We start from the raw sequence: 57671 nt of genomic DNA, 5'->3' as shown, positions 1-57671 counted from the left end.
GCCGGGGCCGTCACCGTCCCGGTGCTGTGCGTCGCCGGTACGGTGCTGGGTCTCGCCGAAGTCCTCGCCCTGACCTCGGCCTCGGCCCTGATCCCGGCCCTGACCCCGCCCGAGGGCAGGGAACGGGCCAACACCTGGATCACGGGCGCCGAAACGGTGTGCAACGAGTTCGCCGGGCCCTTCGTCGGCGGCCTCCTGCTCGCGGCCGGGACCGGACTCGCCCTCGGCGCGACCTGGCTGGCGTACCTGGCCTCCTCCTTCGTCGTCCTCCTGCTCGTCGGCCGCTTCCGCGCGATCCGGCAGGACACGGGGGAGGGCGCGGCGCGGGCCGTCCCGGAGACCGTCCGGGCGCAGATCGCCGACGGCCTGCGCCTCCTGTGGCGTCACCCGGTGCTGCGCGCGACGGCGCTCGTCCTGACCGTCCTGTGCGCGTGCTGGGGCGCCTGGCTCGCGCTGATGCCGCTGTTCGCGACCTCCGTGATGCACCTGGACTCACGGGAGTACGGCCTCCTGCTGAGCGCCCTGGGCGTCGGCGGACTGGCCGGTGCGCTGGTGGTGACCTGGCTCAACCGCTTCTTCGGCCGCCGCCGGGTCATGTTCGCCGACCTCGTCGGCACCTTCGCGATGATGGCCGTACCCGCGCTGACGGCCGACCTGCGGGCGGTGGCCGTCGCCGCCTTCCTGGGCGGCATGGGCGGCACCCTGTGGACGGTGAACTCCCGGACCCTGGCGCAACGCCTCGTACCGGACGGACTGCTCGGCCGGTTCGGGGCCGTCAGCCGCCTGTTCAGCTGGGGGGCCATGCCGCTGGGCGCGGGCCTCATGGGGGTGCTCGCCGAAGGGCTCGGGCTGCGGGCCGCCTTCGCCGTCTTCGCGGGGTCGGTCGCCCTGACCGTTCCCCTCTTCCTGAAGGCCCTGACCCGGCCCGCGCTGGCGGAGGCGTTCGGCGACCGGCGCGACCCGTGAGCCGGGGCGGGGCCGCCGTCGACGTCCACGGTCACCGAACCGCCGGCGGCCGGAGGTCTCGTCCCGGCCGGTCCCCGGACCCGGCACCGTACTCCGGCCCGCGCCGACCGGATCGCGGTCAGCGCCTTCGGTCCGGCTGCGGCAAGGGCGTCCCCAGGATGCGGGAGAGCCCGTAGTCGAAGCGCTCGTCGAAGGAGGTGTCCTCGAAGTAGGGGGCGGCCCGGGAGAGGGAGGGGTACTCGCCCGAGTCCAGCCGTCGTACGAACGCCGGGCCCCGCACGTCAGGAAGCGCCTGTTCCTCCTGGGTCAGCCCCAGGGTGAAGTAGACAAGGCTCCAGCCGGTCCAGACCGCCTCGCGCTCCGTCAGCCCGCCGGCCAGCAGCGCCTCGGTCATCAGGTCGGCGAAGCGGAGTGTGGCGGGTTCGGCGGCGTACGTACCGGCCACGATCCTGGCCCCGTCCCGGTGGGCCAGCAGGGCGCGGCGGTAGCGGTGGAACAGTTCGCGGACCCGTGGCTCCCAGGGCTCGGGCAGTCCGTCCACCGGCGCCCCGGCCACGATCGCGTCCGCCACCAGCTCCAGTAGCCGCGCCTTGGTCTTGGCGTGCCAGAGCACCGTGTTCATCCGGACCCCGAGCCGGTCCGCGATGCCTCGGATCGAGAGCCCGTCCGCGCCTTTCTCGGCCAGCAGCTCCAGGGCCGCCCGCACCACCGTTCCGGGGTCGAGCCGGGTCCGGGCGAGAGCCTCCGCTTGCTTCTTGGTCACTGACCCAGTCTACTGGACGCGGCGCTTCTTGGTCACCGACCAAGACTTTCTGGAGGAGCTGTCATGGAACACGAGCACGTCGTCATCTCGGGAGGCGGCCCCACCGGGCTGTGGCTGGCCGCCGAACTGCGGCTGGGCGGCACGCCCGTCACCGTCCTGGAAACCCGCCGTGAGCGGGACCCCCACTCCAAGGCCCTCACCCTCCACCCGCGCACCCTGGAGGTCCTGGCCACCCGGGGCGTGCAGGAGCCCTTCCTCGCGGAGGGGCGGCGCATCCCCAGCGGCCACTTCGGCGGGCTCGACGACCGGATGGACTTCGGGGCCCTCGACACCCCCTACCCCTTCACACTCGCCCTGCCGCAGGCCCGCACCGAGGAGCTGCTGGAGGAGCACGCGAAGGCGACCGGAGCCGCCATCCGGCGCGGGCACCGGATGACCGGACTCGCCCAGGACGAGGACGGGGTGAGCGTCGAGGCGGCCGGCCCCGACGGCCCGTACACACTGCGCGCCACCTACGTCGTCGGCTGTGACGGCACCCGAAGCGCCGTGCGCGAGGCGGCGGGCATCGACTTTCCCGGCGACGACGCCACCACCTGGGGCTTCCTGGGTGACGTCGTCCTGGACGACCCGCCCCAGGGAGCGGTGTCCGCCGTGTCGGGCCCGACAGGCAGCGTCATGGTGGTCCCGATGCCGGGCGGCATCCACCGGATCGTCGGCGGCGACCCGGACAGCACCGGCGCCGGCCACCCCGGCGAACTCACCCTCGACGCGCTGCGCGCCAAGGTGACCCGGATCGCCGGCACCGACTTCGGTATGCGCGACCCGAGCTGGCTCTCCCGGTTCGGCAACGCCACCCGCCAGGCCGCCGAGTACCGCAGGGGCCGCGTCCTCCTCGCGGGCGACGCGGCGCACATGCACTACCCGGCCGGAGGCGTGGGCCTCAACGTCGGCGTCCAGGACGCCATGAACCTCGGCTGGAAACTGGCCGCCACCGTCGCGGGCACCGCCCCCGCCGGACTCCTGGACAGCTACCACACCGAACGCCACCCGGTCGGCGCCGACCTGCTGCTCAGCACCCGCGCCCAGACGGCACTGATGAACGCCTACTCGGCGGAGGGCCAGGACCTGCGCGCACTGCTGAGCCAACTCATCGCCACCGTCCCCGAGTTCTCCCGAAGCCTGGCCGAACGGCTCTCCGCGCTGGCCGTCACCTACCCGGCCCCCGCACACCACCACCCCCTGACCGGCCACCGCGCACCCAACCTCGAACTCTCGGACAGCACGGACCTCTTCGCGCTGCTCCGGACCGGCCGCCACGTCCTGCTGCACTTCACCGGCACCCCGGCACCGCCCTCCACCCCCCACGTCGTCACGCACACCACACACCGGCCCGACCCGCGCCCCGCCTGGTCCACCGTGCGTGCCGCGCTCATCCGTCCCGACGGCCATGTCGCCTGGGCGAGCGAACAGCCCGACGCCGACGTCCTGCGGGCCGAGGCGTACGCGGCGGCATCCGCCACTCACCGCTGACCGGGACGCCGTGCTGCCGTCGGCCACCCGGCCGTCGGCAGCCGCCCCGCCCGCACCGGCCGCGCTCCTCGTCCTCAGGCCGGGCTCTCCCCTCGTGAACCGCCGTACGCGAAAGAAGCTGGTCCAACGCCTCGTCCCGGCCGCCGTGTTCGGGGAGCCCGCCGAGGTGCGCCGACTGCTCGCGGCCGGGGCGCCCGCCGAGTCCGCGAACCGGGAGGGGACGACCCCGCTGTGCGCCGCCCGCGCCTGGGGCCACGAGGACACGGTGCGCGTCCTGCTCGGCCACGGCGCCGACCCGGACCGGCGCGCGGACCACGGCAGCGGCAACTGCCCCCTGTACCGGGCCTCGCGCGGACCGTACCCGGGCACCGCGGACCTCCTGCGCGCCGCCGGGGCCGTGGACGGCGAAGGGGCGGCGGCCACCCGGAGGTGACCGCCGCCCTCGTCCGCCGGGTGCCTTACGGGACGATGTTCAGCAGGCGGTTGGGGGAACCCGAACCGGGGCTCGTGACGACTCCGGTCGAGGCGCCCGCGACCAGGGCCGAGGAGACCTGCGCCGGGGTGGCCGAGGTGTGGCCGGCCAGGTAGACCGCCGCCGCGCCCGCGACGTGCGGGGTCGCCATCGACGTACCGGAGATCGTGTTGGTCGCCGTGTCGCCGGTGCCCCACGCCGAGGTGATCGACGAGCCCGGGGCGAACAGGTCGAGCACCGCACCGTAGTTGGAGTAGCTGGCCTTGGCGTCGGTGCTCGTCGTCGCGCCGACCGTGATGGCCTCCGAGACCCGCGCCGGGGACTTCGTGCTCGCGTTGGCCGACTCGTTCCCGGCCGCGACCGCGAAGGTGACGCCCGCCGCGATCGCGTTCCTGACCGCCGTGTCGATCGAGGTGTTGGCGCCGCCACCGAGGCTCATGTTCGCCACGGCCGGCTTCACCGCGTTGCGCGCCACCCAGTCGATCCCGGCCACGACCTGCGCCGTCGTCCCCGAACCCGAGTTGTTCAGGACGCGCACGCCGACGATCCGCGCCTTCTTCGCCACGCCGTACGCGTTGCCCGCCACGGTCGCCGCCACGTGCGTGCCGTGGCCGTTGCCGTCCTGCGCCGTGTTGTCGTTGTCGACCGCGTCGTACCCGTACGAGGCCCGGCCGCCGAAGTCCTGGTGGCTGATGCGGACCCCCGTGTCGATGATGTACGCGGTGACGCCCTGGCCCGCCGAATCCGGGTACGTGTAGCTCCTGTTGAGCGGAAGCGTCTTCTGGTCGATCCGGTCCAGGCCCCAGGACGGCGGGTTGGTCTGGGTCGCGTCCGCGGTGAACGTGCGGTCCTGGGAGACCGAGGCGACCGCCGGATCGGCCGCGAGTCTCTTCGCCTGCGCCTCCCCGAGGTTCACCGCCCAGCCGTTGAGCGCCGTCGAGTACGTCCGGTCGATCTTCGCGCCGTAACTCTTCGCGAGCGCCTTGCCCGCCGCCGAACCGGCCTTCGGCGCACCGGATTTGAGGGTGACGATATAGCTGCCGGAGATCGCGTCGGACGCGCCGGCGTACTCGATGTGGCCCACCGGCGCGGCCGGGGCGGCCGTCGCGGGAAGGGCGGCCAGGGTGCCGAGGGTGAGAGCGGTGACCGCGGAAACGCTGATGCCGGCGAGGGTGCGCCGGGCCGATCGCTGAGCTGCCATCTGAAGGGTTCTCCTTGTGGACGGTGCGCCAGTGGGATGGAGCGGCCGTGCGGGGCGACGCTCTCGCGGTCCGTACCGGGGACACGAAAGATGCCATGCGCATGTCAACTTGACCCGCTCATGGTGTCGCCGAGACGGAATCCTGGCCAAGTGGCCCGGCTCGCACAAGAGCGCCTCGGGGGAGTTGGCCGGATGACATGGGACAGCCATCGCGGTGTCACACAGGGAAACAGGCGGTCGGGCGCGGACCGCGCGGGCACGGCGGTTCGTCACACGCCGCACACGGGCCCCGGGGCCGCGCACACCGGTCCCGGGGCCGGTGTGCGCGGCCTCCACCGGGCGCCGGGCCCCCGGCCGCGCGCCCGCCGGGGGGTCCGGGCGCGCCCGTGTCCGATACGTTCAAGACCCCGGGCCCGTGCGCGCCGCATGCTGAGCCCATGAGCGATCACCACCACGACCACCGCCCCGATCCGGCCACCGCCGGGTCCGCGGGCACCGGAAGCCTCACCGGGCCCAGCGGGTCCGCCGTGCTCGACCGGGCCGCCGCCTTCCTCGTCCGCGACGGGCGACTGCTCGAACAACGCCTGTACGAGGTGGTGTTCGACGGCGAGACGGCCGGTTCCGCGCTCGCCGCGCTCAGCGGGTACCGCAACGCGGACGGCGGTTACGGGCACGGCCTCGAACCCGACAAACGCTGCCCGGCCAGCCTGCCGGTTGACGCCGAGGTCGCGCTCCAGACGCTGACACTGCTCGCCGCGAGCGACCCCGCCGTCGCCGGTACGGCGCGCGCCGAGGCCCTGCGGATCTGCGGGTGGCTGGACACCGTCGCCGCGCCCGAGGGCCCCGTCTCCCTCGCCCTGCCCGTCATCGAGTCGTACCCGCGCGCCGTCCACTGGGCCGGCTGGACCCTCGTGCCCGGCCTCAACCCGACCGCCGGGCTCGCCGGGCTCCTGCACGGGCTCGGCGTGCGCCACGACTGGCTCCACCGCGCGACCGGCTGGTGCCTGGACACGGTGGAGGAGGACGGACTCCCCTCCGACGCGCACGCGGTCGGCGAGGTCATGGTGCTGCTCGCCCACCTCCCCGAGCGCTACCGGGAGCGCGGCGAGGCGCTGGCCGCCGCCGTCCCCGACGCCCTCGCCGGGGCCGAGCACTACCGCGCCGACGGCGAGGACCCCGCGTACGGCGTGACCCCGCTGCACCTCGCCCCCACCCCCGGCAGCCCGTGGCGCCCGCTGTTCTCGGCGGAGCGGATCGACGGCCACCTCGACCGGCTCCTGCGCGACCAGCGGGAGGACGGCGGCTGGGCCCTCACCTGGGAGCCGCCCAGCCCCTCGGCGACGTACGACTACCGGGCCGCCGAGACGCTGCGCGCGCTGCGCGTCCTGGCCGCCTACGGGAGGCTCGGACGCTGAGCGGGACCGGCCGCGGCGCGAAGCCCCCCGGGGGGCTCGGCGGGGAGGGGCCGCGCGGGCTATCGTGCCCGCCATGCCCGCGATCCGCGTCATCGACCCGGCCGAACGCCGCTCCCGGCTCGCCCTGCGCCACCGGCTCACCCCGGGGGGCCGCGCCGCACACCCCGAGGAGGCCGTCCGCTCGCTGCTCGCCGTGCACAGCACCGACCCCTCCTCCGTGTACGTCGGGCTGTGGGCCCGTCTGCGCGACGGCCGGGTGGCCGACGTGGAGCGGGCCCTGTACGAGGACCGGACGCTGCTGCGGCTGCTCGCCATGCGCCGTACGGTGTTCGTCACCGGCCGCGAGGACGCGCCGCTGCTCCTCGCGGGCTGCGCGCTCGACGTCGCCGCCAAGGAGCGCCGCAAGCTCCTCGGTTTCCTCGCCGCCTCGGGCGTCGCGGACAGCCCCGCCGGGGTCGAGCGCTGGCTCGCCGGGGCCGAGAGCGCCGCTCTCGACGCGCTCGCCGCGCGCGGCGAGGCGACCGCGGCCGAACTCGCGGGGGACGACGAACGGCTCGCCACCGAGATCGTCCTGTCCGCGGGAAAGAGCTACGAGGGGCGGCAGAAGGCGGCGAGCCGCGTACTGCTCCTGCTCGCCGCCGAGGGCCGGGTGGTGCGCGGGCGGCCGCGCGGTTCCTGGACCTCCCACCAGTACCGGTGGGCGCCCGTCGGCGACTGGCTGCCCGAGGGGCTGCCCCGCCTCGACCCCCGGGCCGCCGAAGTGGCGCTCGCCCGCCGCTGGCTGTCCGTCTTCGGCCCCGGCACCGCCGAGGACCTGCGGTGGTGGACGGGGTGGACGAAGACGCGGACCACCCGCGCCCTCGCCGGGGTCGCGCCCGCCGAGGTCCGCGTCGAGGGCGGCGCCGCGCTCCTGCTCCCCGAGGACCTCGACCCCGTCGAACGGCCCGCCCCCTGGGCCGCGTTGCTGCCCGCGCTCGACTCCACCCCGATGGGCTGGAGCGGCCGGGACTGGTTCCTCGGCCCCCACGGCCCCCGGCTCTTCGACCGTGCCGGGAACGTCGGGCCCACCGTGTGGTGGGACGGCCGGATCGTCGGCGGCTGGGCCCAGGACCGTACCGGCGAGTTGGTGTACCGCTTCCTGGAGGACGTCGGACGCGAGGCGGAACAGGCCGTCCAGGCGGAGGCCGAACGGCTCGCGGCCCGTCTCGGAGAGGTCCGCCTCACCCCGCGCACCCGTGGACGCACGTGGCTGGAGGAGGAGCTGGCGGACCGGTAGCGCCGGGGCGGGCCCCGCCGGCTCAGGCCCGGCGCGCGGCCCACACGGTGCGTTCGGTGCGTACCGCGAGGTCGTCGCGGTGAAGGAGGCCGTCCGGGCTGCCGTGGTCCAGCAGGCGGTCCAGCGCGGCGAGGTCCCCGGGCGACAGCACGCCGGCGACCGTCGTACGCAGGCGCTCCAGGCTGCTGAGGGCGTAGCGGCCGATCGCGGGGGAGCGGGAGCCCTCGACGTGCACCTCGATCGTGCGCTCGCCCTCCACGGCGAACCCGGCGGCGGTCAGCCTCGGGCCCCAGTCGGCGCCCCGGTGGGGGACGTGCTCGGCGTGGTAGCGCTCGCTCGCCGCGTGGCAGCGGTCCTCAAGGCCCGGCCGGTCCGCCGGCGCGTCCTCGGGCAGGAAACGCGGGAAACCGGCCAGCTCGATCACGGCGAGGAGCCCGCCCGGGGCGAGGGAGTCGTGGACGCGGCGCAGGGTGGCGTCCGGGTCGGCCATGTGGTGCAGCGAGGCCGAGGCCCACACCAGACCGGGCGTTCCCAGCTCCGGCCACGTCGTGTCGAGATCCGCCTGAACGGTGCGCACGCGGTCTTCGAGGCCCTGGGCGCACGCCTTCTCCCGCAGCCGCTGGAGGTGGGCGGCCGAGGCGTCCACGGCGGTGACCCGCGCCTCGGGGAAACGCGCGAGCAGGGCGAAGGTGCCCGCGCCCGTCCCGCTGCCCAGGTCCACGACGTGGCGCGGGCCGCCCGCCAGCGGCAGCCAGGCGACGACGGACGCGAGGTGGCCGGCCAGGACCTCGGCGTCCAGGTCCAGGATCTCGGCCTGGGTGCCGGAGTCGTGACCGGGGTGGTCGTGGGCGTGCCCGGCGCCGTGCGCGCGCTCCTTCCCGGGTCCGGGCCGGTGGGAGCCGTGCGGGGCGTCGTGGTGCCGTTCGGGGCGGGGTGCGGTGGGAGACATGCGGCCACCGTAAGCGCGCCTTGCGCCGCGCGCGTGCTCGCTTGCGGACAAGGCAAGACGAGGGTCCCGCCCGCTGCCGGACGCGCATGAGCGCGCCCGCCGCCCGGCCCCCTCCCGCCTCCCGCGACCGTCAGTCCTCCGGCGCGGCGGGCCCGGCGTTCTGGTGGCCGCGCCGGGCGTCGCGGTCGAAGATGCCGAGCAGCTCGCACGGACCGCCCTCGGCGCCGATCGCGTGCGGGAGCATGGTCGGGAACTCGGCCGCCTGGTTGGTCTCCACGCGGAACCGGCGGTTGCCCAGCAGCAGGACGGCGGTCCCGGAGAGCACGACCAGCCACTCGTGCCCCGGGTGGGCGCGCAGCCGCGAGGGGCTGTCCGGCGGCGGGCCGGTCAGCCGCTGACGGATGACGGTCATGCCCGGGTCCGCCCTCACGGGCCAGCGCAGCACCCCGTGGTTCCCGTCGATCACCGGGCTGGAGATCACGTCGTCGCTCGCGGTCTCGACGAGCTGGTCCAGTGACGTGTCCAGGGCGCGGGCCAGGACGACGAGCTGGTCCAGGGCCAGACGCCGCTGACCGTTCTCGATCCGGCTCAGGGAGGACTGACTCATCCGGGCCCGGGTCGCCAGCTCGTCCAGCGACCAGCCCTGCGCCACCCGCAGGGCACGGATGCGTTTGCGTACCAGGCTGTCCAGCTCGCCATCGTCTTGCGTCATAGGCAATATCGTATGCCTTCACGGCAAGTGGTGCCTACGGTCGAGGTGCGCCCCCGGACCGGGGGCCGCCCACCCGAGGAAAGGCCCCGCCATGACCGCGACACCCGCCACGCCTGCCGTCTCCCACGCACCCGTGCACGCCGCCGAACCCGTCGGGGACGCCTCCGACGCGCTGCCCGGCGGGACCGTCGACGCCGTCGTGATCGGCGGCGGCGCCGCCGGGCTGAACGGCGCGCTGATGCTCGCCCGCTCCCGCCGCTCGGTCGTGGTGATCGACGCCCGTACACCCCGCAACGCGCCCGCCGAGGGCGTGCGCGGACTGCTCGGCCTGGACGGGGTCCCGCCCGCCGAACTGCTGGCCCGGGGCCGGGCGGAGGTGCGCCACTACGGCGGGCGCGTGGTGACCGGCGAGGTGACCGCCGCCGCCCCCGCCGCGCCGTCCGCCGAGGGGGACCCCCGCTTCACCGTCACGCTGACCGGCGGCGGCACCCTGCGCGCCCGCCGCCTCCTGGTCGCGACCGGTCTGCGCGACGTCCTGCCGGACGTCCCCGGGCTCGCCGAGCACTGGGGGCACGGCGTCGTGCACTGCCCCTACTGCCACGGCTGGGAAGTGCGCGGGGAACCCCTCGGCGTCCTGGCGACCGGCCCCGCCTCCCTCCACCACGCGCTGCTGTTCCGCCAACTGACCGACGACCTCGTCTACTTCACGCACACCACCGAACTGGACCAGGAGGCCCGCGCGCGCTTCGCGGCCCGCGGCATCCGCGTCGTCGACACTCCGGTCGCGGCCGTCGAGTCGGACGGCGGGGGGATCACCGGCGTACGGCTGTCCGACGGCCAGGCCGTCCCGCGCCGCGTCCTCGCCGTCGCGAGCGCCCTGTGGGCCCGTACCGAAGGGCTGGACGGCCTGCGGCTGCCGACGGAGGACCTGCCGGGCGGGATGACGGGCCGCCGCCTCACCTCCGGCACGGCCGGGGTCACCGAGGTGCCGGGCGTATGGGTGGCCGGCAACGCCACCGACCCGAACGCCCAGGTCGGCGCCTCGGCCGCCGCCGGGGCCCTGGCCGGTGCCCACATGAACGCCGACCTGGCCCGCGCGGACACGGAGGCGGCCCTCGCCGCCGCGCGGTGACGTACGGGGGCGGCGTCAGGGGGCGGCGGTCCGGGCGGCGCCGGGACCGCCGCCGCGCCGTTCCCCGTGCCGTGCGCGGACAGTCCGCCCACGAAGCTGTGAGCCGGGGTTCCCGGGAAAGCGCCGGGCGCGGGCCGCGTAGGGTGCCTCCATGGAAGAAGTCCGGCCCGTAGCCGCAGAGTCCAGCACGCCCGCCGTCCGGGACTCGGTCGACGACCACGTGGACCGGTGGCTGCCGCTCATGCCGGGACTGGACCGCGACACGGAGGGCGCCGTCACGCGGATGGCGAAGATCCTCTCCCACCTCAACCGGGTCAAGGAACGCTCACTCGCGGACTCGGGGCTCGCCCGGCACGAGTTCGACACCCTCTTCACCCTGGCCGGACGGCAGGGGCTGGCCACCCCCAAGGAACTCGCGGGCGACCTCAACCTGGCCCCCGCCTCCGTCACGGGGCGGCTCGACGCCCTCGAACAGCGCGGCTACGTACGCCGCGTCCCCTCCGCCGACGACCGGCGCCGGGTCGCCGTCCACCTCACCGAGCAGGGCAGGGCCGCGTGGCGCGGCGCCCTGGACGTACAGGGCCACGAGGAGGACCGTGTCTTCGGCGTCCTCGCCGCACCCGAACGCCGGGTCCTCAGCGACCTGTTGCGGCACGTGCTGAGCGCCGCCGAGCGGACCCCCGCGCGCTGAGACGCCCACGCCGCGAGCGGGGCGCCCCGCCTCAGACGCTCAGCCCCCGGGCGTAGTTGACCTGGCCCATGACGATGTGGAAGGTCTCCGGGCTGTTCGCCGGCACCATCGTCACGTGGTGACGGCCGCCGCTGCTCACCGTGACCTGCACGAAGCCCGTGGTCTTCTTCTCCTTCATGAGGAGGAACAGCAGGCCGAGCCCGCACAGCAGCACCCCGAGGATGATGCCGAGCACGATCCCGGTCTGCGCCATCTTCTCCTCGGTGCGCGACAAGTCCGTCACCGTCCACACCGCGCCCTGGAGCGGGAGCGTCCCGACCGGCGTCAGGATGCCGTTCTGCGTCACGACGACGTCCCCGATCGTGACGAGCGGCGTCGCCCCCGCCACCGGGACCGGGTACGCCCCCGGCGCGCCGAAACCGGGCGGCGGGGCGTCCTGGGGATAGCCGTAGGCGGGCTGCGGCGGCTGCGGGTAGCCGTAACCCGGCGCGCCCGGACCCCACGTGTAGCCCTTGCCCTCACCTGGGCCGTTCTCCCCCTCGTACCCCGAGGCGTACGGGTTCTGCTCGCTCATCCTGTCCCCCCGCTGTGTCGCGACCTGCTGCGTGGACGATGGTGACACACGCGAAAGCGCCGCGGCCCCCCACCCGCACGCCCGTCGACGGGCTGTTACGGAGCGGGGGGCCGCGGCGCTCGCGAGGCGGTCAGTAGCGGCGCGTGATGAGCGCCCGCTTGACCTCCTGGATCGCCTTCGTCACCTCGATACCGCGCGGGCAGGCCTCCGTGCAGTTGAACGTCGTACGGCAACGCCACACGCCGTCCTTGTCGTTGAGGATCTCCAGCCGCTGCTGGCCGCCCTCGTCGCGCGAGTCGAAGATGAAGCGGTGCGCGCCCACGATCGCCGCCGGGCCGAAGTACTGCCCGTCGTTCCAGAACACCGGGCACGAGGACGTGCACGCGGCGCACAGGATGCACTTGGTGGTGTCGTCGAACCGGGCGCGGTCCTCAGCGGACTGCAACCGCTCGCGGGTCGGCTCGTTGCCGGTCGTGACGAGGAAGGGCATCACGTCCCTGTACGCCTGGAAGAACGGCTCCATGTCCACCACGAGGTCCTTGAGGACCGCGAGACCCTTGATGGGCTCGACCGTGATGGGCTTCTCGGGGTTGATGTCCTTCAGCAGCGTCTTGCACGCCAGCCGGTTCTTGCCGTTGATGCGCATCGCGTCGGAACCGCAGATGCCGTGGGCGCAGGAACGGCGGAAGGTCAGCGAACCGTCCAGCTCCCACTTGATCTTGTGCAGGGCGTCCAGGACCCGTTCCTTCGGGTCCATCTCCAGCTGGAAGTCCTGCCACGTGACGTCGGCCGAGACCTCCGGGTTGAACCGGCGGACGCGGACGGTGACCGTGATGAGGTGGTCGGAGGCGCCGCCCGCCGTCTCGACCTTGTCCATGATCGCGGTAGTCATCAGTACTTACGCTCCATCGGCTGGTAGCGGGTCTGCACGACCGGCTTGTAGTCGAGCCGGATCGACTCGCTGCCGTCGGCGCCGACCTCGCGGTACGCCATCGTGTGGCGCATGAAGTTGACGTCGTCGCGGCTCGGGAAGTCCTCGCGGTAGTGACCGCCGCGCGACTCCTTGCGGGCCAGCGCCGAGGTGGCCATGACCTCCGCCAGGTCGAGCAGGTTGCCCAGCTCGATGGCCTCCAGCAGGTCCGTGTTGAACCGCTTGCCCTTGTCCTGGATCGACACGTTGAGGTAGCGGGCGCGCAGCTCGGCGATCTTGTCGACGGCCGTCTTGATGGTCTGCTCGGTGCGGAACACCATGACGTTGGCGTCCATGCACTCCTGCAACTCGTTGCGCAGCACCGCGACGCGCTCCTCGCCCGTGCCGTTGCGCAGCCGCTCGACCTGCGCGAGGACCTGCGCCTCCGGGTCCGGGGGCAGCGGCACGAAGTCGGTGCTCTGCGCGTAGTCGGCGGCGGCGATGCCCGAACGCTTGCCGAACACGTTGATGTCCAGCAGCGAGTTGGTGCCCAGCCGGTTCGCCCCGTGCACGGACACGCAGGCGACCTCGCCGGCCGCGTACAGGCCCGGGACCACCGTCGTGTTGTCCGCGAGGACCTCGCCCTGCACGTTGGTCGGGATACCGCCCATCGCGTAGTGCGCGGTCGGCTGGATCGGGATCGGGTCCGTGTACGGCTCGATGCCGAGGTAGGTGCGCGCGAACTCGGTGATGTCCGGGAGCTTCGCGTCGAGCTGCTCCGGCGGCAGGTGCGTGAGGTCGAGGTAGACGTGGTCGCCCTCGGGACCGCAGCCGCGGCCCTCGCGGATCTCCGTGTAGATGGAGCGCGAGACGACGTCACGCGAGGCCAGGTCCTTCATGACGGGCGCGTACTTCTCCATGAAGCGCTCACCGTCCTTGTTGCGCAGGATGCCGCCCTCGCCGCGCGCGCCCTCGGTGAGCAGGATGCCCATGCGCCAGATGCCCGTCGGGTGGAACTGGAAGAACTCCATGTCCTCCAGCGGCAGGCCCCGGCGCCAGCAGGCCGCCTGGCCGTCACCGGTCAGGGTGTGCGCGTTCGAGGTCACCTTGAAGAACTTGCCGGTGCCGCCCGAGGCGTAGATCACGGACTTCGCGTGGAAGACGTGGATCTCGCCGGTCGCCAGCTCGTAGGCCACCACGCCGGCGGAGTGCTTGACCCCGTCGACCTCGGTGATGAGCTGGTCGAGGACGTAGAACTCGTTGAAGAACTCCACGCCCTCCTTGACGCAGTTCTGGTACAGCGTCTGGAGGATCATGTGGCCCGTGCGGTCCGCCGCGTAGCACGAGCGGCGCACCGGGGCCTCGCCGTGGTTGCGGCTGTGCCCGCCGAAGCGGCGCTGGTCGATCGTGCCGTCCGGGGTGCGGTTGAACGGCAGGCCCATCTTCTCCAGGTCGAGGACCGAGTCGATGGCCTCCTTCGCCAGGATCTCGGCGGCGTCCTGGTCGACCAGATAGTCACCGCCCTTGATCGTGTCGAAGGTGTGCCACTCCCAGTTGTCCTCCTCGACGTTGGCCAGGGCGGCGGCCATGCCGCCCTGCGCCGCGCCGGTGTGCGAACGCGTGGGGTACAGCTTGGTGAGCACGGCGGTGCGGCTGCGCTTCGTCGCCTCGATGGCGGCGCGCATCCCGGCGCCGCCGGCGCCGACGATGACGGTGTCGTACTTGTGGATCTTCAGCTTCATGAGTCTCGTAGCCCCGGCTCTAACGGATGTTCGGGTCGAAGGTGAAGATCACCAGCGTGCCCAGCAGGATGGTGAACACGGTGGCCGCCCACAGCAGGCCCTTGAGCCACATACGGGTCGCGGGGCGCTCCGCGTAGTCGTTGACGATGGTGCGCAGGCCGTTCGCGCCGTGCAGCATCGCCAGCCACAGCATCAGCAGGTCCCACCCCTGCCAGAACGGCGAGGCCCAGCGGCCCGCCACGAAGGCGAAGCCGATCTTGCTGACGCCGCCGTCCAGGAAGAGCTGGATCAGCAGGTGGCCGAGGACCAGCACGACCAGGACGATGCCGGACAGCCGCATGAACAGCCACGCGGCCAGCTCGATGTTGCGCTGCGGCGCCTTCTTCGTCTTCCTGGTGCGCTGCCGGGGCGGCTCGATGACCGGGGCCGGGTGGTCGACGTCGTAGAGCGAGGCGCCCTCGACGGGCCCGACGCCCGAGGCGGTCGCGGATGAGGTCTCGGTGGACATCGCGTCAGCTCCCGAACAGTTGACGTACGGCGTGGCCGAGGACGGAGTAGAGCGAACCGAGCATCAGCACGACCCAGATCACCGTCGCCGTCCAGAACATCTTCTTCTGGTGGCGCGGGCCCTGGGACCAGAAGTCGACGGCGATGATGCGCAGGCCGTTGAGCGCGTGGAAGAGGATCGCGGCGACGAGGCCGTACTCCAGCAGCGCGACGACCGGAGTCTTGTAAGTGGAGACCACGTCGTCGTACGCCTCGGGGGAGACGCGGACGAGCGAGGTGTCCAGCACGTGGACGAACAGGAAGAAGAAAATGAGGACGCCGGTGACTCGGTGAGCCACCCAGGACCACATTCCTTCCCGGCCGCGGTACAGCGTTCCAGCCGGCACGGAAGAACCCTCCGGGAAAAGGATTTGGAGCCTGCCGCGATCCATGTCCTGTCGACGGTCTGGCCCGGCCGGGTACGGTCCACCGGCCCCGGCCATCGTAGTCACGCGACCGGCCGCCGCTCACACGGGGGCCGCCGGTGTGATCAAACTGGCACGTACGGCCTAATGAGCGGGGCACACGTCCCCCGGCGGTCCCCCTGAACGCCTGTCACCTCGGCGTTCGTCCGCGGGCGCCGGCCGCCCCGGGCCGCCGCCCCGCGGGAGGCCGCCGGGCCCGCCCCCGCGCGGCTCGTACGCCCGTACGGTCGCCGTACGTCATCCGAACGGGGAACAGCGGATGCGGCGTGACGCCGTATCGGCTGAGGTGGCAGGAACCGGACATCCCGCGCGCGGGAGACCCGGGCCCGGACCGCCCCCCGGCCGGAGTGTGACGCCGGACGGGACGGGCAGCGGGACACAGGAGCACGACAGGCATCCGCCAGAAGGCATCCGCCAGAAGACATCCGCCAGAAGGCATCCGTCAGAAGACATCGGTCAGAAGATTCCGCCAGACATCCGCCGGACAGAGGACAGAACGTGGCGAACCACCGCCGTCAGGACCCCGCCGAGCACGGTGGCCGGCGCCGCAGACGCGCCCTCGCAGCGACCGGCGGCGCGGTCGTCGTCGCGGCCGCCCTGGTCATCGGGTTCACCGTCTGGCCGGGCGGCGGCGGCTCCGACGAGCACACGGAGCGCCGCGACAGCGCGAGCCCGGGTGAGCCCGCGACCCCCGCCTCCGCCTTCCCCGTCTCCCGGGCGCCCCGCGCCCTGCCCACCGTGCGCGAACACCAGGCCGCGCGCGGGCCGGGCTGGACCCCGGGGAAGGGCGGCCGGGTCCTCGTGTCCGACGCGGGCCTCGCCGACGAGGGCAGACTGCTGGCCTCCGAGCTGAAACTGTCCTACGGCGGCCAGAAGAAGAAGCCCCGGCGCGGCGACGTCTCCCTCGTCCTCGACACCGGGGCCAAGGGCGGCGAGGAGTCCTACACCCTGCGGGTGCGCGACGGGCAGGTCCGGATCAGCGGGCCCGCGCAGGCCGGGGTCTTCTACGGCACCCGCACCCTCAAGCAGACCGTGCACGCCGACAAGAAGGCCCCCGAGGGCGTCGTACGCGACGCGCCCGCCAAACCGCAGCGCGGCTTCGCCCTCGACATCGCGCGCAAGACCTACGGCCTGGACTGGATCAAGGACCGGGTGCGGGAGCTGGGCGACCTCAAGTACAACCAGCTCGGCCTGCACTTCTCCGACGACCAGGCCTTCCGCGTCGAGTCCTCCTCGCACCCCGAGATCGTCTCCAAGGACCACTTCACGAAGGACCAGATCCGGTCGCTCGTGACGCTCGCCGAGTCCCGGCACATCGCCGTCGTCCCCGAGATCGACTCGCCCGGACACCTCGGCGCCGTCATCAAGGCCCACCCCGACCTCCAGTTGCGCGACGTCCGGGGCCGGGCCGTGACCGGGGCCGTGGACGTCTCCGACGCCAAGGCCGGCAAGATCGTCGACGATCTGCTCAAGGAGTACGCGCCGCTGTTCCCCGGCCCCTACTGGAACCTCGGCGCCGACGAGTACCAGGCCCTCGTGCGCAGCGACCCCGAAGCCTCCTTCCCGAAGCTCGCCGCGCTCGCCCGCCAGAAGCACGGCGCGCGCGGCCGCGTCCAGGACCTCGCCACCGACTGGCTCAACGCGCGCGCCAGGACCGTCCGCGACGCCCGCAAGGGCCGCACCCTCAAGGCGTGGAACGACGGGTTCTTCAGCGGCGGGCAAACCGAGGCCGACAAGGACGTCCAGGTCCTCTACTGGACCGGCAAGGAGATCGGCGCCCGGCAGCCCACCGAGTACCTCGCCTCCGGCCGCAAGCTCGTCAACTACAACGACGAGTACCTCTACTACGTGCTCGGGCAGCCCAACACCTTCCGCTACCCGACCGGGCAGCGCATCTACGAGCAGTGGACCCCGCTCGTCGTCCGCGGCACCACCCCGGTCCCCGCCAAGTACGACGACCAGATCCTCGGCGGCACCTTCGCCGTGTGGGGCGACCTGCCCCAGGCGCAGACCGAGCAGCAGGTCGCCGACGGCATCCGGATGCCGTTGCGCGCCTTCATCGAGAAACTCTGGCCCGCGAAGAAGCCGGACCTCACCTGGACCCAGTTCACCGAACTGTCCAAGGCCGTGGGCTGACGCACCGGCCGCCGCCTCCCCCTTCCCCCGTGGTGGCGCCCGCCCGGATGCTTGTGCTGAAGTCGCCGCACGCACGGGCGCACACCACGGGGAGCACGCATGGGGTACTGGGGCTACTACGTCGTCGCGCGGAGCGAGCGCCCGCTCGGGGAACTGGCCACGCTCGGCCCCGTACGCGCGGTGCTCCAGCCGCTCGACCTGCGGCCCGACGGCTGGCAGGTGTGGGAGTACGCGACCGACCCGGCCGCCGCCGAACAGCCCGGCATGGGCTCGATGAACCGGCTCGCCCGGGAGAGCGGGCAGCCCGCCCTCTTCGGCTACGTCATGGACAGCGCCTGCGTCGTCGTCGAGGGCGCCTCACCGGTGGCGGGCGCCTGGACGGCCTGCCTGGGCCGTGAGGCGCTCGCCCGCTACCTGCGCCCGCAGGACTGCGGCGGCCTCACCGTCGACGACTACTTCCCGCCCGCCGGGGAGGCCGCCGCCCACGCGGTGCGCTGGGCCGCCGAGGCGGGCGCCCACGCCGAGACCGGCCGGCTGCTCGCCCTGCTCACCCACGCGCCCGAGACCTCGGCGGAACACTCCTTCTTCCGCTTCCTGGACCGGCTGGGGGTGCTGCCGATATGAGGGGCCGCCCCCGGGTCCGCGTACGGTGCCGGGCCACGGAAAGGCGAACGGCCGGAGTCGCCACCCCCCACAGGAGAGACCCCGGCCGCCGCACGGCACGGGCCGCTTCGCGACCCGTACTCCCTTCAGCGCCGACGCTGCGGTTTCCGTCACACCGCGCTGCGTCACCCACCGGTCGCGCTTCGTGCAACACGTGGACGGAGACCCGTTTCAGGCCGTAGCGTGCTGATTCGCGCCGGACCGGACCACCCGGAACACCCGGACACCACGGACCGGGCGCGGCAGCCGAGGGCCGTACGGCCCGACGCGTCCGGTTCCCCGTCGCCTTGCGACGGCCCGGACGTTCATCCGCGAGTGGGGGCAGGCTGAGGGGTGCTGGGGGACGACGCGGAGCTGACCGCCGCGGTACTCGCGGCGCAGGACGGCGACGAGGCCGCGTTCCGCACGGTGTACCGGTCCGTGCAGCCGAGGCTGCTCGGCTACATACGCACGCTCGTCGGCGAGGCCGACGCCGAGGACGTCGCCTCCGAGGCGTGGCTCCAGATCGCCCGCGACCTCGGCCGGTTCAGCGGCGACGCGGACCGCTTCCGGGGCTGGGCCGCGCGCATAGCCCGCAACCGCTCCCTGGACCACATCCGCATGCGCGGCCGGCGCCCCGCCGTGGGCGGCGACGAGTCCGAACTCACCGTGCGCCCCGGCGAGTCGGACACGGCGGGGGAGGCCATCGAGGCGCTCGCCACGGGCGAGACCCTCGCCCTGATCGCCCAGCTCCCGCAGGACCAGGCCGAGGCCGTCGTCCTGCGGGTCGTCGTCGGCCTCGACGCGAAGAGCGCCGCCGCGACCCTCGGCAAACGCCCCGGCGCGGTGCGCACCGCCGCCCACCGCGGACTCAAGCGCCTCGGCGAACTCCTCGGCCCCGCCGCGGAGTCCAGGCCCTCCGGCGTCCCCGCGCAGCGTCGTTCCACCGCCCCCACGAGCCCGGTCGCGCGGGTGGTCGCGGCGGGAGTGACGCCGGGCGCCCCGCCGACGCAGAAAGACGTGTGATGTCCGACGAGCACAGCGCCCCCACGGCGCCCGCACGGACCCCCGGCGAGCCGCCCCGCCCGGCCGCCGCGCGTCAGGCACGGGCCGCGCTGCTGTCCGGACTCCCGCTCGACGCCCTGCCCGGCCCCGCCCGCCGCCACGCCGAACACCTCACGGCCGCCCTGCGCGCCGTCACCGTCCCGCGCCCCGGGGACACCGACTCCGCCGAGCCGCCCGAGCCGCTCCTCGCCGCGTTCCGCGCCGCCCACCCGCGGAGGACGGCGGACGCGGCCGCGGCGGGCACGGACGCGGTGGGCGTGGACGCGCCGGGCACGACCCCGGTGGGCACGGACGCGCCGGGCACGGCCCCGGTGGGCGCGGACGCGGTGGGCGCACCGGCGCGCCGCACCGGCCCGCGCGGCTGCGCGCGCGGGCTCGGGCCCGGCTCCTGGGCCCGGTCCACCCGGCTCGCGGCGGCCGGAGTCCTGAGCATCGGCATGATCGGCGGCGTCGCCGTCGCGGCCGGTGCGGGGGCGCTGACCTCGCCGTTCCCCTCGCCGGTCGACCAGCGGGCGCCGCTGCCGCACGGCACCACCGCGCCGGCACCGACCGGGAGCGCGGACGAAAGGAGCGGACAGGCCCCCCAGACCCTGTCCTCCGGAGAGCCCACCGCGTCCCCGAGCCGGCAGTCCCCGTCCACACCGCCCTCGCCCTCCCCCCTGCCCCGCTCCCCGTCGACGTCCCCGCCCCCGCCGCCGGACAGCCCCGCCGGGTCCTCCCCGGCCGGTAGCGGCGGCACCGGGAGCGGGACGGGGCCGCACACCTCGGACGTCCTGCGGCCCTGCCAGGACCAGCGGCGCGGCCGTCCGCTCGACGTCCTCGCCCTGCGCCGGCTGGCCCGCGCGGCCCACGGCGCCGCCGCCGTACCGGAGTTCTGCCGCCAACTGCTCGGACTGCCGCCCGGCCCCTGGCGGAACGTCCTGCTGCCGCCGGGTTCGCCGATCCCGCTGACCCCGGGGGACGGCGCTCCCGCCCCCGAGCCCCCCGCGACCTCCCCGGCCGCCGCCGAGACGGCGCCCGGCTCCCCGCCCACCTACGGGTACGGGGGCGCGGCCTCCCGCACGCCCCGGGCGACGGGGACGCCGCGGGCCACCGACGCGGAGACCACGCCGGCCGCACCGACCGGCCCCGCGGGGCCGGGCGGGGAGCCTGGACCGGAGGTGACCCCCTCCGCCGCTCCCGGCGCCGAGGCGCACTCGTCCCCCGCCGGCGATCCCGCCTCCTAGACCGGTTCGTTGACGGGCCGGATCTCGACGCCGCTGTGTCCCACCGCGACCTCGGGCAGTCGCGCGGCGAGGGCGACGGCGGCGTCCAGGTCGGGGGCCTCCACGACGTAGTAGCCGCCCAGTGCCTCCTTGGCCTCGATGAAGGGGCCGTCGGTCGGTGTGGGGCGGCCGTTCGCGTTGCCGCGCAGCGTCCTCGCGGTCGTCGTCGGGAGCAGCTCGTGACCGGCCAGGACGGCGTCACCCGCGGCGGCGGTGAACGCGGCGTGCCCCGCCTCGACCTCCTTCTGTTCCCGCTCGGACATCGATTCCCAGATCCGCTCGTCCCCGTAGATGAGGAGCAGGTACTTCGCCATCTCACACGTCCCGTCGTCCTGGGGCCGGTTCCGGCCCGCCTGTACCTACGACGAACGAGCCCGGCCGCCGATCGACGCCCCGCCGCCGGGAATCCCGGGGAACCCCTCTCCCGGACGGCCCGCGGCGGCTGCCGGGGAGGACCCGGAAGACGGCGCGGAGAACTAGGCCCCGCCGGGGTGTGACACTTTCCGCGCGCCCGGCGCAGTATGAAGTGAGCCGACTGGTCATCGGCTGACGCACGAGCCGGGGTTCCCCCCGTACTTCCGGCTCGTTGCCACCCGGCGCGGGCGGGACACGTTCCCCCGGTCCCGTCCGCGCCTCCCGCACATACTGAGCGGACGCTTTTGTGCGGACCCGCCCCTTTTCCGCCGCCCCGCCGCGCCCGCGCCCCCGCCCGGCCGGCAGGTGTTCACGAGCGGCCCGGCAACTTGGGCGCGCGGCCCCTGGTCCAACTCGGTGACCACGAGCACCACGGCGCACCGACCTTCCGAAGGGGCACCTCCGTATGCGCGTCCACCAGACCCTCACCACCACCCTCGCCCTGGGCCTCGCCCTCGGCGCGAGCGCCCTCGCGGCGCCGCCCGCCCAGGCCGCGGGGACCACCACCGCCGCCACCGTCGTCAACGAGGACGGAGAGCTGCGCTACCGGGCCGCCCCGGGACAGCGCAACGAACTGACGGTCGACGAGGAGGTGGAGCGGCGCGGCGAGTTCGAGTCGTACTACGTGCTCACCTTCCGCGACCGGTACGACATCACCGTCGAGGCGGGCGCGGCGACCTGGAACGAGTGCGTCCACCCCGCGCAGGACGATCCCGCCCTCGTACGCTGCGCGGTCCTGATCCCGCAGAACTCCGACGACTCCGACGACTACGCCGTCGACCTCGGCGACCAGGGCGACACCGCGACGCTCGCACCGGGCAGCCACGCCTGGGCCCGGGTCGACGGCGGACCGGGCGAGGACGTGCTCAAGGCGTCCGCGTCCGCCATGCTCTACGGCGGCAGGGGCGCCGACCGGCTCGACGGCGGCGGCGGCCCCTTCGGCTTCGGCTCCTACGGCGGCCCGGGGGACGACGTCCTCACCCACTGCGGCCAGGACTGCTTCGGCGGGCCCGGGAACGACTCCCTGACCGGCACCGGCCAGGAGAACACCCTGCACGGCGGCGACGGCGACGACGTACTGCGCGGAAAGGGCGGCGCCGACGTCCTCCACGGCGGCGAGGGCGCCGACCGCCTCCACGGCGGGGCGGGGAACGACACGCTGTGGGGCGAGGGCGGCGACGACGTCCTGTGGGGCGGCCCCGGAACGGACCGGCTCCACGGCGGCCCGGGCCACGACGTGCCGCACCAGGACTGAGGCGGGCGCCGGCCCCCGCCGAGGCACCGCCCCCGGGGCCGCCGGGACGTCCCGTTCTCCGCGGAACGCCCCGGCGGCCTCCCGGCGGCCTCAGTACACGACGACCTTGTCCCCGGTGCGGACCGCGGCGAAGAGCGCGGCGATCTTCTTCTCGTCGCGCACGTTGACGCAGCCGTGCGAGGCGCCCGAGTAGCCGCGCGCCGCGAAGTCCGAGGAGAAGTGGACGGCCTGGCCGCCGCTGAAGAACATCGCGTACGGCATCGGCGAGTCGTACAGCGTCGAGACGTGGTGCCGCGACTTCCAGTACACGGTGAACGCGCCGTCCCTGGTGGGCGTGTAGGCCGAGCCGAACCGGACGTCCATGACGGAGCGGGTACGGCCGTCCACCATCCACGCGAGGGTCCGGCTGCGCTTGCTCACGCACAGCACCCGGCCCTCGCGGCAGCGCGCGTCGGGCGCGGTCACCGGCAGCGTCGTCTCCGGGTACAGCTCCGCGCGGCCCGGCTGCCGCGACACGGCGCGCAGCCGCCGCCAGGCCGTCGCGTCCACGCGCCCCGTCACCGGCAGGCCCCGGGCCCGCTGGAAGGCGGAGACGGCGGCGGCCGTCACCTGCCCGTAGTACCCGGTCGGCTTCTGCCGGAAGTGGCCGAGGGTCCACAGCCGCGCCTGCAACTCCCGTACCTGGCCGCCCCGCTGACCGTACGCGGGAAGGGCGGGGGCGGGCGGCGCCGCCGGGGAGGAGGGCGGCGGGGCCGGGGGCGGCACCGGCGCGGACGGCGGCCGGGACGGGCCGCGCGCGGGCCGGGAGGCCGGGGCGGCGGAGGTGTGCGAGGACAGCGGCGCGGGCGCCGGCGTGTAGCGCGGGGCGGGGGAGGAGCGGGCGCCCGGCACCGCGGCGGACATCCTTGACGGGGCCTTCTGGTCCGGCGCCGCCACCCCCTCCCCGGGCCGGCAGCCCCCGAGCGCCGTGACGGCCAGCGCCGTCACGAGGCCGGTCACCAGCGCGCCGCGCCGCACACCGGAGCGCGTACTGCTCGTCATGGGTCCCCTTCCGTGGGCCGGCCCGAGCGCCCGCGACCCGGGCGCACGCGGTCCTGAGGCGCGGCCGGTACACCCCGGCCGCCGTGCCGACGAGGAAGGCTGCCCCGCGCACGCGTCTCCTGAACGTCCCTAATGTGCCGTATCGCTGTGAGCAAGCTCCCAGCGTGGGGACCTGCACGAGAGGGCCCGCGCCCCACTACAGTCCGTGGCGAACAGTGAGCGCCGCCGCCGGGTGGCGGCGGTGGTTGAGCGGGAGGCAACGCAATGACGCGCGAGTCCGAGTCCGGTCTGCCCATCGAGCCGGTGTACGGGCCGGACGCCCTGGCCGGCTGGGACCCCGCCGAGAAGCTGGGCGAGCCCGGCGCCTACCCCTTCACCCGCGGCGTCTACCCCACGATGTACACCGGCCGGCCCTGGACCATGCGCCAGTACGCCGGTTTCGGCACCGCCACCGAGTCCAACGCCCGCTACAAGCAGCTCATCGCGAACGGCACGATGGGCCTGTCCGTCGCCTTCGACCTGCCGACCCAGATGGGCCACGACTCGGACGCGCCCATCGCGAGCGGCGAGGTCGGCAAGGTCGGCGTCGCGATCGACTCGGTGGACGACATGCGCGTCCTGTTCGGCGGCATCCCGCTGGAGCGGGTCTCGACGTCCATGACGATCAACGCGCCCGCCGCGCTCCTCCTGCTCCTGTACCAACTCGTCGCCGAGGAAAAGGGCGTGAGCGCCGACAAGCTCACCGGCACGATCCAGAACGACGTGCTGAAGGAGTACATCGCGCGCGGCACGTACATCTTCCCGCCCAAGCCCTCGCTGCGCCTGATCGCGGACATCTTCAAGTACTGCCGGGCCGAGATCCCGAAGTGGAACACCATCTCGATCTCCGGCTACCACATGGCGGAGGCCGGGGCCACGCCCGCGCAGGAGATCGCCTTCACCCTCGCCGACGGCATCGAGTACGTGCGTACGGCGGTCGCCGCCGGCATGGACGTGGACGACTTCGCGCCGCGCCTGTCCTTCTTCTTCGTGTCCCGTACGACGATCCTGGAGGAGGTCGCCAAGTTCCGTGCCGCGCGCAGGATCTGGGCCCGGGTCATGCGCGAGGAGTTCGGCGCGAAGAACCCCAAGTCGCTCATGCTGCGCTTCCACACGCAGACCGCCGGGGTGCAGCTGACCGCGCAGCAGCCGGAGGTCAACCTCGTCCGGGTCGCCGTCCAGGGCCTCGCCGCGGTGCTCGGCGGGACCCAGTCGCTGCACACCAACTCCTTCGACGAGGCCATCGCGCTGCCCACCGACAAGTCCGCGCGCCTGGCCCTGCGCACCCAGCAGGTCCTCGCCTACGAGACCGACGTGACGGCCACGGTCGACCCCTTCGCCGGTTCCTACGTGGTCGAGAAGCTGACCGACGAGGTCGAGGCGGCCGCCCTCGCCCTCATGGACAGGGTCGAGGAGCTGGGCGGAGCGGTCAACGCGATCGAGCACGGTTTCCAGAAGAACGAGATCGAGCGCAGCGCCTACCGCATCGCCCAGGAGACGGACTCCGGGGAGCGCGTCGTGGTCGGCGTCAACCGCTACCAGCTCGACGCGGAGGAGCCGTACGAACCGCTGCGGGTCGACCCGGCGATCGAGGCCCAGCAGGCCGCCCGCCTCGCCCGGCTGCGCGCCGAACGCGACCAGCCCGCCGTGGACGCGGCCCTGGACGCGCTGCGCAAGGCCGCCGAGGGCACCGACAACGTCCTCTACCCGATGAAGGAGGCGCTCGCCGCCCGCGCCACCGTCGGCGAGGTGTGCAACGCGCTGCGCGAGGTGTGGGGCACCTACGTGCCGAGTGACGTGTTCTGAGGGGCCCGGGGTTCTGGCGGTGCCCGGCCCTCCCCGGCCCTCCCCGGTCCTCCCCGGTCCTCTCCTGCCCTCCCGGACCGAACTGCGGACACCACCTGAGAACCGGGCCCGCCGCGTGCGACACTCGGCCCATGTTCGGCGTCATAGACCTCCCCACCTACCTCGCGGGTGTCGCACTCATCGTCCTGCTGCCCGGCCCCAACTCCCTGTACGTCCTCTCGGTGGGCGCCCGGCGCGGCGTACGCACCGGGTACAAGGCGGCGGCGGGGGTGTTCTGCGGGGACACGGCCCTGATGACGCTCTCGGCGGCCGGGGTCGCCTCGCTGCTCCAGGCCAACGACCTGCTGTTCTCGATCGTGAAGTACGCGGGCGCCGGCTACCTGAGCTGGCTCGCCTACGGCATGATCCGCTCGGCGCTCACGCTGTGGCGCACCCGCAAGGAGCGGGCGGCGGCGCGCGAGGGGAGCGAGACGGCCGAGGAGGAGCGCCCCTTCCGCCGGGCCCTCGTGATCAGCCTGTTCAACCCGAAGGCCATCCTGTTCTTCATCGCCTTCTTCGTGCAGTTCGTGGACCCGTCCTACGCCCACCCGGCGCTCTCCTTCGTGGTCCTCGGCTTCTTCGCGCAGCTCGCGAGCTTCCTGTACCTGAGCACCCTGATCTTCGCCGGGACCCGGCTGGCCGGGGCCTTCCGCCGCCGCAAGCGGCTCGCGGCGACGGCGACCTCGGCGGCCGGGGCGCTGTTCCTCGGCTTCGCGGTGAAGCTCTCACTCAGCAGCGTCTGAACCGGTCCGGTCCCGGTCTCCGGTCGGTCCGGTCGGCGGCGTCCGGCCCGGTCCGGTCCCGGGCCGCCGGACGGTGTCTCACGCCGCGAGCCACTCCTTGAGCCAGGCCCGCAGCCCCGTCTCCGTCTCCCCGGAGCCCGCCCAGGCGACGTACCCGTCCGGCCGGACCAGGAACAGGCCCTCCCCGTACGGCGCGCAGGACGGCACCTCGACGGCGCGCACGTACGGGGGCAGCCCGGTGGGCGCGGGCGTGGCGACCGCGAGGAGCGTCCAGTGCGGGCCGCGGAACGCGTCGAAGAGGCGGACCCCGCCCGGCCGTCCGTCCGGGGCCCGGTCCCCGGCCCGCAGCGCCGCCCCGGCCGGCAGCACGTCCCGGGACAGCGGCGACTCGCGGTAGTGCAGGCCGAGCTGTTGGGTCTCCCTGCCGCGCCTGGCCTCACCCCGGTGGACGCGGGTGGACAGGCCGAGCATCGCCGCCGCGTTGGGCAGCCGCTCCCGCTCGTAGGTGTCGAGCAGTGCGCCGGGCGCCCCCCGCCTGAGGACCGCGCCGAGCTTCCAGCCCAGGTTGTACGCGTCCTGCACACTCGTGTTGAGGCCCTGTCCGCCCGCGGGGGAGTGGACGTGGGCGGCGTCCCCGGCGAGGAACACGCGGCCCGCGCGGAAGCGGTCGGCGAGCGCGGCGCGCACCGTGAAGTCCGAGGCCCACCGCACCTCCTCCACTTCCTCCGCGCCGACATGGGTGCGCTCGGCCACCAGCGCGCGCACCGCCGCCGGGCCCGGGTCCACGCGCGTCCCCGCCGGCAGTCGCGCGACGAACTGGAAGACGTCGGTGGCCGGGAGCGGGCAGGCCGTCGCGAAACCGGTCTCCTCCTCGCCGGGGAAGATGTGCCAGTGCTCGCGGTCCAGGGCGCCGTCAGCGATCCGCAGATCGGCGACGAGCATCGGCCCGGGGTCGACCGTCTCGCCGGTCATACCGATGCCGAGCAGCCGGCGCACCGTGCTGCGCCCGCCGTCCGTGCCCACGACGTAGGCCGCGCGCACCGGCTCCGGCCGCCCCGCGAAGCGCAGCGTCACCCCGTCCGCGTCCTGGTCGAGGCCGGTCAGCTCCCGCCCGTACGCGACGCTCCCGCCCAGGGCGGTGAGCCGGTCCCGCAGCAGCCGCACCGTGCGCCACTGCGGGACCAGCCAGGCGCCGCCGTACGGCTCGGTCTCCGTGACCACCGGTTCGTCGAACATGCGGTGCTCGCCGCGCGGCCGCCCGTCCGCCCACAGCAGCCCGACGGGCGGGGGCCCGCCGCCCGCGAGCATCCCCCCGGCCACCCCGAGATCGTCCAGGACCTCCAGGGTGCGCGGCTGCACGCCCTTGCCGCGCGAGCCCGGGAACAGGCCCGTACCGCGCTCGGCGAGCAGCGTCCGCACCCCGCGCCGCGCCAGGTCGCAGGCGAGGACGAGACCGGCCGGCCCCGCCCCGATCACCGCGACCTCCCAGCTCTCCGCTTCCGGGTTCCCCATCGCCCGCCCCTTCCTTAACACCGTTAAACCCTGTCCTCCGCAGCGTGCGCTTAACGCTGTTAAATTGTCAAGGGAGGGAGAGCCGGGCCGGCGGATAGATTGGGGGCGTGCCCACGAAGAGAGAAGCCCCCCGCCTCGACCGCGCGCAGGTCGTCGACACCGCGCTGCGACTGCTCAACGAGGTCGGTCTCGACGGGCTCAGCCTGCGGCTCATCGCCCGGGAACTGGACGTCAAGGCGCCCGCCCTCTACTGGCACTTCAGGAACAAGCGGGAACTGCTCGACGAGATGGCCACCGAGATGTACCGGCGGATGACCGGCGGGCGCGAGGAACCGGCGGGCGCGGCCGGGATGAGCTGGCGCGAGCGGACGACGGCCGTGGCGCGCGGACTGCGCTCCTCGCTGCTCGCCTACCGGGACGGCGCGCGGGTCTTCACCGGAACCCGCCTCACCGGCACCGAGCACGGCGCGGGCATGGAGGCGAACCTGCGCGCGCTCACCGACAGCGGCTTCACGCTGGAACAGGCGATCCGCGCGACCACGACCGTCTTCACCTTCGTCCTCGGCTTCGTCGCCGAGGAGCAGGGCATGCGCACCTACCCCGACGACAGCCGCCCCGCCTTCGACGTCACGGAACGCGCCCGCCGCCTCTCGGGCACCCCTCTCGCGGCCGAGGCCGGGCACTACGTCTTCGAGGGCTACGACGAGGCGTTCGAGGAGGGCCTCGCCCTGCTCGTGGAGGGGGCGGCGGCGCGGTACGGGGTGGCGTGATCCGCCAGGCGGCCCACCCGGAACCGGACCCGGGCGGCGGCCCCGCGCCCCGTCTCAGCGCCCGGTGCGCAGCTCGCGCACGGCTCCCACGAGCGCCTTGCGCAGTACGGGGGTCAGGGGCCGTTCCACGAAACGGTGCAGGAGCCAGGCGAGCAGCAGCATGCCCGCGATCGTGGCCGGGAGGGTCACGGCGGCCGGCAGGCCCAGGCGCACGTGCAGCGCGTGCACCACGACCCAGCCGAGGTGCTCGTGCACGAGGTAGAAGGGGTAGGTGAGCGCGCCCGCGAGGGTCAGCCAGCGCCACCGCGCCCAGTCGAACCAGCCCACCGCGATGGCCGCGACCGCCGCGAAGCCGAAGGTCACGACGGCGATGATCACGAGCGTCGAACGGTAGGAGAACGCCTCGACGGTGTGCGGGTGCCACAGGTCGGCCACCGCGTAGTGCTGGCCCAGCACCAGACCGGTCGCCGCGATACCCCAGCCGAGGGTGTCCCGCCGGTCGCGGTGCACGAGGTACAGGCCGATCCCGCCGACGAAGAAGGGCGCGTACGAGGGCATGAGGACCTGCTCCAGCAGCGCCGAGTCCGCCGCGTCGGTGAGCGCCGCGCCCAGCGTCCACAGCGCGCAGAACAGCACGACCCGCTGCCGCGTCGCCCCCGGCAGCACGACGCACACCGCGAACAGCGCGTAGAAGCGCAGCTCGGCCCAGAGCGTCCAGCACACGCCCAGGACGCGGTGGGCGCCCAGGGGCATCTGGAGCAGCGACAGGTTGAGCAGCGTGTCGCTCGGCGACAGCGCGTCCCACGCGACGAACGGCAGCGCGAACACCGCCGTCACCAGCAGCACCGCGCACCAGTAGCCGGGCATCAGCCGGGAGACCCGGGACGCGAAGAACGCCGAGAGCGACCGCCCCCAGCCGCTCATGCAGATCACGAACCCGCTGATGACGAAGAAGATCTGCACCCCGAGCGGACCGTAGGCGAACCACTCGCTGAGCCTCGGGAACTGGTGGGCCGGGGAGGAACCCCAGGCCCGCGTGATGTCCCCGCCGCGCCCGCCGTAGTGGTAACAGGCCACCATGAGCGCGGCCAGCAGTCGCAGCCCGTCCAGGGCCCGCAGCCGGGGGCGGCGCGCGGGTGCGGGGCCCGCGGCGGGAGCCTCGACCGGGACGGCGGCCCCCGTTCCCCGCCCACCGGCCGACCCGTCTCCGGGCAGCGACACCGGGCCGCTCACGCCGTTCCCGGGCGCTGACACCGCACCGCCCACCCCCTCGTGCGGCGGCGACACCGGTGTCCCGGGCGCCGGGTTCCGGCGTGCGGCCGGTCCCCCGGACGACGGCCCGTGCGGGGGACCGGTCAGTGTGCGGTCGGCGGGAGCGGACATGGAGACCCTTCCGGGTGCGGGACCGGGCCGGGGCGGGCCCGGACGGGGGCGGGGCTGGACGGGGCGGGGCGGGGCTGGACTGTGCGAGGGCGGTGGGTGAGGCGAGGGTGGTGGCGGTGGTTGAGGCGGTGGCGGTGGTTGAGGCGGGGGCGGCCCGGTGGGGCCGGAGCCGTCAGCGTAGGCCCGTGGCCAGGCCCCCGACCGGCCTCGCGAACGCCGTTCGCCGTCTCTTCCACGGCTGTTCACCGGGGCGTCGAGCGGCCCGTACGCGGCGCCGGTGGGACGACGAGGGCGCGTCCCGGCGGACGACGGGGGCGCCTCAGCGGGCGACGGGGGCGTCCCGGCGGGCGACGGGGGCGTCCCGGCGGGCGACGGGGGCGTCCCGGCGGGCGACGGGGGCGTCCCGGCGGGCGAAGGGGCCCGTTCTCCCCCTCGCGGCCCCCGCCCGTCACTCCAACCGCACTACACTCGTGTCGAGTTGATCACCTGATGGGCGCTACGCAACGGAGTTGGCGATGGCCGGAACGCGGGACACGGGCAACACCTCTGAGATCGACACCACCCGGCCGCATCCGGCCCGGATGTACGACTGGATGCTGGGCGGCAAGGACAACTACCCGGTGGACGAGGCGCTCGGCCGGCAGATGGTCGCCCTGGAGCCGCAACTGCCCGTCATGGCACGGACGAACCGGGCCTTCATGCGCCGCAGCGCCCTGTGGCTCGCGCGGAGCGGCGTCCGGCAGTTCCTCGACGTGGGCTCCGGCATACCCACCGAACCCAACCTGCACCAGATCGCGCAGGGTGTGGCTCCGGAGGCCCGCGTCGTCTACTGCGACCGCGACCCGATCGTGATGGCACACGCCGAGGCGCTCCTGCGCGGAACGCCCGAAGGAGCCCTCGACTTCGCCCTCGTCGACGCCCACGACACCGACGCGGTGCTCGAACTCGCCACCAAAAACCTCGACTTCGAGCAGCCCGTGGCCGTCCTCCTGGTCGCGCTGCTGCACTTCGTCGCCGACGAGGACGGCGCGTACGAGCTGGTGGAACGCCTCAAGGACAAGCTGGCACCCGGCAGTTACCTCGTCATGTCGCACTTCACCGCCGACTTCCACTCGCCGGAGGAGGTGGCGAAGGCCGACAGCATGTACAAGGCGAAGGGTCTCACCGCCGCCCTGCGCACCAAGGAACAGTTCGGCCGCTTCTTCGAGGGCTTCACCCCCGTGGAGCCCGGCATCGTCCTGGCCGAGCACTGGCACCCCGAGCTGGGCGAACCGGCCCCCGGACTGGAGAACGGCGGCACCAGCTCGACGTACGCGGCGGTGGGACGGAAGGACTGAGGGCGGGCGCCGGGCGGCGGGCGCCGGGTGACCCGTGGCGGATGGAGGCTCACCGCCGCCACGCGCCGCCGGGGGCGGCTCCCGCCCGGCCCGAGACGCCGTTCCCCCGCTCTTCCCCGGTCGTTCACCGGCGCGTCGCGCGTGTTTCCCGGGGGGCCGCCAGGCTGCAAGCCGCCCGCCGGACACTCCGCCACCGGCGGCCCCGGCCGCCACGCGACCCGTCGGGGCGCCGGCCGTCCCGAGCGCTTGGAGCACCATGTCGAGAACCCGCGGCCCCCGCGACAGCACGGAGGAGGCGCGCGGGCCGGGTCCCAAGCCGGCGCCCGACCTGGAGAGCTGCCTGCGCGCCTGCGCCACGCACAGCGGGAAACTGGTCGCGGGCCTGGACCGGAGCCGTAACGAACTCGCCGAGTCACTGCGCCAGTTGCTCGCGCTGTACGCCTCCAGGCCGCTGCCCGCCCCCGTCCTGCCCGCCCCGACGAGTGGTGGCGGGCTGCTGCGCCGCCCGGCGGCCGGCACCACCCGGCCCGCGCCCGCCCCGCCCCGGCTGGACAACGCGCTGCTCGACGCGCTGCTCACCGTCGCGCACAAGGCCCTGGACTGCGGCTACGAGGACGAGGCACGGCTCGCCGCGGGCGTGTCCGAAACGCTCGTCAGCCTGCGCGCGGGCTCACGCGCCGCCTGGCGCCTGCACGCCCGGGTGCTGGAGACGGCCGGCGCCGAGTCCGCCGCCCTCGCCGCCTACGAGCGGTACCTCGGCCTCACCGAACAGGACGGCTTCGGCATCCGCCCCAAGACCAACGGGATGCGGATCGCCGCCGAACGCCGGCACGCGCTGCTGGTCCGGCTCGCCGCCGACTGCCCCCGGGCCGCCGCGCACCGCGGCGCCCCCGTCACCGAGACCTGGACCGAAGGGCTCGACCTCGCCGCGCGCGGCGACTGGGAGGGCGCCCGCGCCCTGCTGACCGGCGCCCTGCTGACCCTCGGCGACGGGGAGTCCGCCGACGAGTTCCAGGACGCGCTCGGCCAGTACCTCGACCTCGCCTCCCGCACCCTGACCCACGAGGCCGCCCACGTACCCGGAGCCGGTCCCGGAGGGCTCACCGGGCTCAACGCGCTGCTCGCCGACTACGCCGAACTGCGCCGCAACCGGATGCGCGGACCGGTGGACGACCCGACCGTCGGCGGGGTCAACTGGCTCTCGCTCGGCGAGTTCCGCCATCACATCGAGGGCCGCACCGTCTGCCTGGTCGCCAACTCCGGGCGGGTCGGGGCGAGCACCATGGGCCCCCGGATCGACGCGTACGACCTCGTGGTCCGCTTCAACTCCTACCGCGTCGACCCGGCCGCGACCGGCAGCCGCACCGACCTCCACGTCACCATCCACAAACACGGCTTCAACTGGGAGAAGCCCGTCACCACGCGGCTCGTGTTCGGCGGTGACCTGGGGGACTGGCGGTACTCGCTGCGCAACCGGCTCGTCCCGGGCGCGCAGCGCAACCTGGGCGACGAGTCACTGCGCTGGCCGCTGCGCGAGATCGGCGGGGTGTCGGCGCGGGCGTGGCCCGGTATCCCCACCAGCGGCTTCAACATGCTGTACCTGCTGGACTTCCTCGACGTCAGCCCCGTCATCGACCTGATCGGCTTCGACTTCTACGAGAGCGGCGCCTACCGCACGGACGAGGCCATGAAGCTGCCCGTCACCTCCGTGCACGAGTACTCCGACGAGAAGACCTGGGTCATGGAACGCGCCCAGCACGTCGACGACATGAGGATCGCCCTGAGATGACCGTGCCCACCGCCCCCGGACCGCCGGTCCTGCCCACCGCCCCCGGACCGCCGGTCCGTCCGGCCACCGCCCCCGGCCGGCCGCTGCCGGACGGGCCCGACACCTCCGCGCACCGCCTCACCGGCAGACGGCGCGTCGCCTTCGCGAGCTTCGTCGACGAGAACTACCTGCCCGGCTTCCTCGCCCTGCTGCGCAGCCTCGCCCTGTCCAACCCGGGGGTGTGCGAGGACTTCCTCGTCCTGCACGACGGACTGCACCCCGATGCGATCGCCCGCATGCGCGCCCTCCACCCACGCCTCAGGCTGCGCCGGGTCGACGCCGGACGCTACGACGCGTACGTCAAGGGCGACCAGGCCAACTACCTCGTCCGCAAGGCGTACTTCATCCTCGACGTGTTCCGGGTCCGGGACTACGACACCGTCATCACCCTGGACACCGACATGATCGTCCTCGGTGACCTGGGGGAGCTGCTGCGGCTGCGCGAAGGGCTCGCCGCCGTACCGCAGTTCTACTTCGGCACGTACAAGCTCAACAGCGGACTCCTCGTCATCCAGAAGGAGTTCCTCTCCGACGCCTTCTGCGCCCGGATGGACGAGACCGGCCGCTCGGGCGCCTACGAACTCGACAAGCACGACCAAGGCGTACTCAACGCCCTGGTCGAAGGGGCCTTCACCCGGCTCGACCCGCGCTACAACTTCGTGAAGCGGCGCCTGCGCGGGGACCTCCCGGTGCCCGAGGACACCGCCGTCCTGCACTTCACCGGCCGCCACAAACCCTGGCAGGGCGGTGAGAGCGGATACGCCGGGGCCGAGGCACGCTGGCACGCACACGACCTGAGCGACGCGGAGTTCCAGGACGCCTTCATGGCGCTGCCCGGAGGCAGACACCCCGACCTGCTCATCCACCTCGGCACGCCCCACGTGCACCGCACCGGAGACGTCACCGCCGCCCGCCACATCGCCACCGCCCACATCGGCCGGGGCGAGTACGAGAGCGCCGTCGACATCCTCGGCCGGGTCAGCATCCCCGTGCACGAGGCGTGGCCGCACGAGGTCCTCGGCCACGCCCTGCTCAGCGTCTCCCGCTACGAGGAGGCCCGCACCCAGCTGCTGCTCGCCGCGAACGCCCCCAACCGGGCGGCGACCGCGTACTCCCGGCTCGCGCAGATCGCCTGGATACACGGAGCCGACCGCGAAGCCCACGAGCACGCCCGGCAGGGCCTGTCGGTGGACGTCACCCACCGCGCCAGCCGCATCTGGCACCGGCGCACCGAGGCGGCCGCCGCCGGGGTACCGCCCCGCCGGCCAGAGGGCGCCCCGGCAGACCAACTCGCCCACGTCGCCTTCTACATGGAGCAGCAGGGCAACGCGGGCGACAAGGTCCTCCCGGAGAGCGTGCGCCTCGCGTTCGGCGAGGACACCGGAGACCGCTCCTGGCACTCCGTCCACGCCCACCGCCTCTTCGACCGCGCCGCCCTCGACCGGGTCAACGCCCGGCGGGGCCTCGTCATCGGCGGCGGCGGACTGTTCATCCCGGACACCGCGCCCAACGGAAACAGCGGCTGGCAGTGGAACGTCCCCGACGAACTGCTCGCCGCGATCGAGGTCCCGATCGTCGTGCACGCCGTCGGCTTCAACGCCTTCGACGGGCAGTCCTACCGCCACCGCCGCTTCCGCGACAGCCTCCAACTCCTCGTCGAACGGTCCTCGTTCTTCGGGCTGCGCAACCACGGATCGATCGACAAGGTCCGCTCGATGCTCCCGGCCCACCTGCACGACCGGGTCCGCTTCCAGCCCTGCCCGACCACCGTGACCCGGCAGCTCGTGCGCGGCTGGCAGGACCCCGCGAGCCGCGAGGACACCATCCTGCTCAACGCCGCCTACGACCGGGCCGGACTGCGCTTCGGCCACGACTACGGCCACTTCCTCGCCGAGACCGCCAAGGCCGTGCGCCGCCTCGGGGAACTCGCCGAGGTGAAGATCGCGGCCCACGCCCTGGACGACGAGCGCATCGCCTTCGACCTGCGCCGCGAACACGGCATCTCGCTGCCCGTACTGCCCCTGTACGACTACGGCAACGACGAGATCCGCGACACCTACGCCCGTACCCGGCTGGTCATCGGGATGCGCGGGCACGCCGGGATGATCCCCTTCGGCTGCGGCACCCCCGTCATCAGCCTCGTGTCCCACCCGAAGATGGCGTACTTCCTCGCCGACATCGAACGGCCCGACTGGGGCGTGTCCGTCCACGAACTCCACCTCGCCGACCGGCTCGTGGAACGCGCGAGCGCCCTGCTCGCCGACCACGCCGCGAGCGTCGCCGACGTCCACGACCGCCAGCGCGCCCTGTGGGCGACGACGGAGGCCAACGCGGCCGACATCCGCGTCGTCCTGGGCGGCTGAACCGAGTCGTCCTGGGCGGCGGCTGAGCCGAGAAGAGCGCGGGGTCCGTAGGGGAGGGGAGGGGAGGGGCACACCCGCCGGGTGCGCCCCTCCCTGTATCCCTCGTATCCCTGTATCCCTCGTATCCCTCCGCACCACCGCTACTTGGGGCCGGCCGTCCTCCGTTTGAGCGCGCGGGCCCGCCGCGCCACCTTCCGTACGGCCGCGGTGCGCGGCAGGAAGGCCAGTTGCTGCGGGACCCCGCCCGGCAGCCCGAGCGCGGTCAGGCGGCGCCGCTTGAAGTAGCGGCGGGTACGGTCGTCCAGGTGCCGCGCCAGATACGCCTCAGCCGCGCCCCGGAGCCCCGGGTAGATCTTCGGCTGCATCGCGAACCCGACCGCCACCAGCAGGTCCTGCACCCCGGCCGCCGCCACGTCCAGCTCCTGCGCCTCGACGGCCGCGCGGTCCGCCGCGTCGGGCAGCAGGGCGTCCACGACGGTGACCGGGACCCGGTTGCTGTTCTCGTAGGGGGCCAGCCGCTCCAGCAGCAGCTCCGTGCCCGTGCGCGCGACCGGCAGGCCGTAGCAGGAGGCCGCCGTCAGCAGCGCCGTCGAGAAACAGCCGACGACCAGCGCGGGCCGCAGCCGCTGGTACAGCACCTCCGCGAGGACGGGTACGTCCAGCACGGTCAGGGCCACCCCGAGCCGCCGCGCCTCCTCCTCCAGACGGCGCGAGAACCGCGCCGGGGCCGTGGGATGCGGCTTGAACAGCAGGTGCGCGTGGCCCAGCCGGACCGCGCCGCGCACCATCGTCGCGTGCAGCTCCTCCTCCTCGTCCGCGGTCAGGATGCCCAGCGCCGACAGGTACTGCCCGAGCAGCAGCGCGGGCCGCTCCGCCGCCCGCGCCACCTCCTCCGGCAACTCGGGCGCGTCCGCGCCGATCTCGTCCAGGACCGAGAGGAAGGCCGCCGTCGGCACCAGCTCCTGCTCCACCCCGAACTCGGTGAGCAGCAACGGCCGCAGCCCCGGCACGAGATCCAGGTGCAGCAGCCGGGAGATCCGGGTGCCGATCAGCGGGTCCAGCCTGATCCGGGTCGGCCCGTAACTCATCAACCCGTCGGCGTACACGTCGATCCGGGCGCCCGTGAAGATCGCGGTCACCGCGAGCGCCGGGACGACCTGGACGGACTCCGCGACCAGCTCCACCTCGTCGTCCCCGAGCCGCCACAGCAGCCGCAGATAGCGTTCCCACAGCGGGATGTCGTCGGGCGAGGGTTTCCAGGACCCCGGGTGGAACGGGAAGACCGCCTCGTTCCAGTGCCGCACCTCGCCGAACCGCGACCGCAGCCGGGCGAAACCGGCCATCGCGTCGGGGCCGGGGGTGGTCTCCGGGTTCGCCGCGTTGTTGCTCAGCAGCAGGATCGTACGGTCCACGGGGGCGAAGGCGCCCGCGTCGATCGCGGCGGCCAGCGTGGCCGTCCCGTACAGCGTCGAGGCGAGGAAGATCCGGGTCGTCACGCCGCCACCCCCGCCGCCGGACGCCGCCGCAGCTTGCGCAGCAGCGTCGCGCGCTCCACGTCCATCGAGGACAGCGCCCCGTCCAGCACGTCCTGCGGCAGCCGGCGCAACGCCGCCGCGCTCCCCTCCCGCAGCTTGCGCGCCACCGAGGGCTGGAAGTGCTCGGCCCGCCCCATGTGGTGCGCGATGATCGCACAGTACGTGCGCACCGCCTTCGGCAGCAGCCGGTCCGCGTCCCGGTCCCCGGAGGTCTCGCTCACCAGCCGGTCGAAGGCCGCGAGGAAGTCGAGCTGACGCACGTCGCCGATCTGGGTGAGCGAGGTCGTGACCCCGCGCCGGTAGAAGTAACCGAGCACGTTCACCGCCGCGCAGGACCGCGCCTCACGGTGGAGCCGCCAGATCCACGGCCGGTCCTCAGCGGTGTGCAGCCCCTCGGGGAACTCCATGAGCCCCGCGTCCAGCAGCCTGCGGTGGAACACCCCCGCCCAGGAGTACGGGTAGTCCACGGAGGTCGACCGCTCGGCCGGCAGGATCAGCTCCCGCGGATCGAGGGCCGTACCGCGCCGCCCGATCGGCGCGCGGTGCACGGTGCGGGCCCGAGCGGTACAGCGCACATGATCGGTACGCACGAAGTCGACGTCCAGCGCCTCGGCCGCGTCGAGCAGCTTCGCGAGGTACCCGGGGGCGAGCCAGTCGTCCCCGTCCAGAAACATCAGGTACTCGCCGCGCGCCGCACGCAGCCCCGTATTGCGGGCCGTACCGATACTGCTGTTCCTCTCGTGCCGTATCTGCTGAACGGGAGCGCCCAGGGACGAGGCGGCGGCGGCCACCACGTCCTGCGTGCCGTCCGTGGAACAGTCGTCGACGAAAACGAACTCGAAATCGTCACGGGCGTTCGCACGGAGACTGCGCAGCGCTTCGGGGATGAAAGGCCGAACGTTGAAGAACGGCACGATGACGGAGAGCTTGACCACCCGCCCGACGCTAGGCGCCGGCCCGTCCCGGCCGCTGACCTAGGGACGTACGCCGGGTGAAATCGGGATGGCGGGGAGGGCAAGGGGGGCGCGGGGGCCTCGCCGCCGGGGGTCGGCGGACGGGCGCGGCGATTCGAGAAGACAAACACGGTGAACTTCGCGAACCGGGCGGGGCGACTGCCGGGGGTGCGAATGATTTCCCGGCAACTCTGTCACGTGGGGGTCGGCGGACCGGCGCGCACTCGAATGTGGCGTACGCGCCGTATCGCGGCATTTACTTCGTCCGGAAAAGAGATGATTGATAGGTGCATGTAAGTGGCGCGGCGTATTGGCCGGATAGCCCGCCGTGACCACTCCGGGCGGCGCTGGCGGCTCTGGTCACCCCTTGACGCCGTCATATGACCCGGCGTTAACTCCTGGCTTCTTGTGTGTTTTCTGTGAACCAGAGGTGGGGTTGTGTGGGACGGGAGTAGGCCGGGTGACCAGTCCGTGCCGGTAGGGGCGCACCGACGGCGGGGGAGTCGTTGGGCCGGCGCCTTGCTGGGTTCGGCGCTGGTGCTGGGGCTCGTGCCGTCGGCGGCCGGGGCCGCTTCCGCGAGCACACCCCGGGCGGCGGACACCGGGGCACAGCAGCCGGCCTCGCCCGGTACGGGGACGCGGGGCGACCAGGGTTCGTCGGAGACCGACCGGGCCGTCGCCGAGGCGAAGCGCACGGGCAAACCCGTCGAGGTGGTCTCGATGCGCGGCGAGTCGCGCGATGTGTACGCCACCCCCGAGGGGCACCTGGAGGCACGGGAGTACCTGCGGCCGGTGCGTGCCCGGCAGGGCGGCAAGTGGGTCGACGTGGACACCGACCTGGAGGTGTCGGCGGCGGGGGTGCGGCCGAAGGCGGCGGTCACGGAGGTGACGTTCTCGCCGGGCGGCGACGTTCCCCTGGTGCGCATGGAGCGGGCCGGGCGTGAGCTGTCGCTGTCCTGGCCGGGTGCGCTGCCGAAGCCGGACGTGGCCGGGGACACGGCGACGTACCGCGAGGTGCTTCCGGGTGTGGATCTGCGGATGGGCGCGCAGACCGACGGTTTCACCCAGTTGCTGGTGGTGAAGAACGCGGAGGCGGCGGCCAACCCCGAGCTGGGGGCGCTGCGGTTGAGGCTCGCCGCCGACGGCATGGAGGTCAAGGAGACCGCGGCGGGCGGCCTGGAGGCGGTCGACAACGGCGCGGGGAGTGCCGTGTTCGAGGCGCCGACACCGCAGATGTGGGACTCCTCGGCCGGCCCGGAGGGCGAGGACGCCGCGAAGACGTCGTCCCGCACGGGTGCGCCGGCGAAGGCGGTCGCGGGGGAGGACGCCGAGCCCGGCGCGGCGGAGTCCGGCAAGCTGGCCCCGGTCGGGGTCGAGGTACCCGCCGGTGGCAAGGAGCTGGTCCTGACACCGGATCAGGAGGTGCTGACCGGCAAGGACACGCGCTACCCGGTGTTCATCGACCCGCAGTGGTACACACCCAAGGCGTCGTCCTGGACGATGGCGTCGAAGTACTGGGCGTCGTCGCCGCAGTGGAAGTTCAACGGCGACCACGACGCGGGCCTGGGCTTCTGCGGCTGGGACTACTGCGCACCGCACGACACGAAGCGGCTGTTCTACCAGATACCGGTGTCGAAGTTCGCGGGAAAGTCGGTCCTGTCCGCGGAGTTCGTGGTCCGCAACACGTGGTCGGCCTCGTGTGGTGCGCGCAGTGTCGAGCTCTGGCAGACCAAGGGCATCACCTCGTCGACGACGTGGAACTCGCAGAACGCCTCCGGTTTCTGGACCAAGAAGCTCGACTCGGCCTCGTTCGCGTACGGGTACACGGGATGCTCGGCTAAGGACGCCGAGTTCGACGTGAAGTCGGCGGTGCAGTCGGCGGCGAACAGCAAGGCGTCCACGATGACCTTCGGCCTGCGCGCGACAGAGAGCGGCGAGTCGGACAAGTACACGTGGAAGCGGTTCTCGGACAAGGCGTACCTGCGCGTCCAGTACAACCGGCCGCCCACACAGGTGCGGACCTCGCAGCTGAAGATGGAGTACGGGGGGAGCTGCAAACCGTCGGCTTCGGCGGTGCGGGTGCGCACGCTGGGGAAGCTGTACGCGAACAACGTGACCGATCCGGACGGGGACCCGGTGGCGGTGCAGTTCCAGGCGTCCTGGGGTGCGAACAACACGCCGCAGTGGAAACCGGCCCGTACGGCGACGATGAAGTCCGGTAGTTCCTTCACGGTGACCCTGCCTTCGTCGATCCCCAAGAACACGAAGATCAACTGGTATGTACGGGTGTGGGACGGGGCGCAGTACTCACCGTGGTCGTCCGCGGGTGACCCGCAGGCGTGCTACTTCACCTATGACACCTCCGTGCCGAGGGCGCCGTCGGTGGTGTCGGGGGAGTATCCGGGGATCAACCCGGAGGACCCTGAGGATCCCTGGTACGACGGGGTGGGCAAGTACGGGACGTTCACCTTCAAGGCGGCCGATTCCGATGTCACCACGTACTGGTACGGCGTGAACGGCTCGCCGCCCTCAGCGCACAAGATCTCCACCAGTGGCGGCGCTGCGAAGTCAGTACGGATGCTGCCACCGGAGTCCGGGCTCAACGCCCTTGAGGTGCAGGCCCTGGACGCCGCGGGAAACGCCAGCGAGCCGGCCTACTACCAGTTCCGCGTGCGCGCGGGTCAGCCCGACCGCGCCACCTGGCAGCTGGACGAACCGGACGGGGCGAGCGAGGCGAAGGGGTCGACGCCCGCACGGACGATGGACGTGCGTGGCGGCGTCGCCACGGGCGGGGAGGGCGCCATCGGCTCGTCCGCGCACTTCAACGGCTCGGACGGGTACGTGTACAGCGACCTGCCCGTCGTGGACACGAGCGGCGGGTTCGCGGTGTCGGCGTGGGTGAAGCTCGACAAGATGCCGAAGGAGGCGGTCGTCGTAGCCAGCCAGACCGGCAATGACGCCCCGGGCTTCGAGTTGTACTACTCCTCGTCGTACGACCGCTGGGTGTTCAACCAGTACACGGAGGACAAGCCGGGCTCCACGCCCGTGCGGGCCATGGCGGCTCAGCCGGGCGACGCGAAGGCCGGCGTGTGGACGCATCTGGTCGGTTCCTACAGCTCGGCCGACGACAAGCTGGCCCTGTACGTGAACGGGAAGCCGGCGGGGGAGACCGCTTACAGCACGCCGTGGGAGGCCCGCCGGGGCTTCCAGCTCGGTGCTGGGTCCTACGGTGGTGGAGCGCGCGGCGCGTTCTTCCCCGGCTCGATCGACGAAGTGCAGGTCTTCGACAAGCCGCTCGCCCTCGACGAGGTCGCGCTGCTGAAGGACAAGCAGGACGTGGGTGACCCAGGGCGTCCCGCGGTGGCGCAGTTCACGCTGGACGAGCCGGTGGGTGCGACGAAGGTCGAAGGACACGGGCAGGTGTTCCCGGCGAAGTACTCGGGGGGTGTGACCACCGGTGTGGAGGGCGTGACAGGCAAGGCTGCCCACTTCAATGGCACGGACGGTTACGGCCGGATGGCGCGGAGCCGTGGCCCGCATCTGAACACCTCTCGCAGCTTCACTGTCTCGGCCTGGGCGAAACTGGACAGGAAGCCCGCCGTCGCGGCGGTCATCACCGCGCAGGCCGGGAAGGTCAAGCCGGGCTTCGAGCTGTACTACTCGTCTGCGTACGACCGGTGGTCGTTCGACCAGTACTCGGAGGACAGCGCGGACGGCAAGGTGATCCGGGCGATCCAGCCGGAGGGCGCCACGGCCAGGACAGGCGAGTGGGTGCATCTGGTCGGCGTCCACGACACCGTGGCCAACACCCTGACCCTGTACGTGAACGGCGCCAAGGCAGGTACGACGAGCCTGCCGAACGCCTGGTACGCGGACCAGTCGATGTTCCTTGGTGCCAACGTGTACGACGGGGACGCGAAGCCCTCGAACCACTTCCCCGGAACCATCGACGACGTCCGGCTCTACGACCGCGTCCTCTCCGCTGAGGAGATCGCGCAGATGGTACGTCAGCACCCCCTGCTGAAGGGACGCTGGAGTTTCGAGTCGGTATCAGGGAGCACGCCCGCGACGACGCCGGACCTCTCCGAGGAGAAGAGGACGATGACGCTGCACGGCGGTGCCCGCTCCGGGTACGGCCTCGTGGGCGAAGGCGTGGACCTCAACGGAACTGACGCCTACACCTCGACCGCGACGATGCCGGTCGACACATCGACGAGTTTCACCGTCACTGCCTGGGCATCGGCGGCCGCACGTCCGGACAAGAGGAAGACCGTGCTGTCGGCGGAAGCAGAGCAGGGCAGTCCGCTGAAGGTGGACTGGGTGCCCGGTTCCGCGACCACTGGCGAGCAAGGGCGCTTCGAACTGAGCATTGCCGCGAAAGACGGTGGCGACGCCACGGTGAGACAGGTGTCGAGCGACTTGTTCTACGAGGTCACCGACTGGAATCACCTGGCCGTCGTCTACGACGGCTTGACCAAGGAAGCTCGTCTCTACGTCAACGGCATCCTTCAGGAAGATGTCTGCGGCGACGACGACGGTGACGGCCAGGCGGACGAGTCCGGCTGCCAGGACATGATCGCCTGGGGCGACAACATCCTCTCGTACAAGGCGAACAAACGCTTCGATGTCGGCGCCACCGTCACCGGCGGCAAGGTGTCCGTGGACTCTCTCTTCCCCGGCACGATCGACGAGGTGTGGGCGTTCCAGGGTGCGCTGGACGCCAGCCAGGTCAACTTCCTCGCCGGCAGCTTCTGGGATCTGCCGACAGAGGTCCCGCCCAGCAACTGATGGCCGAGCACCCTCGTCCCCCTTCTTCCTGTCTCCGGCCCGCGCCGACCGGCGCCCGTAATCGAAAGACGTCCCGATGAAGATCCGAACGTTCCGCCATCGGCGTGTGGTCAGGCGACGGCTGTCCCTGCTGCTCAGCGGTGCTCTCGCGGCCGGCCTGATACAGGTCACGGCTTCGCCCGCCGAGGCGTTGCCCGGCTGGCCCGCAGGGCAGGTGTCGAGCGACCACCCGGTCGAAGGGAAGCGCGGCACCACAGCAGAGCCGCGAGCGAAGGACGAGATTCCCGCACACCCGACGCCTCTGCCTCACAGCTGGCCGAAGCCGCAGAACGCGTCGGTCGACCTGGGAGCTGTGGAGGGCAAGGGAACGAGGCATCTGCGGCAGGCCGGGAAAAGCCCGCTCAGCCTCGCGCCCACCGAGGACGGGACGACCGCGTCCAGGGCCACTTCGAAGGCGCGCACACGCGGCGGCCACGTCCCAGGAACGGTGGCCACCGAGGTCCTGAGTGAGAAGCGGGCCGTCGCGGTCGGCGTCCGGGGTCTTCTCTTCACGCTCAGCCCGGCCCCGGCGCCAACAGACACCACGACCGAGGACGCCGATCACGCCGCCACGCCGGGCCCGGTCTCCGTGGGCGTGGACTACTCCTCCTTCGCCGGCGCCTACGGAGGGTCCTACGCCTCACGGCTGAGGCTGGTGGAGTATCCGGCCTGTCTGCTGAGCAGCCCGGAGAAGGCGGCCTGCCGGACGGCCCGGCCGGTGGCGTCGCGCAACGATACCCAGGCTCAGTCGCTGAGCGCCGCGACCGTTCCCCTGTCCGCCACGGGGCCGACAGTGCTGGCAGCGGTAGCCGACACGGAGGGGGGCAAGGGCGACTACAAGGCGACGTCACTGACGGACGCCGCGTCCTGGTCCACCGACCTGAATTCGGGTGACTTCAACTGGTCTTACGACTTCGGCGCCCCCGGCGTCCCCGGGGGCCTGGCTCCCAGTCTGAGTCTGTCCTACTCCTCGGGAACGCTGGACGGCCGCACCACCAACACCAACAACCAGAGTTCGTGGGTCGGTGACGGCTTCGACCTGGGAACCGGGTCGATCGAGCGCCGCTACCAACCGTGCGCCGACGACGGGGAGAAGAAGAACGCCGACGGCAACAGACCCGGTGACCTGTGCTGGGACTACGACAACGCCTTCCTCAGCTTCAACGGCAAGGGCGGGGAGCTCGTCCCCACCGGCGCCGACACCTTCAAGCTTCAGGACGACGACGGCACCCGCATCGCCCGGCTGCGCTCCACCGACCGGAACAACGGTGACGCCGACGGTGAGTACTGGCGAGTGACCGACCCGAGCGGCACCCGTTACTACTTCGGCTACAACCGGCTGCCCGGCTGGGCCGAGGGTGACGAGACGACGGACTCCGTGTACACGGTGCCGGTCTTCGGCAACAACACGAGCGAACCCTGTCACAAGGACGACTTCGCCTCGTCGTACTGCCAGCAGGGCTGGCGCTGGAACCTCGACTACGTCGTCGACACGCACGGCAACGCCATGAGCTACCACTACACGAAGGAGGAGAACTCCTACGGCCGCAATCTCAAGGTTGAGGACGACACCCGCTACACCCGGGGCGGTTACCTCAAGCGTATCGACTACGGCATCAGGTCGAGCCGTGTCTTCGCGGACAAGCCGCTGGCCCAAGTGGTCTTCTCCAACGCGGAGCGCTGCCTGCCGCAGTCCGGGGTGACCTGCGAAACATCCACGATCAAGGACAAGGCCACCTACTGGTACGACACCCCGTGGGACCTGAACTGCGACTCGGGCACGAAATGCGACAAGGGCCGGCTGTCGCCGTCCTTCTGGACGCGTAAGCGGCTGACAGGTCTCACTACTCAGGCCCTGCAACCCAACGGTACCTACGACAAGATCGACTCCTGGTCCTTCGGCCACGAGTGGGGCATGGCGGACACCGACTACCAGCTCCTGCTGAAGAGCATTCAGCACACGGGTGCGTCGGCCTCGACGGCGATGCCGCCGATCACCTTGCCGAAGACGACATTCGCGTACACGCAGCTCGCCAACCGGCTCGACAAGACCGGGGACGGTTACGCACCCTTTATCAAGTCGCGGCTCACGGACATCGACGGGGAGACCGGAAGCCGGACGAGTGTCCTGTACTCCAGCCCGGCGTGCGACGCCGGCGCGTTGCCGAAGCCGGAGACGAACACCACGCGCTGCTACCCGCAGTACCTGGATCAGGACCCGGACGCGACCAGCACTGAGATCCAGTGGTTCAACAAGTACGTCACCAGCCAGGTCACAGCCTCGGACCGCACCGGCGGAGCCGAGGACATGGTCACCCGCTACGAGTACCTGGGCCCGGCCGCCTGGCACTACAACGACTCGGACGGTCTGACGAGGAAGAAGTACCGCACCTGGGACCAGTGGCGCGGCTACGGCCAGGTGCGTGTCCTCACCGGTGGCAGTCAGGGCTTGAAGTCGCAACAGGACACGTACTTTCTTCGCGGTATGGACGGTGACCGCAAGGACGTCACCGGCGGCACGAAGAGCGTGTCTGTCACCCTGAGCAGCGGGGAAGGTGACCCGATCACCGACCTCAATCCCTACGCCGGGTCAACGTACAAGACCGTCACATACGACAAGCCCGGCGGAAAGATCCTGGGCAAGTCGGTGAGCCATCCCTGGCACCACGAGATGGCGAAGAGGACACGGGACTGGGGGACCGTCACCTCCGATCTGACCGGCACCTCCCAGACCGTCAACTGGACGTCCCTGGATGCCGGCGCCGGCGTCAAGTGGCGTACCACACAGACCGATACGACGTACGAAACCGTCGCCGGCCGGCCCTCGCAGGTCAACGACCTCGGCGACACAAGCACCTCGGCCGACGACCAGTGCACCCGCACCACCTACGCGGACAACGCCGCCGACAACATCCTCGACGCCACCTCCCGTGTCGAGACAGTCGCGAAAGCGTGCACGGCGACCGTCGACCGCACCAAAGACGTGGTCAGCGACGACCGCAATGCCTATGACGGCGGCGCCTACGGGGCAGCTCCGTCCAGGGGCGACGTCACCGCCGCCGCAAGCCTCAAGTCGTACACGGGAACCAAGGCGACCTACCTGGAGTCGGGGACGACGTACGACTCGTACGGGCGCGAGCTGACCACGACGGACCTGACCGCGAACGTCACTGTGGACGGAAACGCCACACCGGTACGTACCGCCCGCAACGACGGCCGTGTCACGACGACTTCGTACACTCCCGCCACGGGCCTGCCCACTCAGGTGAAGACGGTCACGCCGCCGGCCAAGACAGGCGACAGTTCGACCAGCCTCACCACGACACACGCCCTGGACCCGCGTCGCGGGCAGCCGGTAACCGAAACGGACGCCAACGGCAACGCGACGTACACCGCCTACGACGCTCTGGGCCGCACCATCAAGATCTGGCTGGCCGGCCGGCACCTCACGGACCGGCCCGACTACGCCTACAGCTACCAGATCGCCGACGGCAAGCCGACCGTTGTGGGGGAGGTCGGCCTCAACAACGCCGGCGGCGCCACCCGCCCCACCTATACTTTCTACGACGGCCTCCTGCGCGAGCGGCAGACCCAGGCGCCCGGTCCTGCGGGCGGCACCCTCGTGGCGGACACCTTCTACGACAACCGAGGTCTGGTCGAGAAGTCGTTCGACTCCTACTTCACCACGGGCAGTCCATCGACCAGCCTCTTCCAGCCCGATAACGCTCTGACCGTCGAGTCCCAGATCCACACCGCTTACGACGGCCTCGGCCGGGCCACCCAGTCCCAGCACATCGCGGGCAACGGATCCGGCGAAACCACCGTCCTGAGCACCACGAAGACGATCTATGGGGGCGACCGCACCACCGTCATCCCGCCTGTGGGCGCTACAGCCACCACTACCCTCACCGACGCCCGCGGACGCACCAGCGAACTCCGCCAGCTCCACCAGCGTGACATCGGCGCCGACGCGGACGTCACCACGTACGCGTACGACTCTCGCGGTCAACTCGCCGGCGTCAGGGACCCGGCGGGCAATAAGTGGACCTATACCTTCGACCAGCTCGGCCGCCAGACCAGTGCCACTGACCCCGACAAGGGCACGTACAAGACGTCCTACGACGACCGAGGCCAAGTCACCTCCACCACTGACGCCCGCGGTATCGGTCTCTACAGCCTCTACGACGGCCTGGGACGCAAAACCCAGCTACGCGAAGGCAGCGCGAGCGGCACACTCCGCGCGGAGTGGACGTACGACTCCCTCACGAACGGCAAGGGCCTGCCCGTCTCCACCACCCGTTACGAGGACGGCTACGCCTACACCGCCAAGGTCGGCAAGTACGACCCCCTGGGCCGCGCCACCCAGCAGTCCGTCATCATCCCCGCCGCGAAGGGGAAACCCGAAGAGCACCTCGCCGGTACCTACCAGTCGGCCACGAGCTACCTGCCCTCCGGCTTGGTCAACAGCACCAGCACCTCCCCGGTCGGCTCCCTGCCGGCGAGCCAGGTGTACTACACCTACGACGATGACACGCTGCTGCCCGCCACAGTCGGAACGGCGGGTATCAAGGGCACCACGGCATACAACCAGCTCGGCCTCACCCAATCGGTCACAGTGGGTCCCACCGACAGCGCGAAGGCCACTCGGGTCGCCAACACGTATGAACGCGGCACCCGGCGCCTGGCCACCCAGACCGTCTCCCGATGGGAGCAGCCCGGCGAGGACCGCTACGCCACCTACCACTACGACGAAGCCGGCAACATCACCTCGGTCGCCGACACCTCCCGCACCGGCACCGACAACCAGTGCTACATCTACGACTACCTCGGTCGCCTGACCGAGGCATGGGCCCAGGGCGCCACCACATGCTCGGGAAGTCCAGCCACCGCAGCCCTCGGCGGGCCGGCACCCTACTGGCAGACCTTCACCTACGACCTCACCGGTAACCGCACCACCGAGATCCAGCACGACCTCACAGGACAGAGCGCCAAGAACACCAAGAGCACTTACACCTACCCGCCCGCGGGCGCTGATCAGCCGGCCCACGGCCTCGGCCAGGTCAACACGGTCGGCCCCTCCGGCACGCGCTTGGACAGATATACCTACGACCCGGCCGGCAACACCGAAACCCGGCCCGGCCAAACCCTTGTCTGGGATGCGGAGAACCATCTCTCCTCGGTAACCGAGGAGAACGGCACCAAGACGTCGTACCTCTACGACCCGGACGGAAACCGGCTCATCGCTCGCACCCCCACCGAGACCACTCTCTACCTCGGCGCTGCCGAACTCACTCTCGCCAAGGGCGCCACCAAACCGAAAGCCACCCGCTACACCGACCTCGGTGGCGGCATCACCGCCGTCCAGGACGATGACGGCTCCTTCAGCTACACCATCCCCGACCACCAGGGCACCGGACAGCTCGCCATAGATGCCAACACCCTGGCCATCCAACAGCGGCGCACCACACCCTTCGGCCAGCCACGCGGTACCGCGCCTACCGATTGGCCGGGCACCAAGGGCTTCGTCGGCGGCACCGACGACACCGAAGCCACCGGCCTCCAACACCTCGGCGCTCGAGAGTACGACCCCGCGATCGGGCGCTTCATAAGCGTTGACCCGATCATGGACCTCGCCGACCCCCAACAGAGCAACGGCTACGCCTACGCCAACAGCAGTCCCGTCACCAGCAGTGACCCCACAGGGCTGCAGCGCCCAATGCTGGACACGACCGGCGGTGAAAGCCGCCCGATGCCCGGCAGCGACAATTGCTACCAGGGCAACATGTCGGCGAGCTGCGACGGCAAGGTCGGCACTCATCCGAGTGGGGGAAGTTCGCACGGGTCGGCGAAAAGCGGAACCAGCACGTACACGCCAGCGAAGAACAGTAAAAGATCGAACGTCAAGAAGCTCATTACCAGAAAAAAGGATGCGACGCCGGAACAAGTGGCGAGCGCCTGGATGTCGTACGGAAGTCACCTTGAAAGGAATGATTTCTGGGACACCAGAGTGGGGTTCGGGGGGCGGACCAGCCTCGCTTGTTACGGAGCCCTCGCCTGCCAGAAGGCGTACCAGGAGTGGATTTCGACAAGGGACTTCGATAAAGCCCGAAACATAGCTGCTACGTATTGCCTCGACAATGAGGACGAATGCGGCGAAGCCGAGAAGCAGTTCAAGATCTCGCTTGCCCTGGTCGATGGCATCACGGCTGCTCTCGAAGCGCGGTCCGGGACGCGGGGGCGGGCGGTATGTGGTCAACACAGTTTCCTCGCCGGGACCGAAGTGGAACTGGCCGATGGCACCACGAAAGCAATCGAAGATGTTCGCACGGGCGACAAGGTGCTCGCTACGGACCCCGAGACCGGAAAGACGCGCGAACGTGAAGTAATCGCCACCATAGTGACGGAGACCGACAAGGACTTCACGCGTCTCACTGTCCAAGGGGAAGGCAAGAAGTCCCTTCTCGCCGCCACCGACACCCATCCCTTCTGGTCCCCCGACCGTCATGAGTGGATCGATGCGGGCGACCTGAAGGCCGGTGACCTGCTGCGGACCTCTTCAGGCGATTCCCTTGAGATCAGCGCAATCCGCCACGACCAGCAGCGCAAGCGCACCTACGACCTCACTGTCGACCGCACGCACACGTACTATGTACTCGCTGGTCAGACGCCGGTACTCGTTCACAACAGCCCATGCCCCAACGGGAAGCTGTCGGATCCCCTGCCTCGGGGGATGAACAACAAGATCGCTTCGGCCTATGACGACGTGAAGGCGGGACGGATTCCTTCGCACGACACCTACGGGGGGCGTGAACACCCGTGGTGGGCAGGTTCCAAGGAGTACCGCGTGCCTGGGAGGCCGGAAACTGACAGAATCCTGGAAAAGGAGCTGCCGAACGGCGTCAAGGTATACGGCTGGACGTCCACGCATTACACGAAAATCCAACGTTTCAGTGCACCCCATTTTCCTGACGCGGGGTGGAATTAGTAGCTCTATTGGTTAACTGGTGCAGCGACTTCATTGTCGCTGCACCAGTTCCGGTTTGAGGATTAGGCGTGGCTGGTGAACTGCCTGTAGCGGGCAAGGTGGATTTTCCATTGTACGTGGTATCGGATGAAGAGTCAGGGAGGGTGCTTGTTGCCGCTGAAGGAGTAGAGGGATTTTTTGTCGACCCGGAAGAAGAGTCGTCGGAAGTGGCCTTCCTGAGGGCCCATGAGGTCGAAAATAGGAGGCGGAGGGTCGAAGATGCAGTGATGGCGGTCATGAATCGCCAACGGGAGAAGATTGGTGAGTACGTCATTGGTCGGGTTGTGCTCGGCGATACGGACGTAGAGGAGCCAGGCGGAAATATTTCGAGAGTCGCGTACCGGTTCTTCGGTAATCGCTGTGAGTATCCCGAAGCTGAAAGAATTTGGCCGCGTTGGGCATCAGGGATCGCCCTGGAGAAGGGTGAATGGGTTCGGTGGCCGGCGAACTATCAGAGTGCATGGCTGCACGTCGTTCAGAATTCCTGGTTCGCTTCGAATCGTAGGGCTGCTCGCTATGGAGTGGGAGAGGTTGTCCACTTGGACGGTGGGCAAATTTCCACGAAGTCGGGGTTCTACTGTGCATTGGGTGAGGCGGTCAACGGGCCGGGTGGGTACTTTGGGTCGAATCTCGACGCTCTCGCGGACTGTATTTCTTCGAGTTTCGGCGAGGGCCCCCCGGCGAGGATTGTTTGGCGGAACTTTCAGGCGTCGCAAGAATCTCTTGATCACGCCTTCCTGGATTCGATTGTGGACCTAATGCGCGAATTTCGCGTAGATCTCGCCACTTGCTGACTTTGGAGGCGTGCACGCGAGCAAATGTGACGCCCCGCCAGGTGGCATCTGGCGGGGCGTCTGGGGGGGTGACGGCAGTAGTTGACGGCAACGTCAGCGGACGGCGGCTCCGACGAGAGGTGGTTCGTCGCCGTCGTCGGGCCCGCTGGTGAGCTCCGCGGGGTTGCGGAGGGCGTGGCCGAGGAGGTCGATGGCGTCGCGTTGGAGGCGGAGGCGGAGGCGGACGTGGGCGTAGACGGTGGCGGTGACGCCGATGTGGGCGTGGCCCAACAGCTCCTTGATAACGACGAGTTCCACTCCTTGCTCCAGGAGGAGAGTGGCCGCCGAGTGGCGGAGGTCGTGGAACCGGATGCGGCGGAGTCTGGCCTTGCGGAGCAGGGTGTTGAAGTGCCGGGTGAGGGTGGACCCTTCGATCGGGGCGCCGTCGAGGCGGGTGAAGATGTAGCCGCTGTCCTTCCAGCCCGTCCCCGCCGCCTCGCGTTCCTTGCGCTGTCGGTCGCGGTGCTGTTCGAGGGAGCGCAGACACGGCGTCGGCAGGGCGATGCGTCGTTCGGAGCTCTTGGTCTTGGTCGGGAGGGGGGTCAGGCCACCGGAGTTGGTGCGTTGGAGGGTGCGTCGGATGCTGGCGGTTCCGCCGGCCAGGTCGAGGTCTTCCCAGCGCAGGCCGAGGAGTTCGCCCTTGCGGAGTCCGGTGTGCAGAGCGAGTTCGAACAGCGGCCGCAACCGGTGACCGTTGGCGGCGGCCAGGAACTCGCGGGCTTCGTCGGCAGTGAGGGGTTCGAAGCGGCGGGGGCGGGGTGTGCCGGTGCGGACGTTGCGGGCGACGTTGCGTGGGATTTCCTCCTCGCGTACGGCGTGCTCCAGGGCGGACTTGAGGACGGAGTGCACGTAGGCCAGGGTCAGCGGTGAGATTCGCTTTGCGCAGCACTTTCCGGTAGCGCAGCAGAGGGGCTCGACACGGGCGGCGTCGAGGCCGCGCGCGCAGCATTGGCAGGTGGTGCGGAGCTGGTTGAGCCAGGTGCGGACGTCCTTGGCGGTAAGTTTGGCGAGCTTCTTCCGTCCGAGGCCGGGGATGAGGTAGAGCCGGGCGACGGCGGCGTAGCGGGTGTGGGTGTTCTCGCGGAGCTGGTGGACAGCGACGGCGTCGAGCCAGTACGTCAGGTACGCGGCCAGGCTTCCCTGCGCGGACGGGATGGGGAGGCCGCGGTTACTGGCGGCGATCTTCTCGGTGAGCTTGGCCAGGGCTTCCTTGCGGGTGGTGCCGTAGACGCGGACGCGGCGGCGGGTGTTGCCGGGGGCGAGGACGTATCCGGCGGCCTCCCAGCGGTTGTCCTTGCGCTGGTAGACGGTCCCGTCGCCGTTGGCGCGGACACGGCGGGAGGCGGGGGCGTCGCGGGGCGTGGTCATCAGGCGGCTTCCTGTTCGAGGCGGGTGCGGATGAAGTCGGTGAGGGCGTGGGTGGGGATGCGTCGGGCGCGGCCGAGGGTGATCGAGGCGAGCTGGCCGGTGCGGAGCAGGTCGTAGACGGCGGAGCGGCCGAGCTGGAGGCGGGCCATCACCTGGGGCACCGTGAGCAGATCCAGCACCGGGACCGCTTCCGTGCGGAGGACCGTGAGCGGCGGCGAGGCCATCAGCAGCCCCCTTCGGCCGTGAACCGCCGTTCCAGTTCCCTGCGGTGCCAGACGCCGGCGGCGAGGAGACTCGCGCCGGGGCTGTAGCCGGAGCCGAGGTAGCCCCAGCGGCCGACGACGAGCGTGGTGTCCGCATCGGAATCGGGGAGGCCGGCGTAGGCGCGTGCCTGTTCGGTGCGCCAGGCGCGGCGGGCGTCGCGCAGTGCGCCGAGCGTGACGGAGTAGGAGCGGGACTTGGTGGAGAAGTGGCCCCGGAAGCCGAGCATGTGCGCCCACTTCCAGAGCTTGAGGTGGGCGAATTCCGGCAGGCGGCCCAGTTCCCAGCAGGTGCGGATCATTTGCCGGACGTGGCGGGCGACGGCGAGCCGGGGCAGCGGCCGGGACTGTCCGGTGCCGTCGCACGCGGTGCACGGGAGTGGGGTGCCGTGGGGCAGGAGGGTGGCGCCGCGTCCCTGGCAGGGGCGGCAGTACAGGGCGCGGTCGAGGGTGCCGGAGGCGTCGGCGGACTTGGTGGCGTACTTCGCCACGTAGGCAGCGACCGCCTGGTCGGTGAGTTCGCTGTCGGTGCCGAACGCGGCGATCTCGCGCACGTCGAGCTGCTGGCCCCAGGAGAGTTCGCGCTCCCCGATCGCGTCCGAGGCGACCGTGATGCGGGCGCGGGGTGCGGCGGCGCGGATGGCGTCGGTGAGCACAGCGACCGTGGCGTACGAGGGCGGGGGCTGGGTGTTGCCGTCGGGGCCGTCGAGTCGGATGACGCCGTGGAAGTGAACCAGGCCGCGCTTCTGGTACTCGGCGACCTTGGCGAAGGACACCCGAAACACTGCGCGGGCGGCCTTCTGCGTTATGCCGAGCCGGGTGGCGAGCTCCCGCCGCAGGTAGATCGCGAAGCGGGCCCACAAGGCTCCGGCGTGGGTGTTGAAGAGGACCGCGCCGACGTAGTCATACGTCGCCGGATTGAGCGGCGTACCGAGCAGCGCGTCTGTGGGTTCGTGCCGGGTTCCGCAGCGGCAGGGCCGGGCGTCGGGGCGGTTGTGGACGGGTCCGAAGGAGGGGGCGGTGAGGGTGGCGAAGACGCGGGGGTGTGTACGGACGGTGTCGGGGACAGTCTTGCCGCCGGAGAGGCCGGCGCGGATGAGGTGGTAGGTGTCGGCGGCGTAGAGGCGGGAGCAGGCCGGGCAGCGGGAGGCGCGGCGGTTGCCGCACGTGATGAGCAGGCTCCCGGTGGGTTCGTCGGAGTTGGTGTAGGAGCGCAGGACTTCGCCGGTTGTGGTGTCGAGGGTGGTGGTGCGGCCGGTGAGGCGGACGGGTTCGGTGCAGCCGCCGAGGTGTTCGATCTGCTGCTGTGCGCGGTCGAAGTTGGGGTGGTTGACGAGGTGGAGCAGGTCCCGTACGGCGGGGCTTGCCACGTGGCGCAGGTCCAGGGTGACCATTCGGGGCGTGTCCCTTCTGTTCGGGTGGGTGGCCCCGAGCAGCAACCGGCCGTGACTGTGGGCGTGTTGGTGCGGCTCGGGGCATGACGAACCAGCCCATGGGCGGGGGGGCGGGTTCAGCAAGGTGTGATGCGGACCGCGTAGGCGCGGGGCTCAGAGTTGAGCGAGTGCGGCGGTGGCCACCGGAAGGGCAACGCCCATGCGCGTTCCCAGGTGGGCGGCGGTGATCGGGGTTCCGTGCTCGGCACGGTGGGTGTCTGCGATGCGCCGGGCCGCGTCCAGCAGGGCGGCAGGCAGGGCCGGGCCGGAGGCGGGTCGGGTCGTCTTGGCGACAGTGATGGGCGGAGTAGCGGCCGGGGTCGGAGTCGGAGCGGGTTGTGGTTCCTCGGCCGGGGAGTCGACGACGACCGGGGCGGGTGTCGCTTCGAGTGTGGGCGCTTCGTCGGGCACCGGTTCGGAGAGGGGGGTGGGCGTGGCCTTCAGGCTCTGGGTGGGGTGGGTGAGGGTGAGGAACTGGGCGAGGAAGGCCGGGCCGACGTGGCCCCAGCCGAGCAGCAGGAGCGGGGCGACGGTGTCCAGGCAGGCCCGTCCGTAGCGTCCGGCCAGCAGCGGTTCGGCGGTGTTCAGCGCGAGGGTGAGCAGGCCGCACAGGTGCAGCAGCCGGGTACCGGCCCTCAACTCCGCCTTGGACACGCCGCGCAGGGCCAGGAACCGCAGTGCGACCAGGAGCCCGACGACGGACAGGTCCACCATGGGAGCGATCAGCGGCGCGATCGGGCGGGGGACGCCGAGCCGCAGGGCGAGCGCCCAGACGTTGCCGAAGGAGAAGACGAAGGCCAGGGCCGCGATGACCGCCATGACCACGGTCACGGTGCGCCGGGTGAACCGTTCCTCCGCCATGTCCTCAACCTCCTTTCCGGCGTGGGCTTTTCGGGGCTACTTGGTGAGCGACGGCAGGGGTGCCGTGGTCCGGCCGGTCGAGGCGAGGAGGGCGTCCAGGCACAGGTCCGGGTCGGCGGTCAGGTGCGAGGTGGCTTCGGCCACGCGGGCGGCGTCGGCGTCGGAGACGTAGGGGGTGCGGACGCGGGTGTAGCCGGGCCGGCCCTGCATCGCCATCACCGCGACGCCGACGTAGGCGGGGTCCTGCAAGGTGACCGGGCTGGCATCGGGCCAGTTGCGGATGTCGTCACCCAGCGCGGCCACCGCGGCTTCCACGGTCTTCTGCGCGAAGGACAGCCCGATGGGGCACACGTCGCGGATGAAGGTCGGGATGGCATCCCCGGTGGTCTTCTGGCTGATCAGGATCACCAGGACGCCGACGCTGCGGCCCTTCTTGACCAAGTCCTCCACCAGTCGGGCGTTCTCCGCCGTCAGCGCGGCCAACCGCTTCGTCTCGGCATCGCTTCCCTTGTACTCGCGGAAGAACGTGTGCGCCTCATCAATGATCAGGACCGTGAGCGGCCACTCCGGAGAAGGGCCGACGTGCCACATGTTCTTCACGCCCAGCACGTCACGGATGGTCGCCGAGCGCCGCTTGCGCAGCTCCACCAGGCGCTTGAACAGCACGTTGGCCTCATCGAGGTCGTCACCGCAGAACGCGAACATCCGCTTGACGAGGTCGGCGTAGTCGCCCTCCGAGGCCCGCGACACCTTCCCGTCCGCAGTCACAAGCTGCACGGAAGCAGACGGCGCGAAGTCACAGACGAACTTGTTGACCCCCGAGGTCTTGCCCGCACCCGGGACGCCGGCCACGGTCACCCCGGGCACGTTGGCCAGGGACACGCACACCCGGGCGGCGTACTCGTCCACCCCCAGCTCCCAGCGCGTCAGGTCCGTAGGCGGGCGGCCGGTGGGCCGGTGTTCGGTCGGCGTGGTCAGCGGGTCGGAGCGCACGCCCCGGATCACCACCCTGCCGGGACCGTCCGGCAGCACCGAGACCCGTGTGCATCGCCATGCGTCCGCCAGGAACCGCGCCGCCTTCTGGTACTCCTCCAAACCGACCTGCGGCAGCGTCCGCGCCCGCACGATCACCCCGAACTGGTCCGGCTTGACCTTGATCTTCGGTGTCAGCACCCGTGGCGCGGGGACGGCACCGTCCTTCTGCGCGGTGATCTGCGCCAGCAGGCCCGGGGTCTTGTCGGTGACCGTCAACTTGGCCATCCGCGCAAGCCGTACCCAGCCCCAGCGGACCCGCACGGCCTGCCGCATGCTGACCCGCGTGCCCTTGTCCGCACGGACGTAGCGCACCACCGTCACCAGCAGCCACACACCGACCAGCGCCAAAGCGAGCGGCAGCGCATACGACACGTATCCCGTGATGGCTTCCATGTCAGGCCCCCTCTTCGCGTATCAGGCGGAGCACGTGGGCGAGGTCGAGGATGGCCGCCTGCTCCGGGTCCAGGCCGAGCAGATCTAGCACGGCGGACGAGAGGGCGAAGGTGGCCTTGCCCTCGGTCCCCGGCAGGGGCCGGAGCGGGTACAACTCCCGCCCCGGCACAGGGCTTTCGAAGCGGATCACTGGGCCGCCTCCACCGACACCAGCTCCAGGCGAGCGGCCCGGTAGGCGACGCCGTCGGAGAGCTGCCCGTTGAAGATCCGCGCCCACGGGGTCGCGAACAGGTCCACCGGCCGCACCATTGCCCCCGGCTTGAGCCCTGCCGCAAGACCCGTCTCCGGGACGGTGATCTTCAGGACCTCGGCCCGGCCGTCCTCCATGAGCATCACGGTCACCGTGTACAGCGACGCACCGGTCTCCCGGTCGGTAGCGACCTCCCCGGTCTGCTGGTCCTTGATCTTCAGAACCGGCTCGGTGCCCGCGATGCACACCGCCGACGGCAGCAGGGCAACACGGATACGAGTCATGGCCATGCCATCACACCCCTTGTTCGGTGGAGCCGCTTGATCGACTCGCCATGAGCATAAGGAGATGATCGTATAACTTGCAACCCCGATGAAGTTGTGACTTCAGTGAGGTGGATGGGCGGCCAGGCGGGAAGCGCAGTGATCTACCTGTAGCGGCCTACCGGGCAGGCGATACCGTGGGGTCATGACCCTGCCCTTGGACGAGGACTCTCGACCGCCGTATCTCCAGGCCGCCGCCGCTCTGCGGGACGCGATCCTTACCGGCGAGTTCACATCGGGCGAGCGCCTGCCTTCGGCGAACGTCCTCGGCGAGCGGTTCGGGGTCTCCAGTTCCACCGTCCAGAACGCCCTGCGGGTCCTCAAGCAGGAAGGGCTGGTCTACTCCCAACTCGGCCGGGGCAGCTTCGTGAACTCGACGGCCAGCGGAAGCGATACCCCGGCCGCCCCAGACGCGGACGGAGAGGAACCGGGCCCGGACTGGCCGGCCGATCTCATCCGCAACGACGACGGCCGCCCGCCCTACGTCCAGGTTGCCGACTTCCTCCGCCGCGACATCGCGGAAGGCACCTACCCTCCGGGCTCCCAGCTTCCGCCCGCCCGTGAGATCCAAGAGCGCTTCCAGGTAGCCAATTCCACCGCGCAGAACGCCTACCGAAGCCTCAAGCAGGACGGGCTGGTGTACTCGGTCAAGGGCCGTGGTGTCTTCGTGCGCCAGGCCCCGGAGCCGGGAAAGCACCACGGGCCGATCACGAACTACCTGCTACGGGAGGAGATCGCCCGCGAGGCCCGCGCAGCCGCCGCCGACTTCGCCGACCTCACCGATGACGAGCTGCTGGCACGGGAAGCGGAACTCGACCAGCTATGGGTCACGATCCGTGAGGAACACCAGCGGATCTTCAACGAGCGCCGGAAGGTCAAACGCGAGACGAGCCGACGCGGCTTGTTCCTACCACCGCTCCATGACGACGACGCCGACTCGGACGCGTCGCCGCGCGAGAAGCTCGAAACAGCACTGGCCGAATCGAAGAAGCGCCGGCAGCAGCGCCCCTGACGGTCAGCCTGGCACCTCGGCCAGAAGCGGTGACAGGGAGAGCTGTTCAGAGTTTCTTTACTTGATCAAGGGCGCCCCGCTGACGCGGGCCGCCGCGCACCGGCGGTCGGCGACCGCCGCCCGCTCCTGTCTGCCGCCCCGCTGGCGACGGCCGCCGACCACTCGGCGCGCAGAGCCCGGGAGCGTAGCCGGACCACCAATCGGAAGCCCCGGTCCGACCCCTCAGCAGCAGGCTGGCCGGGCACCTGAGAGGCCGCCCGGCGGGCTCGCGCCGTCCCGGACGCCCATGCTTGCTGCCTGGCTGGGGGCCGTGACGATGGAGATAACGGGGCTGATGCCGGTGCGGGGTTGAGCGAGACACACGTGGCGAGTGGTCGGTCGGCGAGCCCGTCGTCGTGGCTGACTTTCTGTGGCAGAGGCCAGAACCCCCACAGCCATGGGCACGGCACGTACGTGAGGCCCGTCCCTGCCGGGGCTGACGAGTGCGGGGGAGCCTCGATCGGCTGCGCCCGGCAGGGACGGGAGTCGGGTGGGTCAGCGCAGTGCGGCGCCTGGGCGAGCGAGGCGGGTCACGTTTGGCGCCAGGTCCGCCAGGGGCGGGTGATGATCTCCCGGTAGGTGT

General features: G+C 71.7%; 45 protein-coding genes (2 of these 45 cut by a window edge). 22 read left to right on the top strand and 23 right to left on the bottom strand.

What is annotated here, in order from left to right:
* Positions 1 to 966, top strand: the 3' portion of a protein-coding gene (locus ACFYMP_RS21825) for an MFS transporter (protein WP_388860056.1). 408 nt of this gene lie to the left of the window's left edge; only the last 966 of its 1374 coding nucleotides appear in the window; the start codon falls outside the window, past its left edge; the stop codon is at positions 964 to 966.
* A 118-nt stretch (positions 967 to 1084) separates the two neighbouring features.
* Here ACFYMP_RS21825 and ACFYMP_RS21820 read toward each other — a convergent pair whose 3' ends face one another.
* Positions 1085 to 1729, bottom strand: coding sequence for a TetR/AcrR family transcriptional regulator C-terminal domain-containing protein (locus ACFYMP_RS21820; protein WP_388860053.1), 645 nt, complete (start codon positions 1727 to 1729; stop codon positions 1085 to 1087).
* A 63-nt stretch (positions 1730 to 1792) separates the two neighbouring features.
* Here ACFYMP_RS21820 and ACFYMP_RS21815 point away from each other — a divergent pair, with 63 nt between their 5' ends.
* Both ACFYMP_RS21815 and ACFYMP_RS21810 read left to right on the top strand, forming a co-directional pair.
* Positions 1793 to 3259 carry an FAD-dependent monooxygenase gene (locus ACFYMP_RS21815; protein ID WP_388860050.1) on the top strand — a complete coding sequence of 489 codons (1467 nt, stop codon included), beginning with the start codon at positions 1793 to 1795 and terminating at the stop codon, positions 3257 to 3259.
* A 94-nt stretch (positions 3260 to 3353) separates the two neighbouring features.
* The gene (locus ACFYMP_RS21810; protein WP_388860047.1) at positions 3354 to 3692 is read left to right on the top strand and encodes an ankyrin repeat domain-containing protein; all 339 of its coding nucleotides are present in this window, start codon (positions 3354 to 3356) and stop codon (positions 3690 to 3692) included.
* A gap of 25 nt (positions 3693 to 3717) precedes the next feature.
* Here the strand turns inward: ACFYMP_RS21810 and ACFYMP_RS21805 are convergent, their stop codons facing one another.
* Positions 3718 to 4932 carry a S8 family peptidase gene (locus ACFYMP_RS21805; protein ID WP_388860044.1) on the bottom strand — a complete coding sequence of 405 codons (1215 nt, stop codon included), beginning with the start codon at positions 4930 to 4932 and terminating at the stop codon, positions 3718 to 3720.
* A 437-nt stretch (positions 4933 to 5369) separates the two neighbouring features.
* On the opposite strand from ACFYMP_RS21805, the gene ACFYMP_RS21800 reads away from it, so the two are divergent.
* Complete coding sequence (locus ACFYMP_RS21800; RefSeq protein WP_388860041.1) at positions 5370 to 6347, top strand: hypothetical protein; 978 nt, start codon at positions 5370 to 5372, stop codon at positions 6345 to 6347.
* 73 nt (positions 6348 to 6420) lie between these two features.
* Positions 6421 to 7623 (top strand): winged helix DNA-binding domain-containing protein, encoded by a 1203-nt coding sequence (locus ACFYMP_RS21795; RefSeq protein ID WP_388860038.1) that lies wholly within the window; start codon positions 6421 to 6423, stop codon positions 7621 to 7623.
* A 22-nt stretch (positions 7624 to 7645) separates the two neighbouring features.
* On the opposite strand, the gene ACFYMP_RS21790 is transcribed toward ACFYMP_RS21795, so the two are convergent.
* Both ACFYMP_RS21790 and ACFYMP_RS21785 read right to left on the bottom strand, forming a co-directional pair.
* A complete protein-coding gene (locus ACFYMP_RS21790; protein ID WP_388860035.1) occupies positions 7646 to 8572 on the bottom strand; it encodes a class I SAM-dependent methyltransferase in 927 nt (308 codons plus the stop codon).
* A gap of 130 nt (positions 8573 to 8702) precedes the next feature.
* Positions 8703 to 9284 carry a helix-turn-helix domain-containing protein gene (locus tag ACFYMP_RS21785; RefSeq protein WP_388860032.1) on the bottom strand — a complete coding sequence of 194 codons (582 nt, stop codon included), beginning with the start codon at positions 9282 to 9284 and terminating at the stop codon, positions 8703 to 8705.
* A gap of 91 nt (positions 9285 to 9375) precedes the next feature.
* Between ACFYMP_RS21785 and ACFYMP_RS21780 the strand changes: the two genes are divergently transcribed.
* Positions 9376 to 10416: an NAD(P)/FAD-dependent oxidoreductase gene (locus ACFYMP_RS21780; protein WP_388860029.1), complete on the top strand. Its 1041-nt coding sequence runs from the start codon at positions 9376 to 9378 to the stop codon at positions 10414 to 10416.
* Between the two features lie 151 nt (positions 10417 to 10567).
* Positions 10568 to 11107: a MarR family winged helix-turn-helix transcriptional regulator gene (locus ACFYMP_RS21775; RefSeq protein WP_388860026.1), complete on the top strand. Its 540-nt coding sequence runs from the start codon at positions 10568 to 10570 to the stop codon at positions 11105 to 11107.
* A gap of 31 nt (positions 11108 to 11138) precedes the next feature.
* Here ACFYMP_RS21775 and ACFYMP_RS21770 read toward each other — a convergent pair whose 3' ends face one another.
* From ACFYMP_RS21770 to sdhC, 5 genes are all read right to left on the bottom strand, one after another.
* Positions 11139 to 11681: a hypothetical protein gene (locus ACFYMP_RS21770; RefSeq protein ID WP_388860023.1), complete on the bottom strand. Its 543-nt coding sequence runs from the start codon at positions 11679 to 11681 to the stop codon at positions 11139 to 11141.
* Between the two features lie 130 nt (positions 11682 to 11811).
* Entirely contained in the window at positions 11812 to 12573 is a 762-nt protein-coding gene (locus tag ACFYMP_RS21765; protein WP_388860020.1) for a succinate dehydrogenase iron-sulfur subunit, read from the bottom strand.
* Positions 12573 to 14327: a succinate dehydrogenase flavoprotein subunit gene (sdhA, locus tag ACFYMP_RS21760; protein ID WP_388860169.1), complete on the bottom strand. Its 1755-nt coding sequence runs from the start codon at positions 14325 to 14327 to the stop codon at positions 12573 to 12575. Before sdhA ends, ACFYMP_RS21765 begins: the two co-directional genes overlap by 1 nt.
* Positions 14328 to 14352: 25 nt before the next feature.
* Positions 14353 to 14841, bottom strand: a complete 489-nt coding sequence (locus ACFYMP_RS21755) for a succinate dehydrogenase hydrophobic membrane anchor subunit (protein ID WP_388860017.1) — start codon at positions 14839 to 14841, stop codon at positions 14353 to 14355.
* 4 nt (positions 14842 to 14845) lie between these two features.
* Positions 14846 to 15226 carry a succinate dehydrogenase, cytochrome b556 subunit gene (gene sdhC / locus ACFYMP_RS21750; RefSeq protein ID WP_363149007.1) on the bottom strand — a complete coding sequence of 127 codons (381 nt, stop codon included), beginning with the start codon at positions 15224 to 15226 and terminating at the stop codon, positions 14846 to 14848.
* 576 nt (positions 15227 to 15802) lie between these two features.
* Here sdhC and ACFYMP_RS21745 point away from each other — a divergent pair.
* The 4 genes from ACFYMP_RS21745 to ACFYMP_RS21730 all read left to right on the top strand — a co-directional run bounded on the left by ACFYMP_RS21745 (position 15803) and on the right by ACFYMP_RS21730 (position 20373).
* Positions 15803 to 17440, top strand: a complete 1638-nt coding sequence (locus tag ACFYMP_RS21745; RefSeq protein WP_388860014.1) for a glycoside hydrolase family 20 protein — start codon at positions 15803 to 15805, stop codon at positions 17438 to 17440.
* Between the two features lie 99 nt (positions 17441 to 17539).
* Positions 17540 to 18064 carry a hypothetical protein gene (locus ACFYMP_RS21740; protein WP_388860011.1) on the top strand — a complete coding sequence of 175 codons (525 nt, stop codon included), beginning with the start codon at positions 17540 to 17542 and terminating at the stop codon, positions 18062 to 18064.
* Between the two features lie 372 nt (positions 18065 to 18436).
* Complete coding sequence (locus tag ACFYMP_RS21735) at positions 18437 to 19108, top strand: RNA polymerase sigma factor (protein WP_388860008.1); 672 nt, start codon at positions 18437 to 18439, stop codon at positions 19106 to 19108.
* The gene (locus tag ACFYMP_RS21730; RefSeq protein ID WP_388860005.1) at positions 19108 to 20373 is read left to right on the top strand and encodes a hypothetical protein; all 1266 of its coding nucleotides are present in this window, start codon (positions 19108 to 19110) and stop codon (positions 20371 to 20373) included. Before ACFYMP_RS21735 ends, ACFYMP_RS21730 begins: the two co-directional genes overlap by 1 nt.
* On the opposite strand, the gene ACFYMP_RS21725 is transcribed toward ACFYMP_RS21730, so the two are convergent.
* Positions 20370 to 20726 carry a YciI family protein gene (locus ACFYMP_RS21725; protein ID WP_388860002.1) on the bottom strand — a complete coding sequence of 119 codons (357 nt, stop codon included), beginning with the start codon at positions 20724 to 20726 and terminating at the stop codon, positions 20370 to 20372. The two genes, ACFYMP_RS21730 and ACFYMP_RS21725, sit on opposite strands and share 4 nt — an antisense overlap.
* Positions 20727 to 21232: 506 nt before the next feature.
* On the opposite strand from ACFYMP_RS21725, the gene ACFYMP_RS21720 reads away from it, so the two are divergent.
* Entirely contained in the window at positions 21233 to 22081 is an 849-nt protein-coding gene (locus ACFYMP_RS21720; protein WP_388859999.1) for a calcium-binding protein, read from the top strand.
* Between the two features lie 90 nt (positions 22082 to 22171).
* Here the strand turns inward: ACFYMP_RS21720 and ACFYMP_RS21715 are convergent, their stop codons facing one another.
* Positions 22172 to 23122: a peptidoglycan-binding protein gene (locus ACFYMP_RS21715; protein WP_388859996.1), complete on the bottom strand. Its 951-nt coding sequence runs from the start codon at positions 23120 to 23122 to the stop codon at positions 22172 to 22174.
* 264 nt (positions 23123 to 23386) lie between these two features.
* On the opposite strand from ACFYMP_RS21715, the gene ACFYMP_RS21710 reads away from it, so the two are divergent.
* The gene (locus tag ACFYMP_RS21710; protein WP_388859993.1) at positions 23387 to 24967 is read left to right on the top strand and encodes a methylmalonyl-CoA mutase; all 1581 of its coding nucleotides are present in this window, start codon (positions 23387 to 23389) and stop codon (positions 24965 to 24967) included.
* A 131-nt stretch (positions 24968 to 25098) separates the two neighbouring features.
* On the top strand, positions 25099 to 25749 hold the full coding sequence (gene leuE, locus ACFYMP_RS21705; protein ID WP_388859990.1) for a leucine efflux protein LeuE: 651 nt from the start codon (positions 25099 to 25101) through the stop codon (positions 25747 to 25749).
* 78 nt (positions 25750 to 25827) lie between these two features.
* On the opposite strand, the gene ACFYMP_RS21700 is transcribed toward leuE, so the two are convergent.
* Positions 25828 to 27261: an FAD-dependent monooxygenase gene (locus ACFYMP_RS21700; protein WP_388859987.1), complete on the bottom strand. Its 1434-nt coding sequence runs from the start codon at positions 27259 to 27261 to the stop codon at positions 25828 to 25830.
* A gap of 107 nt (positions 27262 to 27368) precedes the next feature.
* Here ACFYMP_RS21700 and ACFYMP_RS21695 point away from each other — a divergent pair, with 107 nt between their 5' ends.
* Positions 27369 to 28031 (top strand): TetR/AcrR family transcriptional regulator C-terminal domain-containing protein, encoded by a 663-nt coding sequence (locus ACFYMP_RS21695; protein ID WP_388859984.1) that lies wholly within the window; start codon positions 27369 to 27371, stop codon positions 28029 to 28031.
* 54 nt (positions 28032 to 28085) lie between these two features.
* Here the strand turns inward: ACFYMP_RS21695 and ACFYMP_RS21690 are convergent, their stop codons facing one another.
* Complete coding sequence (locus ACFYMP_RS21690; protein WP_388859981.1) at positions 28086 to 29264, bottom strand: acyltransferase family protein; 1179 nt, start codon at positions 29262 to 29264, stop codon at positions 28086 to 28088.
* 665 nt (positions 29265 to 29929) lie between these two features.
* Between ACFYMP_RS21690 and ACFYMP_RS21685 the strand changes: the two genes are divergently transcribed.
* The 3 genes from ACFYMP_RS21685 (at position 29930) to ACFYMP_RS21675 (ending at position 34942) form a co-directional block, all read left to right on the top strand.
* Positions 29930 to 30751 carry an SAM-dependent methyltransferase gene (locus ACFYMP_RS21685; RefSeq protein WP_388859978.1) on the top strand — a complete coding sequence of 274 codons (822 nt, stop codon included), beginning with the start codon at positions 29930 to 29932 and terminating at the stop codon, positions 30749 to 30751.
* Between the two features lie 256 nt (positions 30752 to 31007).
* Positions 31008 to 32540: a glycosyltransferase family 29 protein gene (locus ACFYMP_RS21680; protein WP_388859975.1), complete on the top strand. Its 1533-nt coding sequence runs from the start codon at positions 31008 to 31010 to the stop codon at positions 32538 to 32540.
* A complete protein-coding gene (locus tag ACFYMP_RS21675; RefSeq protein WP_388859972.1) occupies positions 32537 to 34942 on the top strand; it encodes a glycosyltransferase in 2406 nt (801 codons plus the stop codon). Before ACFYMP_RS21680 ends, ACFYMP_RS21675 begins: the two co-directional genes overlap by 4 nt.
* Before the next feature lie 140 nt (positions 34943 to 35082).
* Here ACFYMP_RS21675 and ACFYMP_RS21670 read toward each other — a convergent pair whose 3' ends face one another.
* Positions 35083 to 36438 carry a polysialyltransferase family glycosyltransferase gene (locus tag ACFYMP_RS21670; RefSeq protein ID WP_388859969.1) on the bottom strand — a complete coding sequence of 452 codons (1356 nt, stop codon included), beginning with the start codon at positions 36436 to 36438 and terminating at the stop codon, positions 35083 to 35085.
* Positions 36435 to 37412, bottom strand: coding sequence for a glycosyltransferase family 2 protein (locus ACFYMP_RS21665; RefSeq protein WP_388859966.1), 978 nt, complete (start codon positions 37410 to 37412; stop codon positions 36435 to 36437). Before ACFYMP_RS21665 ends, ACFYMP_RS21670 begins: the two co-directional genes overlap by 4 nt.
* A 738-nt stretch (positions 37413 to 38150) precedes the next feature.
* Between ACFYMP_RS21665 and ACFYMP_RS21660 the strand changes: the two genes are divergently transcribed.
* From ACFYMP_RS21660 to ACFYMP_RS21650, 3 genes are all read left to right on the top strand, one after another.
* A complete protein-coding gene (locus ACFYMP_RS21660; protein WP_388860166.1) occupies positions 38151 to 42218 on the top strand; it encodes a LamG-like jellyroll fold domain-containing protein in 4068 nt (1355 codons plus the stop codon).
* 76 nt (positions 42219 to 42294) lie between these two features.
* The gene (locus tag ACFYMP_RS21655; protein WP_388859963.1) at positions 42295 to 49242 is read left to right on the top strand and encodes a polymorphic toxin-type HINT domain-containing protein; all 6948 of its coding nucleotides are present in this window, start codon (positions 42295 to 42297) and stop codon (positions 49240 to 49242) included.
* Between the two features lie 68 nt (positions 49243 to 49310).
* Positions 49311 to 50075 carry a barstar family protein gene (locus ACFYMP_RS21650; RefSeq protein WP_388859960.1) on the top strand — a complete coding sequence of 255 codons (765 nt, stop codon included), beginning with the start codon at positions 49311 to 49313 and terminating at the stop codon, positions 50073 to 50075.
* A 93-nt stretch (positions 50076 to 50168) separates the two neighbouring features.
* Here the strand turns inward: ACFYMP_RS21650 and ACFYMP_RS21645 are convergent, their stop codons facing one another.
* The 7 genes from ACFYMP_RS21645 to ACFYMP_RS21615 form a co-directional block, all read right to left on the bottom strand.
* Positions 50169 to 51482: a tyrosine-type recombinase/integrase gene (locus ACFYMP_RS21645; protein WP_388859957.1), complete on the bottom strand. Its 1314-nt coding sequence runs from the start codon at positions 51480 to 51482 to the stop codon at positions 50169 to 50171.
* Entirely contained in the window at positions 51482 to 51706 is a 225-nt protein-coding gene (locus ACFYMP_RS21640) for a helix-turn-helix domain-containing protein (protein WP_388859954.1), read from the bottom strand. The genes ACFYMP_RS21645 and ACFYMP_RS21640 overlap by 1 nt, the downstream gene beginning before the upstream one ends.
* Positions 51706 to 53136 carry a replication initiator gene (locus ACFYMP_RS21635; protein ID WP_388859951.1) on the bottom strand — a complete coding sequence of 477 codons (1431 nt, stop codon included), beginning with the start codon at positions 53134 to 53136 and terminating at the stop codon, positions 51706 to 51708. The genes ACFYMP_RS21640 and ACFYMP_RS21635 overlap by 1 nt, the downstream gene beginning before the upstream one ends.
* Before the next feature lie 153 nt (positions 53137 to 53289).
* On the bottom strand, positions 53290 to 54036 hold the full coding sequence (locus tag ACFYMP_RS21630) for a DUF2637 domain-containing protein (protein WP_388859948.1): 747 nt from the start codon (positions 54034 to 54036) through the stop codon (positions 53290 to 53292).
* Between the two features lie 36 nt (positions 54037 to 54072).
* The gene (locus tag ACFYMP_RS21625; RefSeq protein ID WP_388859945.1) at positions 54073 to 55464 is read right to left on the bottom strand and encodes a cell division protein FtsK; all 1392 of its coding nucleotides are present in this window, start codon (positions 55462 to 55464) and stop codon (positions 54073 to 54075) included.
* 1 nt (position 55465) lies between these two features.
* Positions 55466 to 55654, bottom strand: coding sequence for a hypothetical protein (locus ACFYMP_RS21620; protein ID WP_388859943.1), 189 nt, complete (start codon positions 55652 to 55654; stop codon positions 55466 to 55468).
* Positions 55651 to 56004, bottom strand: a complete 354-nt coding sequence (locus tag ACFYMP_RS21615) for a hypothetical protein (protein WP_388859941.1) — start codon at positions 56002 to 56004, stop codon at positions 55651 to 55653. Before ACFYMP_RS21615 ends, ACFYMP_RS21620 begins: the two co-directional genes overlap by 4 nt.
* Before the next feature lie 178 nt (positions 56005 to 56182).
* Here ACFYMP_RS21615 and ACFYMP_RS21610 point away from each other — a divergent pair, with 178 nt between their 5' ends.
* Positions 56183 to 57049 (top strand): GntR family transcriptional regulator, encoded by an 867-nt coding sequence (locus ACFYMP_RS21610; RefSeq protein WP_388859938.1) that lies wholly within the window; start codon positions 56183 to 56185, stop codon positions 57047 to 57049.
* Between the two features lie 569 nt (positions 57050 to 57618).
* Here ACFYMP_RS21610 and ACFYMP_RS21605 read toward each other — a convergent pair.
* Positions 57619 to 57671, bottom strand: the end of a protein-coding gene (locus ACFYMP_RS21605) for a hypothetical protein (protein ID WP_388859935.1). Its footprint extends 193 nt past the window's final position; the window shows 53 of its 246 coding nt (coding positions 194–246); its start codon lies beyond the right edge, outside the window — the gene reads right to left on this strand; the stop codon is at positions 57619 to 57621.

The sequence above is a fragment of the Streptomyces sp. NPDC007088 genome, assembly GCF_042869355.1.
Classification (GTDB): domain Bacteria; phylum Actinomycetota; class Actinomycetes; order Streptomycetales; family Streptomycetaceae; genus Streptomyces.
The sequence above is the reverse complement of the archived record's forward strand: the minus strand, read 5'-3'. Positions and strand labels throughout refer to the sequence as shown.

What these genes read in the sequence shown, in the direction of transcription:
- ACFYMP_RS21815 (WP_388860050.1), top strand. Translation starts at nt 1,793, where the DNA reads ATGGAACACGAGCACGTCGTCATCTCGGGAGGCGGCCCCACCGGGCTG.
- ACFYMP_RS21805 (WP_388860044.1), bottom strand. Translation starts at nt 4,932, where the DNA reads ATGGCAGCTCAGCGATCGGCCCGGCGCACCCTCGCCGGCATCAGCGTT.
- ACFYMP_RS21800 (WP_388860041.1), top strand. Translation starts at nt 5,370, where the DNA reads ATGAGCGATCACCACCACGACCACCGCCCCGATCCGGCCACCGCCGGG.
- ACFYMP_RS21795 (WP_388860038.1), top strand. Translation starts at nt 6,421, where the DNA reads ATGCCCGCGATCCGCGTCATCGACCCGGCCGAACGCCGCTCCCGGCTC.
- ACFYMP_RS21790 (WP_388860035.1), bottom strand. Translation starts at nt 8,572, where the DNA reads ATGTCTCCCACCGCACCCCGCCCCGAACGGCACCACGACGCCCCGCAC.
- ACFYMP_RS21785 (WP_388860032.1), bottom strand. Translation starts at nt 9,284, where the DNA reads ATGACGCAAGACGATGGCGAGCTGGACAGCCTGGTACGCAAACGCATC.
- ACFYMP_RS21780 (WP_388860029.1), top strand. Translation starts at nt 9,376, where the DNA reads ATGACCGCGACACCCGCCACGCCTGCCGTCTCCCACGCACCCGTGCAC.
- ACFYMP_RS21775 (WP_388860026.1), top strand. Translation starts at nt 10,568, where the DNA reads ATGGAAGAAGTCCGGCCCGTAGCCGCAGAGTCCAGCACGCCCGCCGTC.
- ACFYMP_RS21770 (WP_388860023.1), bottom strand. Translation starts at nt 11,681, where the DNA reads ATGAGCGAGCAGAACCCGTACGCCTCGGGGTACGAGGGGGAGAACGGC.
- ACFYMP_RS21765 (WP_388860020.1), bottom strand. Translation starts at nt 12,573, where the DNA reads ATGACTACCGCGATCATGGACAAGGTCGAGACGGCGGGCGGCGCCTCC.
- ACFYMP_RS21755 (WP_388860017.1), bottom strand. Translation starts at nt 14,841, where the DNA reads ATGTCCACCGAGACCTCATCCGCGACCGCCTCGGGCGTCGGGCCCGTC.
- ACFYMP_RS21740 (WP_388860011.1), top strand. Translation starts at nt 17,540, where the DNA reads ATGGGGTACTGGGGCTACTACGTCGTCGCGCGGAGCGAGCGCCCGCTC.
- ACFYMP_RS21730 (WP_388860005.1), top strand. Translation starts at nt 19,108, where the DNA reads ATGTCCGACGAGCACAGCGCCCCCACGGCGCCCGCACGGACCCCCGGC.
- ACFYMP_RS21725 (WP_388860002.1), bottom strand. Translation starts at nt 20,726, where the DNA reads ATGGCGAAGTACCTGCTCCTCATCTACGGGGACGAGCGGATCTGGGAA.
- ACFYMP_RS21720 (WP_388859999.1), top strand. Translation starts at nt 21,233, where the DNA reads ATGCGCGTCCACCAGACCCTCACCACCACCCTCGCCCTGGGCCTCGCC.
- ACFYMP_RS21715 (WP_388859996.1), bottom strand. Translation starts at nt 23,122, where the DNA reads ATGACGAGCAGTACGCGCTCCGGTGTGCGGCGCGGCGCGCTGGTGACC.
- ACFYMP_RS21710 (WP_388859993.1), top strand. Translation starts at nt 23,387, where the DNA reads ATGACGCGCGAGTCCGAGTCCGGTCTGCCCATCGAGCCGGTGTACGGG.
- leuE (WP_388859990.1), top strand. Translation starts at nt 25,099, where the DNA reads ATGTTCGGCGTCATAGACCTCCCCACCTACCTCGCGGGTGTCGCACTC.
- ACFYMP_RS21700 (WP_388859987.1), bottom strand. Translation starts at nt 27,261, where the DNA reads ATGGGGAACCCGGAAGCGGAGAGCTGGGAGGTCGCGGTGATCGGGGCG.
- ACFYMP_RS21685 (WP_388859978.1), top strand. Translation starts at nt 29,930, where the DNA reads ATGGCCGGAACGCGGGACACGGGCAACACCTCTGAGATCGACACCACC.
- ACFYMP_RS21680 (WP_388859975.1), top strand. Translation starts at nt 31,008, where the DNA reads ATGTCGAGAACCCGCGGCCCCCGCGACAGCACGGAGGAGGCGCGCGGG.
- ACFYMP_RS21675 (WP_388859972.1), top strand. Translation starts at nt 32,537, where the DNA reads ATGACCGTGCCCACCGCCCCCGGACCGCCGGTCCTGCCCACCGCCCCC.
- ACFYMP_RS21660 (WP_388860166.1), top strand. Translation starts at nt 38,151, where the DNA reads ATGCGCGGCGAGTCGCGCGATGTGTACGCCACCCCCGAGGGGCACCTG.
- ACFYMP_RS21655 (WP_388859963.1), top strand. Translation starts at nt 42,295, where the DNA reads ATGAAGATCCGAACGTTCCGCCATCGGCGTGTGGTCAGGCGACGGCTG.
- ACFYMP_RS21645 (WP_388859957.1), bottom strand. Translation starts at nt 51,482, where the DNA reads ATGACCACGCCCCGCGACGCCCCCGCCTCCCGCCGTGTCCGCGCCAAC.
- ACFYMP_RS21640 (WP_388859954.1), bottom strand. Translation starts at nt 51,706, where the DNA reads ATGGCCTCGCCGCCGCTCACGGTCCTCCGCACGGAAGCGGTCCCGGTG.
- ACFYMP_RS21635 (WP_388859951.1), bottom strand. Translation starts at nt 53,136, where the DNA reads ATGGTCACCCTGGACCTGCGCCACGTGGCAAGCCCCGCCGTACGGGAC.
- ACFYMP_RS21630 (WP_388859948.1), bottom strand. Translation starts at nt 54,036, where the DNA reads ATGGCGGAGGAACGGTTCACCCGGCGCACCGTGACCGTGGTCATGGCG.
- ACFYMP_RS21625 (WP_388859945.1), bottom strand. Translation starts at nt 55,464, where the DNA reads ATGGAAGCCATCACGGGATACGTGTCGTATGCGCTGCCGCTCGCTTTG.
- ACFYMP_RS21615 (WP_388859941.1), bottom strand. Translation starts at nt 56,004, where the DNA reads ATGGCCATGACTCGTATCCGTGTTGCCCTGCTGCCGTCGGCGGTGTGC.
- ACFYMP_RS21610 (WP_388859938.1), top strand. Translation starts at nt 56,183, where the DNA reads ATGACCCTGCCCTTGGACGAGGACTCTCGACCGCCGTATCTCCAGGCC.